The organism is Kibdelosporangium philippinense, assembly GCF_021390435.2.
Classification (GTDB): domain Bacteria; phylum Actinomycetota; class Actinomycetes; order Mycobacteriales; family Pseudonocardiaceae; genus Kibdelosporangium; species Kibdelosporangium philippinense.
The window spans coordinates 745,091-802,761 of the sequence record NZ_JAJVCN010000003.1; the positions used below are offsets into that span (position 1 = coordinate 745,091).

Here is a 57,671-nt window from a genome sequence, read left to right on the forward strand (position 1 = left end):
GTCCCGGATGATCCTCAAAGGACAGGGACATCCGCCGTATCCCCGGCTGTCCATCGAGGATATGGAGCGTCTGCGTGCCGAACCTGAGGAATGGGCGCGGTATTACCTGTGTGTCCAGGTCGAGACGTGGGACCGGGAGCTCGTGCTCAGCGTCTTCATCCACGCCGCGATGGACGACACGACGCTGTACGTCGAATGGACCCCCTATGTCCTGTTGCCGATCAAGCAGCAGTACCAGGAGATCGACCAATTGGTACCGGGCTCGCCGAAGCCGGTTTTCCAGGCGCTGCGCCAGATGCTGCGTCTGCCGATCACCATCCTGCCTGCGACCGTCAAGCTGCTGACGATGATCCGTCCGGTTCCGCAGCGGCCTGGTTTCATCAACCCGCACGTGTACGGCTCGCTGAACAGCCTGCGCGAGCTGGCCGCTGATGACAACGTGCACAACTACCTTCAGCTCGCTGACGTCGATCGGTACCTGAAGATCCTCAGCAGCCGTTTCGTGCCCGCGGTGACGAACCTGTTGGAGGACAGCGGGTTCTCCGCGGAAGGCTTCGAACGGCAGACGGTCTTCGTCGACAACCGGAATGTCCACATCGGAGGTTCGGTCGGTGGCAGCTTCAGCTGGGGCAACAACGTCGTACAGGCCAGCATTACCACTACTGGAGGAAAGAAATGAACGACGTCCACATTGGCGGGAGCGTCGGCGGCAACTTCAGCATCGGGGACAACGTCACGCAGAGCAACATGATCGTCAATGCGGCGGAGGCGCGCCAGGGCCTGCTGGCAAACCTGGCTTCTTTGCGCGAGCAGGTCACTGCTGACCATCCGGTGGCGCTGACCAGGATCAACGACCTGGAAGAAGAGGCGACCGCCGAGGAGATCGACCCAAAGAGCGGCCTCAAAGCGTTCGACCGGCTGAAGGCCGCGCTGCTCGGGGTTGCCGGGGTCACGGAGGTGCTCGCCACGATCGAGGACCAGGTACGGTCGCTGTTCTCCTCGTGAGTGGTTATGCGCGTTAGAACACGTCTAACCACTCACGAGGCTGTCATCGCTGCGCTGTGGCGAAGCGGGGGCGGCCAGCGAGGTCCTTGTGATCCTCCACTTCGGACAGCACACGGCGAGCCGCCAACAGCTCAGGCACCGAAGACCCTTGGCTGTCGTCGTGTTCGATGCCGACCCAGCCGCCCGGCTTCAGCAACCGGGCGGCGCACGAAATCACGTGCTTGATGACGTCGAGCCCGTCCGGGCCGCCGAAGACCGCGATGTCCGGGTCATGGTCGGCCACCTCGGGTGGGACTTCCGTGGCCTCCGGAACGTAAGGCGGGTTGCACAGCACCAAATCGACTGAGCTTTCCATCGCCGCCAGCAGCTTCGGGTTGGTGACGTCTCCGGCGTGCAAGCGGATCGGGGTGTCGCCTGCCTCCCGGCGGATGTCGGCATTGCGCCGGGCCCACGACAATGCAACGGTGTCCAGCTCGACGGCGTGCACGACCGCGTCCGGACGCAAGTTGGCGAATGCCAGGGCAAGTGCACCCGATCCGGTGCACAAGTCCACCACAACCGGAGCCGTCGAGCCCGTGACAGAAAGGCCCCACTCCAGCAACAGGTCTGTCTCCGGGCGAGGTACGAACACCCCCGGCCCTACGACGAGCGGGATGTTGCCGAGCCACGCCGAGCCAGTTATGTGCTGCAGGGGTTCACGTGATGCCCTTCGCTGCACCAGTTTGCCGTATGCGTCCACAACGGACGGATCGACCAATGGCACCAGCAGCAGGCGGCTCCGCTCCACACCGAGCACATAGGACGCGAGCAGTTCCGCATCCGTCCGCGCACTGTCCACTCCGGCCTGTGCCAGAATCCGTTCGGCCTCGAGAATGGCCAGTCGCAACGGGGTTCGCGTCATGGCTCAGATTAACCCCGAGCTGCCGCCAACCGCTCGGCACGGTCGGCTTCGGCCAGCGCGTCGAGCACGCCGTCCAGTTCGCCTTCAAGGACCTGGTCGAGGTTGTATGCCTTGTAGTTCACCCGGTGGTCGGAAATCCGGTTCTCGGGGAAGTTGTACGTCCGCACCCGCTCGGACCGGTCGACCGTCCTGACCTGGCTGCGGCGGGAGTCGGAGGCTTTCTTCGCCGCTTCCTCGTCGGCCAGTGCCTGCAGCCGCACCTGCAGCACGTGCATCGCCGACGCGCGGTTCTGCAGCTGCGAGCGTTCGTTCTGGCAGGACACCACGATCCCGGTCGGGATGTGCGTGATCCGGACTGCCGAGTCGGTCGTGTTGACGCTCTGACCGCCGTGACCGGACGACCGGAACACGTCGACCCGCAGGTCCTTCTCGTCGATCTCGACTTCGACGTCCTCGATCTCCGGGTAGACGAGCACGCCCGCGGCGGACGTGTGAATCCGGCCCTGCGACTCGGTCACGGGCACGCGCTGCACGCGGTGCACGCCGCCTTCGAACTTCATCCGCGCCCAGACGCCGTCGGGATCGGAGCCCTTGGATTTCACCGAAAGGGTGACGTCCTTGTAGCCGCCGAGGTCCGATTCGTTCGCGTCGAGCACGTCGATCTTCCAGCCGCGCTTCTCCGCGTACCGGGTGTACATCCGGAACAGGTCGCCCGCGAACAGGGCGGATTCCTCGCCGCCTTCGCCGGACTTGATCTCCACGAGTACGTCGGAGCCGTCGTGCGGGTCGCGCGGCAGCAGCTGCTCGGACAGGCGCTCTTCCAGCTCGGGGATGCGCTTGGTCAGCGCTTCCGCCTCTGCGGCGAACGCCTCGTCCTCGGCCGCCAGCTCTTTGGCGGCGGCGAGGTCGTCGCGTGCGCCGTCGAGCTCGCGGATGGTCTTCACGATCGGGGTGAGCTCGGCGTACCTGCGGCCGAGTTTCTTGGCGCGCGCCTGGTCGGCGTGCACAGCCGGGTCGGCCAGTTCACGCTCCAGCTCGGCGTATTCCTTGAGCAACTCGTCCACGGTTCACCCTCCTCACTTAGATCCGCCCGTACGCACGACAACGGCGCCCGGCCCACGTGGGGTCCGGGCGCCGTGTGCGGTGCTACTTCTTGCGCTTGCCGTAACGGGCTTCGAAGCGCGCGACCCGGCCACCGGTGTCCAGGATCTTCTGCTTGCCCGTGTAGAACGGGTGGCAGTTCGAGCAGACCTCGACGTGGATGGAACCGGAAGTCTTGGTGCTGCGGGTGGTGAACGTGTTGCCGCAGCCGCAAGCCACCTCAGTGGTGACGTACTCGGGGTGGATACCGCTCTTCACTGATCTCGCCTTTCATTGTGGCCGCCGGGTCCCCAGACGAACTCGGGGTGAACCGGAGCCGGACTCGACCTCTTAGTCTGCCAGATGGGCTGACCAGCCCGTACAACACCTCCACGGGAGGCTTTGTTCCAAGCCGCTCATCCGCTCGTCGTGGCATGGACGCCGCCTAACGCACAACCCCGGGGCTTGGTCGACCCCCGGGTTATGACCAGGCAGAACGCCCGACACACTCACTGTGTGCAATGCGCCGTACGCCGACCGCTTCCGCTGCTCTCATGGGTAGCGCTGCCGGTGCTGTTCACGGCCGTTGTGCTCGGACTCACATCGCTTGGCCAGCTGCTGCTCAGCTCACCCGGCGACACCGTGCTGACGAGCGCCCACATGGGCGTGGCCGCCGCGGTCACCGCGATGGTCGGCTACTCGATCGAGTGGCCTGCCGGGTGGCGTTGGCTGAACTGGCCGTACGCGTCGGTCGTGTTCATCTCCGGGCTCGTCCTGCACGGCATGGTCGTCCCGGCGATTCTGGCCATCGGCCTCGGCATCCCGAGCACCGCGTTGCTGCTCAGGATCACCTGGCTGCACCGCAGCCTCGGCAAACACGCACCAATCGCCTCGTGAGTGGTTAGGCGGGTTAGAACTCAGCTAACCACTCACGAGGGTTGTTGAGCCTTTAGTCGTTATCGGCGCCTGGGGTGGTTTTGGCCACCTGCATCAGGAACTCGATGTTGGTACGGGTCTTGCGCAGCCGGTCGAGCAGGAGCTCGATCGCCGCCTGCGGCTCCAGGGCGTGCAGGACGCGACGCAGCTTGTGCGTGACGGCCAGCTCGTCCGGCGAGAGCAGCAGGTCTTCCTTACGGGTGGAGGACTGGTCGACGTCCACCGCGGGGAAGGTGCGCTTGTCGGCGATCTTGCGGTCCAGCTTGAGCTCGGCGTTGCCGGTGCCCTTGAACTCCTCGAAGATCACGCTGTCACCGGCAGAACCGGTCTCGACCAGCGCGGTCGCGAAGATGGTCAGCGAGCCGCCGTTCTCGATGTTGCGCGCCGCACCCAGGAAACGCTTCGGCGGGTACAGCGCGGTCGAGTCGACACCACCGGACAGGATCCGGCCGGACGCCGGGGCCGCCAGGTTGTACGCACGACCCAATCGGGTGACCGAGTCGAGCAGCACGACCACGTCGGTGCCCATCTCGACCAGCCGCTTGGCCCGCTCGATCGCCAGCTCGGCCAGCATCGTGTGGTCCGACGGCGGGCGGTCGAACGTGGCCGCGATGACCTCGCCGTCGACGTTGCGCTGCATGTCGGTGACTTCCTCAGGACGCTCGTCCACCAGGACGACCATGAGGTAGCACTCGGGGTTGTTCTTGGCGATCGCGTTGGCGATCTGCTGCAGAACAGTCGTCTTACCCGCCTTCGGCGGCGAGACGATCAGCGCACGCTGGCCCTTGCCGACCGGCATCACCAGGTCGATGACGCGGGTGGAGAGGATGTGCGGCTCGGTCTCGAGGCGCAGTCGCTCGTTCGGGTACAGCGGCGTCAGCTTGGTGAACTCCGGACGGCTCTTGGCCTGCTCCGGGTCCATGCCGTTGACGGTCTCGACCCGCACGAGCGGGTTGAACTTCTGCCGCTGCTGCTCGCCCTCACGCGGCTGGCGGACCAGACCGGTGATCGCGTCACCACGGCGCAGGCCGTGACGGCGCACGAGCGACAGCGAGACGTACACGTCGTTCGGGCCCGCGAGGTAACCGGAGGTACGCACGAACGCGTAGTTCTCCAGCACGTCGAGCACACCCGCGACGGGCAGCAGGACGTCGTCCTCGCGCACCTCGGTGTCGGAGCCGCCGCCACCGGTGCCGCCCTCGGCGCGGCCGCCACGCCGACGACGGTCGCGGAAGCGACGGCCGCGACGACCGCCCCTCTCGTCGTCGTCATCGTCGTCCTGGGCGTTGCTCTGGTCTTGGTTCTGCCTGCCCTGGTTGCGGTCGCCACGATCGTTACGGTCGTTGCGCTCGCCACGGTCGTTGCGGTTACCGCGCTCGCCACGCTCACCGCGGTCGCGGTCGTTGTTGCGCTCGCGCCGGTCGCGGCCCTGCCGCTCCCCCTGCTGGCGCTCTTCCCGAGCCTGCGGCTCGGGCTTCGACTCGGCCGCTGGCTCCGCCTTCGGCTCGGCCTTGACCTCTGCCGTCTTCGCCTCGGCGTCGGGGCTGCCAGCCGGACGGCCCGCGCGGCGGCGACGGGTGCGGGTCGGTGCCTGCTCCTCGTCGGCGGGCGCGGCGGCCTTCGCTGGCTTCTCGGCGGCCTTCTCGATGGCCGGCTTCGGGCTCTTGGCCGACCTCGGCTGCTTGACCGCGGGCAGGTTGTCGAGAGGCAGCGTGTCCGCGGTGCCCCCACCGGACCCACCCTGCCGCTCCTTGATCGCAGCGATCAGGTCTCCCTTGCGCATCCCGGTGGTCCCGGTGATGCCAAGCGTTCCGGCCAACTCGCGCAGCTCCGCCAGCACCATGCCGGACAGCCCTGCACGGCGGCGCGGGGCACCGCCGTTGGAGCCGGCGACCTGGGACTTGTCGGAAGTGCCCGCAGCCGTGTCGCTGCTCAACAGATCGGTGTTGCTCACTAATGTCCTTCCTGACCGGTCCCCGCCTCCTACGTGGACCAGCGGACCGCCGCCCGACGGAACGCGGAACGGCTTGTCTCTCCTGGTTTGGCTAACCCTGTTCACGGACTCGGCCACGAATTTGGCCAAGCGCGAGATGGATTCGCCAAGACGGAGCATCGGTCACCACGGCTGTCGGGAAACCCTCGAACATCGACTCCAGTTGGATGGGGTCGACATCCTTACGGCAGATGCGACCCAGGAAGAATTCCCTGGGAACGACACCGGGCGCCCGTGCGCGCGGTGACTGAACGCCCCCGAGGGTAGATGGTGATGCAAAGACGTGCAACAACCACCCCCCGGCGCGTCGAGGGTGCTCAGACCGCTCTGACCTGCACACCAACCCTGTCGACGGCCAATTCACGCGCGTCGAACCCGGCCAGGTCCACTCCATCGGGCAACTTACCGTCGAGAGTGAGCACCATCACCGTCGGGCCCGCGCCGGAGATCGCCGCGGCCAGCCCGTGCTCGCGCAAGATCTTCACCATGCGCAAACTCGCAGGCCAGGCCGCTTCTCGATAGTCCTGGTGCAGGCGATCGGCGGTTGCTGGCAGTAGCAGGTCCGGCTGTGCCGTGATGGCCTGAACGGCCAGCGCGGCCCGGCCCGCGGCGAACGCCGCGTCCGCATGCGGGACACGATCTGGCAACAGTTGCCTGGTCACCGAGGTCTTCGAGGATTCACCCGGAATGAGCAATATCGGCCGGAGCCCTGAATGCGGTTCGAGTCGCAGCGCGCGGTAGCGATCACCCTCTGTCCACGCCAGGACGAGTCCGCCAAGGAGGCTGGCGGCCGCGTTGTCGGCGTGTCCTTCGAACTCCGCAGCTACCTGCAACGCGCGATCGTCGACAGGTATTCCCGCGAGGCCGTATGCGGCCGCGACCCCGGCGACAATGGCCGCCGCGGACGAGCCGAGCCCGCGTGAATGCGGAATCGCGTTGCGGCAGCGCAACTCCAGGCCGGTTGGCTGGAATCCGATCGCCTCGGCGGTCGCCCGCAGCGCGCGGACGACGAGGTGCGACTCGTCCATGGGGACTTCGTCCGCACCCTCGCCTTCGACGGTGATTTCCAAACCCCGCGGCAGAACACGGGCCTCGATCACGTCGTAGAGGCCAAGCGCGAGGCCGAGAGCGTCGAACCCGGACCCGAGATTGGCGCTGGACGCCGGAACCGTGACCTTGACGCTCACGCCAGCTCCAAAGCCGCGGCCACCGCACCAGCGTCGACCGGAACCGGCTCGACTTCATGCATGGCAAGCAAAGCGGTGTCCGGGTCCTTGAGGCCGTGCCCGGTGACCGTGCATACGACCAGTGATCCGGTTGGCAGCCGGCCATCCGAGGCCGCGGCCAGCAATCCGGCAACGCTCGCGGCCGACGCGGGCTCGACGAAAACGCCCTCACGACCGGCAAGCAGCCGATATGCCGCAAGGATCTGCTCGTCGGTGACGGCGTCGATCAGGCCGTTCGACTCGTCGCGCGCGGCGATAGCGCCGGTCCACGAGGCCGGGCTGCCGATCCGGATCGCGGTCGCGATGGTCTCCGGGTTGCTCACCGGCTCGCCGTGCACCAGCGGCGCGGCCCCCGCCGCCTGAAAGCCGAACATCCTTGGCGCGGCGGGAACTACCCCATCATTGGTGTATTCGCGGTAGCCGAGCCAGTAGGCGGTGATGTTGCCCGCGTTGCCAACCGGCAGGCAATGCACGTCGGGCGCGCGGCCCAGCACGTCGCAGATCTCGAACGCGGCTGACTTCTGCCCTTCGAGCCGGACCGGGTTCACCGAGTTGACCAGCGCGACCGGGTGGTCGGCCGCGGTCTTGCATGCCAGTTCGAGGCAGTCGTCGAAATTGCCGTCGACCTGGAGGATTTTCGCGCCGTGCACGACCGCCTGGGCCAGTTTGCCGAGCGCGATCTTGCCGCGCGGCACGAGAACAGCGCAGGTCAGCCCGGCGCGCGCGGCGTACGCGGCGGCCGACGCCGAGGTGTTGCCGGTGGACGCGCAGATGACCGCCTTGCTGCCTTCGGCGAGCGCGTACGTCATCGCCACGGTCATCCCGCGGTCCTTGAACGACCCGGTCGGGTTGGCGCCCTCGACCTTCAGGTACACCTTGCTGCCGGTCAGCTCCGACAGGTGTGGCGCCTCGACCAGCGGTGTCCCGCCTTCGCCGATCGTGACCACCTTGGCGCCGGTCGGCACCTTGATCCGATCGGGGTAGGCCTGCACGATGCCTGGCCACGCGGGACTGGCAATTGCGGTGGTCACGATTCCTCGCCCTCGACGCGCATCACGCTGACCACCGCACGCACCGCGGGCAGCCCGGCAACTTTGTCCACTGTGGACTTCAGGGCGGCGTCCGGCGCCGCGTGGGTGACGATCACCAGGCTGGCGTCGTCGATCCGGCCTTCCTGACGGACGGCCGCGATGCTCACGTCATGCTCGGCGAACACCGCCGCGACGCTGGCCAGCACACCGGCCTTGTCAGCGACATCGAGGCTCAGGTGGTACCGCGTCTCCACCTCGCCGACCGGCCGTACTTTCAGTGCGGCATAAGCGGATTCGCGCGGTCCACGGCCACCGTGCACCCGGTTTCGGGCGACCGCGACGAGGTCGCCGAGCACCGCGCTCGCGGTCGGCGCGCCACCGGCGCCCTGGCCGTAGAACATCAACTGGCCAGCCGCCTCGGCTTCCACGAAAACGGCGTTGAACGCGCCGTTCACGCTGGCCAGCGGGTGGCTCCTCGGGATCATCGCCGGGTGGACGCGGACCGCGACCGAGTCGTCGACGCGCTCGCAGATGGCCAGCAGCTTGATCGTCCGGCCGAGCGTCCGGGCGGCGGTGACGTCAGCGGACGTGACCGCCGAGATGCCTTCGCGGTACACATCGCCCGCGGTCACGCGGGAGTGGAACGCGATCGAAGCAAGGATGGCCGCCTTCGACGCCGCGTCATAGCCGTCCACGTCGGCGGTCGGGTCCGCCTCGGCGTACCCGAGCCTGCTGGCTTCCTCAAGGGTTTCGCCGTAGTTGGCGCCGGTCTCGTCCATCGCCGAGAGGATGTAGTTGGTGGTGCCGTTGACGATTCCCATCACACGCGTGATCCGGTCACCGGCCAGCGACTCACGCAACGGCCGCAGCAACGGGATCGCACCGGCGACGGCCGCCTCGAAGTACAGGTCCGCGCCCGACTCGTCGGCCGCCGCGAACAGCTCACCCCCGTTCTCGGCCAGCAGCGCCTTGTTCGCCGACACCACGGATTTGCCTGCCTGCAAGGCATCCAGCAGCAACGTGCGGACCGGCTCGATCCCGCCGATCACCTCGACGATGACGTCCACATCGGACGCGACCAGCCCCGCGGCGTCCGCCGTGAGCAGATGCTTTGGCACGTCACGGTGCCGGTCCGGCCTGCGCACCGCGATCCCGGAGAGCTCGACCGGCGCGCCGACGCGCGCGGCGAGGTCGTCGGCCTGCTCGTCGAGCAGCCGCACCACCTGTGTGCCAACGGTTCCGCAGCCAAGCAGCGCGACCTTGATCGGTTTCAAGACTGGACCTCCAGTGCGAACAGGTCGTCCTCGGTCTCCCTGCGCAGCAGCAGCCGCGCCTGCCCGTCCTTGACCGCGACCACGGCGGGCCTCGGCAGCCTGTTGTAGCCGCTCGACATGGCGTAGCAGTACGCACCGGTCGCCGCGACGCCGACGAGATCGCCAGGCGCGACCGTGTCCGGCAGCCAGCAGTCGCGGACGATCACATCGCCTGCCTCGCAATGCTTTCCGACGATCCGGCTGAGCGTGGCGTGCGTGTCCTCCGCGCCTTCATCACTACGGCGTGACACGAGCCGCGCGTCGTACACCGCGTCGTAGAGCGCGGTCCGGATGTTGTCGCTCATGCCGCCGTCGACGCTGACGTAGCGCCGCGCGGTGCCAGCACCGAGCGTGATGTCTTTGATAGTCCCGACTTCGTAGACCGTGACGGTTCCCGGGCCGACGATCGCGCGGCCCGGTTCGACCGCGATCTTCGGCAGCTCAAGGCCGTTGTACTCGCACTCCTTGGCCACAATGGTCTTCAGCTGCTCGGCCAGCCACGCGGGCGGCGGCGGGTCGTCCTGTGGCGTGTATGCGATCCCGAGCCCGCCACCGAGGTCCACAGTGGTCAGATCGCCGATCGCCTCGGCGCCGTGCTCGTCCCGAAGCTCGGCGAGCAACTTGATCACGCGGTGCGCGGCGACTTCGAAGCCGTCCACGTCGAAGATCTGCGAGCCGATGTGGCTGTGCAGGCCGACGAGCTTGAGGCCGCCGGACTTCAGCGTGCGCCGGACCGCTTCCTGCGCGTCACCGGATCCCAGCGAGAAACCGAACTTCTGGTCCTCGTGCGCGGTCGCGATGAACTCGTGCGTGTGCGCCTCGACGCCGACCGTCACGCGGATCAGCACCGGCTGGACCACGTCCCGCTCGCGCGCGATCTGATCCAGCCTGGCGATCTCATAGAACGAGTCGAGCACGACATGACCGACACCGGCATCGATCGCGGTAGTCAGCTCGGCGACCGATTTGTTGTTGCCGTGCAACGCGATCCGCTCGGCCGGGAAGCCGGCGCGCAGCGCGATGGCGAGCTCGCCGCCGCTGCACACGTCAAGGCTCAGGCCCTCCTGCGCCACCCATTTGGCGATCTCGACCGACAGGAACGCCTTGGACGCGTAGTGCACGAGCGCCGGGTCCCCGAAGGCCGCGGCGTGGTCACGGCAGCGGGAGCGGAAGTCGTCCTCGTCCATCACGAACAGCGGCGTGCCGTACGTCTCGGCGAGCTCGCGGACATCGACACCGGCCAGTCGGACCGCGCCATCCTGTCCGCGGGTGGCGTTACGCGGCCAAACCTGCTCAGGCAGCTCGTCCGTCTCGGCGGCCGTGGCGGGCTGCGGGCCCGCGGTGTTCGCGGGCAGCAGGACGTCGGCGTGCCGTGGTCCAGCGGGGTGGGCTCTCACTTCTCACATCCGTTCAGGGGCCGAGACACCGAGCGTCTCAAGGCCGTTCGCCAAGACTTGCCGCACCGCGCCCGACAGCCGCAGCCGCGCGAGGTGCTCAGCGGCGACTTCTTCGTCGCCCTTAGGCAGGATCCTGCACTCCGGGGAGTCGTACCACCCGTGCAGCGCGTCTGCCAGCCGTTCCAGGTACCGCGCGACCCGGTCGGCCGCGACTTCTTCGAACTCGCCGAGGACCCGGATCACGGTGCCCTCGCGCGCGTGCGTCAACAACCCTAGATCGGCGCCGGCCGGATCCATGCCGAATTTCACCGAGTTGTCCACCACTCGACAGATCCGGGCGTGCGCGTACCGCACGACGAAGACCGGATTGTCCCAGATCCGACGCTTTCGCAGGTCAGCGTCAACTTCTTGCCACGCCCCCGGCACGTGCGGCCTGGCGCCGTACGACCCGCCCGCCGCCTCGATGTCGGCGACGACGCCAGTGAGCGTTTCTTTCGTCAGGTGCAAGTTGACGAAACCGGGTCCGGCTGCCTCGGCGGAGTCGATTTCGTCACCTTCGGCCAACGCGTCGGCAAGCCAGCGGGCAAGATCGTGTGCCGGAACCCCGATCCGGCTGCCGAGCCGCAGCGGGAGCGTGGTCGCGAAGTCACCGTGCGCCGGGTCCTGCGGCCGCCGCAAATCGACCGATTCGGGCAGCACGGTACTGTCGAGACCTCGGTCAGCGAGGACCTCGACGGCAGCGGCCCGTATCTTCTCGGCCAGCGCGGCGGGGTTCACTCCGCGAAGTCTAGGTAGGGGGCCCCGACCTGGACGAACCGGCTCTTTGAAGTTCCTGGACGAAAGGTGTCGGCACTCGTGCGTATCCGACCGATTGTTGCCGCCGGACTAGTCCTGCTGGCCACCGCGTGCTCGAGCGGCTCAAGCCAAGGCACGCCACCAGCGCCCACACCGAGCGCCGAGCCGCAGGACGTCTCGCTGAAGATCCCGGGTATCGAGGTCAAGAAGTACCGCAGCCCTGGGCACATCGAGATGCCCGACCGGGTGGCGTACGACCAGAGTCCGCCCTTCGGCGGGTATCACGACATCAGCTGGGCAGCGTGTAATGGCGTGGTCTACACCAAAGCTGTCCGCAACGAGAACATGGTGCACTCGCTCGAACACGGCGCGGTCTGGATCGCCTACAACCCGGACACGCTGCCAGCCGCGGGCGTCGAGGCACTGGCGAAGAAGGTCACGGGGGTGCCGTACATGCTGATGTCGCCGTATCCCGGCCTCGACAAGCCGATCTCGCTGCAGTCGTGGGAGCACCGGCTCAAGCTCGACGATCCGGCCGATCCACGGATCGACGCGTTCGTCTCGGCGCTCAAGCAGAACGAGTTCACTCATCCGGAACCGGGCGCGACCTGCGACAACCCGTCGTTCGACCAGGACAACCCGCCGTCGTTCGACCCGAGCCCTGCCCCAGCGGGATCCGCACCGGTCGGCAGTTGACACCCAGCAGACACCCTATCCCTAGACTGTCCCACGGTGGTCGGTAAGTAACGAAACGAGGTCCGAGAGCGGCATGGCCAGCGGCACGAAGAACAGAGGCGGCTCCAAGTCGGCGAAGAGCGCCAAGAGCGCCAAGGCCCTGCGGTCAGCCGCAGCGGTCAAGAAGCCGAAGCCGTGGGGCACCGTGGCGATCATTCTCGGACTCGTCGTCCTCGCGGTCGTGGTGATCGGGTACTCGGTCATGCGCGTGAGCGAGGTCACCGCGTGGCGGCCATCGGACAGCAACCAGGACCCGTCCGACGACATCGCGGGCGTCGTGAAGGTCAAGTACGAGCAGGGTCAGCACGTCAACGCGACCCAGCGCGTGGCATACGACCACTCGCCGCCGTTCGGCGGACCGCACGACAACATCTGGGCCGACTGCAACGGCATGGTCTACGCGACCCCGGTGCGCAGCGAGAACATGGTCCACATGCTCGAGCACGGCGCGGTCTGGATCGCCTACAACCCGGACCTGGTCAAGGGCGCCGACCTCGACGTGCTGCGCAGCAAGGTCTCCGGCCAGGACTTCATCGCGATGTCGCCGTACCCCGGCCTGGACAAGCCGTTCTCGCTGCAGTCGTGGGGACACCAGCTCAAGCTGGACAACGTCAACGACGAGCGGGTCGACCAGTTCATCCAGGCCCTCAAGCGCAACAACTGGCAGTTCCCGGAGCCGGGTGCGCGCTGTGACACCCAGGCAGGCTTCGACCCGAGCAACCCGCCGCCGCTCGACACCAGCCCGCTGCCCGCGGACGCGGTGAAGATGGACGGCACCGGCTCGTCGCAGGCCCCCATGAGCAACGGCCAGGAAGTGCCCGCGCCCACGTCCGGCTCCGGCGCTCCGACCTCCGGCGCCCCGACCTCCGGCTCGCAGCCGCCGAGCCAGTGACCGTAGACGATCGCGTGGACGACGAGGTCGTCGACGAAGAGGATGAGGGTCCACGCCCCAACGGGCAGCGGATCCTCATCTTCTCGGCCGCGGCCGTGGCACTGCTGCTCGTCGGCGCCGCGATCGGCATGCTGATCACGCTGGCGAGCGTGGACCAGACCTCGCTCAACCCCGGCGAAGACTCGGTGGACGTCGGGTTCGCACAGGACATGACCACCCACCACCTGCAAGCCGTGAACATGGCCAGCTGGGTGCGGGACAACACATCGGACAAGACGATCAAGCTGCTGGCGTTCGACATTGAGGGCACGCAGCAGCGTCAGGTCGGCATGATGGCCGGGTATCTGGACATCTGGGGCCAGTCGGAGTCCCGTCCGCCAGGCCGTCAAGCGATGAGCTGGATGGCGAAGGACGCATCCGGTGCGCATCTGCACGGCACGATGCCCGATCACCCAGGAATGCAGCCCGGCCAGCTGATGCCAGGAATGGCGACAGCGGACGAGCTGGCGGCAATGCGCAAGAAAACCGGCACAGACCTGGACGTCTACTTCCTCCAGCTGATGATCCGGCACCACGAAGGCGGCCTGTCGATGGCCCAGTACGGCCAAGACCACGTAGCCCTGCCCCAGCTGCGAAACCTGGCGCGCACAATCGTCGTATCCCAAACAGGCGAAATGGCCTACATGAAAAGCCTGCTAGCCGAACGCAACGCCCAACCCTTGCCCGCGAACTAAACCCGCGCGAGCTCGCGTGTGCTCGCGTGTGCACGGGCTCGCGTTCGCGTGTCCACCGGCTCCGTCATGGTGTGTTGAACACGCGAGCGGCGCACAACGGCGATCCGGCCACAGCGGTAGCGAGTCGAGCAGTTTGACACACCGTGACGGAACGGTGGACACGCGCCAGGGCGGAGCAATGCCAGACACCGTCCGGTGGAAGCCCCGACTCTTTACGGCCCGGCGATACCGACAGACCCGGCCTATGGCTCGCCTGACGTTCACTGCCGGGTTGGGTTGGATGAACTACCGCGTGTCCGCCCCACCGGCACGGCGAGTCAAACTGCTCGACTCGCCACCAGCCTGCTTGCTCGCCACCGTGCGCCGCTCGCGCGTTCAACACGCCATGCCGGAGCGGCAGACACGCGCGGGCACCCGTCGCTGACTCCCCGCCTGTTCGCTACCGCTCACGGCGATACGTCATTGTGCTACCGGGTGCACGCCACACATTCCAGGCCCAACCCTTCATCCCCTCAACCAAGGTCGGCACACCACCCAACCCGCGACCACGGTGGGTATGCCGCCCGACCTCTCGACCAAGGTCCGTGTGCCGCCCAACCTCTCAACCACGGTGGGTATGCCGCCCAATCCCTCGACCAAGGTGGGTGGACTTGGGCTCGCGCATGGTGGTTTTACTTCCGAAGGTGGCGGGCGGGTGGACAATATGGTTAGTCGATGTGCAGGACGATCTTGCCTCCGACCCTGCGGTTTAGCAGGGCGTCTATCGCTTCACCTATTGCGTGCCATGAGTTTTCGAGTTCTATCTGGCAGTCGAGCTTGCCTTCGGCTACCAGGGTGCTGAGGCGTATCAGGTCGGTTGTTCCGCTGTCGTTGGCCGCGGTTTCGTCGAAGCTGTTGAAGGTGTAGATCTTCGCTGCGGGCGAGCGGGTGAAGCGGGACATTCGGAAGGTGATGGACTCATCCGGGTCCAGCGTCGCGATGTTGACGATTACTCCGCGTTTGGCCAGGTGCTCGATCGCGTTGCCGAGCGTGGGGCCTCCGACTCCTTCTATGATCAGGTCGAAGTCGTCGGTCAGGGTGTTCACAACCGCTCTCGCCCCGAGACGCCGTAGCAATGGCTCTGCCGCGAGGTCACGGACGAGCGCGGTGACGTGCGCACCGCTGAGGTTCGCCAGTTGGACCGCCATTCGGCCGACTCCGCCGGTTGCGCCCGTGATCAGGACTCGCTTTGCTAGCAGTAGGCCGCCGATTTCCAGCGCCCGCAACGCTGTCACGGCCGCTGTCGGCAATGTGGACGCTTGGGCGTATGACACTTCGTCGGGTATCGCGGTCAGTCTGTTGGTGGGGATCGCCGCGAGTTCTGCCCAGGCGCCGACCCTGACCAGTCCTACCACCCTGGTTCCCGCCGCTGGCCCGGTGCCGTCTACCGCGGCACGCTCCACCACTCCGGCCGCGTCCCAGCCTGTGATCGTGCCTTGCGGGCGCGTTGGCAGGTCGAGGATTTCGCCGCGGTTCAGCGAGAATGCCTTGACTCGGACCAGTGCTTGGTCGGGCATTGGCTTGGGGTCCGCGACTTCGGTCAATGCGACATGCGGGGGCACAACTGTTAGCGCGAGCATGATCTGGACATTAGCTAGGAAGTCTTCAACTCGAGTGCCCGATCGAACACGACTTCGCGCGCTGATCGCAGGCCCATCGCGATAGCGCCGGAAAGAACGGCCGTCTCACCCAATTCCCCCGTCACGATCCGGGGCCGCAACGGCGTTGTGCGCCGCAAAGCCCTTTCAAGCGGTTCGGCGAGCAAATCGGTGTTCGAGCCGATTCCGCCGCCGAGCACCACAATTTCCGGGTCGATCACGGCCGCGACGGCGCCGACGACGAATGCGAGTTGGTTGGCTTCTTCGGTGACCGCGTCGATGGCGACCTTGTCGCCTTTGCGGGCCAGCTCGAAGACTTCCTTGGCGCTCTTGGCATCCACGAGTCCGTGTTGATGTGCCTTACGTACCACCGAATCGCCGGAGACCTCGGATTCGAGCATTCCGCGCTCTGGCGGGGTGCTGCTCGCGGTGCCGTAGGGCAGGTAACCGATCTCGCCCGCGGCTCCGTGTGCGCCGCGGAACAGTTGTCCGTTCACGACAATGCCCATACCGATGCCCGTGCCGACCGTGATGCACACGAACGTGTCGACATCACGGGCCGCGCCTGTCGTCAATTCCCCCACAGCGGCAAGGTTTGCGTCGTTTTCCACGACAACGTCGTGGCCCAGCGCGATTGTGAGGTCTTCGAGCAAGCCTTTCCGGCCCCAGCCAGGAAGGTTCTGCGCGTGCTGCAACGCACCTGTTTCGGGATCCGGAACGCCAGGGCTGCCAACGACTGTGGAGACGACCTCGGCATGGCTGATGCCCGCGGCCGCGACCGTGTGCTCGGCGAGGTCCCTGAGGGTCTGGACAAGGCTGCGCGCGCTGCGGGATCGGTTGCGTTCGTCCACTCGGGACACAACCGCGCCCGACAGGTCAGCGACAGCAAGTCGCAAGCGTTCCTTGCCGATGTCGATGCCGAGAACAAAGCCAGCGGCCGGGTTTTCCTCGTAGACAACGGCGGATCGGCCGGGACCGGTCGACGTGCGGCCGATCTCGCGGACCAGGTGGCGGCGTTCGAGGTCGAGGAGTGCTTGGCCGACAGTGGGCTTGGAAAGTCCGGTGTCCTTGGCGACTTGTGGGCGCGTGGCAGGGCCTGCTGAGCGCAACCGGGCCAACACGGCGCGTTGGTTCAGCTCACGCATTCCGGCCGGGGTGCCCACTTGCGGCGTTCTGCCCACGTATCACTCCTTTGAAAGCTTCAGGCGAGTGTACGTGGTGAGTTAAGAAATCTTCCTAACTACCAGCTGAGTTCCCGGCATTTGACGGATGGCTGCTCGACCTGGAGCGTCGCGTGCTCTATCGAGTAATTGTCCGCGAGCAGGCCTTGGGCCGCAACAAGGATGTCCGCCTGGTCGGCTCCGTCCACCATGGCCAGGTGGGCCGAGACGACCTCCATGCCGGAGGTGAGCGTCCAGACGTGCAGGTCATGGACCTCACAGACACCCGGAAGAGTGAGCAGATCGGCGGTCATCTGCTTGACGTCGACGCCTTCCGGCGCGTGCTGGAACAGAATTCGCAACGCACTGCGACCAAGCCGGTACGCCCGCGGCAGAACAAAGAGACCGATGCCGATACCGATGATCGGGTCGGCGTACCGCCAGCCGAAAATGACGGTGACAAGACCGGACACGAGAACACCGACCGACCCGATCATGTCGGCCATCACTTCAAGATAAGCGCTGCGGACATTCAGTGACTCCTTGGCCCCATCCTTGAGAAGAACAAAGGCGGCGACGTTCATGACAAGACCGACCGCGGCCACGATGGTGACCGGCCAGCCGGGAACCTCGGGAGGCGCGCTGAACCGCCCTATGGCCTCGTAGAGCACCCATCCGGCGACAGCGAACAGGAGCACGGCGTTGACGAGCGCGGCAAGAACCTCACTGCGATAGAGCCCGAACGTGCGGTCCTTGTTGCTCGACGACCGCCGCGCGACCACGATCGCGACAGCGGCGAGCGTCACCCCGAAGACATCGGTGAAGACATGCGCGGAGTCAGCGAGCAAAGCAAGCGACGAAGTGGCGAGCCCCACACTGAGCTGGAGAACAAAGGTGACCAGGCCAAGCGCGACGGCGATCCACAGCCGCCGCAAATGCCGCCCCCCAGCGGATACCGCCTGCTCAGGCGACATCCCATGCCCATGTCCGTGCCCCATCAATCCTCCTTACCCATAGGCAACATATAGCGACATGCGCATAGATACAACCCGCCGATGTTCGCCCCAGCGGATACCCGGATGACACGTACGCTAAGCTTCTGTACGAAGGCCAAGCCCCTGTAGCTCAGGGGATAGAGCACCGCCCTCCGGAGGCGGGAGCGCAGGTTCGAATCCTGCCAGGGGCACCGTGAGGTGCGGGCTTGGTCCAGATGCAGCAAATCTGCAGGTGGACCGACCATTCCGCCGAGTCGACCTGGCCGTGTCAGGCCCCTAGCAGTGCCTCTGAGAGAGGCCACATGACATGGCACGTGACTTGATCGTCCGTAGGTACGACTCCATTCTTCACTCTCACCAGCGTGACCCGTCGGCCCAACCGTCTGACGGCACCACCGTCGATGAGTCGAGCATCATGGCAGAAGCGTCGTCTTACTCGCCCCAAAAGCTTGACAGTGCCCTCGAATGCGAACACGTGCACATCGACGCGATCTCGTTGGGGCATCAGGCTTTCAACGATTCGTGCAACGACAGTCACGTCAATGCAGTTCGGGTAGACCGGCCCACCACAATAGGCGTGGCAGCCGCGCTCATTCCGTACTCGGCTTCGCTCCCGCTGTGGATCCGACGCCACACGAGCAGGCGAGCTATGTCGCGACCAGCCTCAGACGCGGCCGTTCGTGACATGACCATTCATGTCACCACCTCCACCCCTCCCAGCTGGGAAAATGCCAGATCTACCGCGTGGTCCGAGCCCCACCAACCAGGTGTTGTTTTCGCCCAGGAGATGGCGTCACCCGTCGAACTCTGTCACCACAGCTTCGATCTGGCGGTGTCAGTACGATGACTCGACCGAAACACGCCGCCGTCAGTCATGCCAATCGCCGGGGCTGTATCGACATCCTGCCTAGTGGATCACTCCGCGTCCGCGTATATGCCGGCCTCGCCCCGGACACGAAGCGCCCACGCTACCTATCCGAGACCGTCCAATCAGGACCTGACGCCGAGCGCGAAGCAGAACAGACCCGCCTACGACTGATCAGTGTCGTGGAGCAACAACGCGGCCTGCGCCTCAACGCCACCCTCGACGAGTTGATCCAGCGACACATCGCCCTCATGTCCGGCGCCACGACAACCAAGAACAACTACAAGGGCTACCACCGCAAGCACATCAGTCCGCTGATCGGCCATCACGCAATAGGCGCGATCACCCCAGAAACCATCAACGAGTTCTACAGCGAACTCGCCCGATGCCGCGAGCATTGCACCGCGGACCCCACAACGGCTCGGGCACACGTCGGCCACGAGTGCCGGCCGTTGTCCGCCGCATCGATCCGCAAGATCCACTTTCTCCTCACCGCGGCCTACCGGTCCGCAATACGCTGGCACTGGACCACCCACAACCCAGCCACCATGGCTAACCCACCGCGCAAACCACGCCCCCGGCCCCAACCGCCAACACCCACCGAAGTAACCCGCGTCCTCACCCACGCCTGGAACCAACCAGACCCCATGCTGGGAATCGCGACCTGGACAGCCATCGCCACCGGCGCACGACGCGGCGAACTCTGCGCCCTGCGCTGGACCAACTTCGACGCCGACCGTCGCGTCCTACACATCCGGGCCAGCGTCGCCCACGACGGCTACGGCTTAATCATCAAAGACACGAAACTGCACCAGGACCGCGAAATCGCCCTCGACCGCGACACCACCGCACTGCTGGTCGCCTACCGCGATCACTGCCGACAGCAGGCCACCGCGCACGAAACCACACTCGCGCCGGACAGCTTCATCTTCTCGCTCGCACCGGACGGATCAGCGTGTCTAGCTCCCGCATCACTCGGCCAGCGATTCCACCGCCTGGTAGTTCGGCTAGGCATCCAGACCACCCTGCACAAACTCCGCCACTACAACGCCACCGAACTCATCCTCGCCAACATCAACCTCCGCACCGTCGCCGGACGCCTCGGCCACCTCGACTGCAGCACCACCCTCACCACCTACACCGCCTGGATCAACGAAGCCGACCAACGCACCACTACCCAGCTCATCGAACGCCTCCCCCTTCGTCTGGCAGTTGCCCCGCACCGTCGCCGTCCCGTCACGCCGCCACCACCCCGCAGCCTTCACAAACTCATTGCCGAAGAGCTGCGGACTGCGGTCATCAATCGGACCTACCAACCTGGACAGCGTCTGCCGGCCATCCACGATCTGGCCACTCATTACCGGGCCGCCCCCAGCACCATCCACCGCGCGATCACCCAACTCGCCCAATGGAATCTGGTCAGTACCGCACCAGGACACCCCACCACAGTGCACCCCAACCCGCCGACGAGCATTCCCCAGCCGGCCACCTCCATCCCCACACTCACACCCGTCCATACACCCAGACATTTTGTCGGTAGCCCAATTCGTCGGCGCTTCACACGACGAAGCCTGCGACAGCCGCACGTCGCCGGAGCTGTCCGAACTGGACACTCGACTCAGCTGCGCGCCGCCTGACCGAAATCGCACCAGATACATCCCAGCGCGACGACAGGATGCGCTTACACGGAACGACTTAACGCACTACCCTTCCGAGGAACGGTTTGACGCCTTAGCTCGGCTGGCTCGGTGATCGCCGGCATCGACCGCAACGTCGACGCGAATGAGAGCGCCTGATGACCGACTATGCGTTCCCGAAGACGCCGGGCATCGAGGATGCGTACAGGGCCGCATACCGAGCGCTGGAAGCCCTGGTGCCCACGCACCGTCACCGCCGAGGAAGAATCTGACTTCACCGAGTTTACCGACCATAAGTAGACCCGTACGTGCCGTCCGTCTTGCGCCACTTCGGGAACGTGCCGTGCTTGGTTACCGACCAGGTTCGGCATGTTCGGAGTGTTCGACGTCGGCATGGAGGGTTTGTGGTTCGCAAGTGTGTGATTGGCCAGCTACGGGTACAGGAGCTGACTCGGCGCGGTGGTCGTCGCGTGTGGACGATCGTCTGGCCCGAAGGGACGGTTCGTGACGATGCTGATCAATTCCTGCGTCAGCACGAGGGTTCGGGAACTCAACGCACCTACGCCTATTACCTCGTTGACCACCTGCGGTGGCTGGAACGGGAAAGCCTCGCGGTGGAACGCGTAGTCCTTCGAGACCTGGAGCGGTACATGGGGATTCTCGGCGCAGAGGTCCGGATGCCGTTGGGTGAGCCGTGGCGTGTAGGAAAGCGGCCGTATGGCAAGGAAGCCCTCGCGACAACCGCGGCCTGTCTCAAGGGGTTCTACCGACACCAGGCATCGTCGGGGATCAATCCTGAGCTGGGTTCCCGGTTGAACCAGTCACGGCTGCCGTCGCGGGCGGACCGTCGCCGGGCATTTCTGGGACACATCGCCCGCAGCGCGCCAGCGAATCCGCTGGCTCCCCGCAACAGGGGACGACGACGTCATCCGAAGATGCTGCCAGATGGCGCATCCGGGCGGCTGCAGGATGTGCTCGAATCGGCCAGGGATCAACTGGTCGTGAGCTGGCTGACCGATGGCGGGTTTCGCATCGGGGAGCTGTGTGGCCTGCACTTGGTAGATCTGCACCTGCGCGACAACGCGGCCTGCGGTCAGTGCCGGTCGCCGCACGTCCATGTGTGCCACCGGCCAGGCAACCCCAACCGGGCCGCCGCGAAGACCAAGCACGACTGGTCGTTCGACGGCGGGACCGCGCGTGGCGGGCTGATCAAGCGGGTGAGTCCCGCGATGATTCACAGCTACTTCCGATACATGACCGAGGAATACCCGCATCGGCGCGCCGACCACGGGATGCTGCTGGTGCAACTGCATGGACCGCGCTACGGCCAGCCGTGGGCACCAGTCGCGGCCAGGGGAATGCTGCGACGCGGGGCAATCCGGGCTGGATTGGGGAAGATCAAACCGCACGAGTTCCGGCATCGATTCGCGACCGCCGTGCTGGACGCCTCGGGCGGCAACCTCGTCGTGGCACGAGACGCTGGCGGCTGGGCATCTACCACAGTGGTCGATGAGATCTACGCCCATGTCGATGTTCATGATCCGGTCTTCGACGCTGCGCTGCGCCAGGTCTGGCAGGTGCAGGCATGAAGGTTCTCCCGCTACTCACGACGCACCAGAACCCGCCCAGCAGAGCGGAAAGCGACCGGCTGGAGTTGCTGACCGCGCTGATCAGCGCTCCTAGGGTCTGTTTCGAAAGTCATGGGAGCCACTCGTTGATCGCTGCGATGGTGACCGTGGTTTCGTAGCGAACGGCGAGCTTGTCGTATCTGGTGGCGACGGCTCGGTTTCGTTTGAGACGGTTGATCCCGCACTCGACAGCGTGCCGTTGCTTGTAGATCTCCTTGTCGAATGCGGGTGGTCGTCCTCCGTGTGAGCCCTTGTTCTTGCGGTTGCGGACCTGGTCGGCCTTGTCCGGGATGGTGCAGCGGATACCGCGCCTGCGCAGGTAGGCGCGGTTGGCGCGGGACCCGTAGGCTTTGTCGCCGAGCACCCGATTCGGGCGGCAGCGCGGCCGACCGCGATCCCGCCGGGGTACCCGGATACGGTCGAGCACCACCTGAAACTGGGGCGAGTCACCTCGCTGGCCAGCGGTGATCACGATTGATAAGGGCTTTTGTCCCTGCTCGACCGCCAGGTGAGTCTTGGTCGTCAACCCGCCTCGGGAGCGCCCCAGCCCGTGATCGGCCGGTTCGACCTCGACCCCGCCCGGAGACTCCTTCTGGAGATCCCCTTTTGACGCGCACCAGCCGCGTGCTGGTGCGCACGAGCCACCGTGGAGTCCACGCTGACATCCCAGGTGATCAGGCCCGCAGCGTCCGCGTCCGCCTGCAACGCGACCAGAATCCTCTTCCACGTGCCATCCCGTTGCCACCGCCGGAACAAGCCATACACCGTCTCCCACGGGCCGTAACGCTCCGGCAGATCCCGCCACGGCACACCGGTTCGAACCCGAAACCGGATCCCGTCAATAAGCTTCCGCTTCGCATGCTTCGGCGGCCTGCCAGGCTTCTTGCCCCTGGGCAGCAAGGGTTCCAGCTTCGCCCACTGCTCGTTGGTCAGATCACCACGCCCCACGAATCAAGATCATCTCAAACCTTGATCAACTTGTGAAACAGGCCCTAGTTTCGATCCGCTGTTCCGGACGGATCTAGTCGATGTCCCACGTGGACACTCGGTCTACGCCTGGGAATGCGTGGTGCCTGGCTGCGAGCACTTCCGCGGCCACACCGGGGACCTGTGTTCCAGTCACCTGCGTCAGTGGAAGCAAGCACGCGAAGCCGGTCTCGGCAAGGCAGCGTTTCTCCTCAACGCAGAGCAGCTGAGACCAGCGGACCCGACCGGCCAACAGATCTGCCGTATCTGCCCGCAACGCCCTGCGAGCGACATCGGTCGCAGCTTGTGCCGCCGCCACAAGTACAGCTGGCTCTACCGCATGAAAACGCACGGCGCAGACGCGGACTTCGACCGCTGGCTGTCCGACCAGCACCCGTATCCCGGATGCGGCCAGTGCCAGGTCACGGTCTGCGGTGACCTCGCGAAATCACCGCTGGGACTGTGCGCCGGACACGAGTCGCGTTACCGGTCGGCGGAGTGCCCCGGCAACGCCCAATTGACGGGACGGGCCGGAAACCAGTTCTCCGACCCGGATGAGCACAGCGTGGTCACCTATGCCGACCAGCGGCAGTTCCGACTGTGGTGTTCGCAGGTCGACCCCATCCCGCGGGCCAATCAGTTCAACCTACGAGGCCTGCGTCCTCTGTTGCGCGCCGAGTTCCAATGGGGCTTGTTCGCCCACACCCAGGGCCAACATTCCCACTGGGGTCCGGGATGGCTACAGAACTTGGTGAACTTCTGCCGGCGCCGCGATCTGAACTCGTTGACAGAGCTGGATCTCACCGAATGCACGCCGTTCAGCCGGCTCATCGCACGGGAGATCCTCAACGGACTACGGCTGGTCTACTTCGGCCCGGAGGACACCCGCGACGCGGGGTTCATCGAGACCGACCACTTCGGAGTGCGCTTTCCTAAATGCGGCAGCTACTTTGATCTGACGATGGTGTCGCAGCGTTGGCTGCGCAACATGCTGTGGGATCACCTGGCTGCATCAATGCGGTCCCCGAACTGCCCTCGCTCCGCCGGGGTGTTCGCCAACCTGCGCCGGGCCTGCGCCGAACTGAGCGCGTTCCTCCGACTTGAGGCCCCTGAAGGCGGCGAGGACCCCACACAACTCAGCGAAGAGCACATGCTGCGCTTCGTCACCGATCAGCGCCACCGGGCCAGCCATGGCTTGGCATCGCTGAGCATGAAGAAGGCGGACGGCACGCCCTTCGCGACCACTCCAGCGTCCCGCCGGTTGATCTTCAACCACGTTCGGCGGCTGCTGCGTGACGCGATGGACTCCGGTGAATCCGACCGGATCGGCCTCGACCGAGGCTTCATCATCGCCGCGCCCTCCGGCGGCGCGGCCGTGCACCGGACCCGAGCCCCGTTCTCCGACGAGGTTGCCCGTGCACTCGCCGACGAAACGAACCTGCAACAACTCGCCGACTCCTACGACCCGCAGGACCAAGGAATCCGCGACATCTGGGAGACGATCATCGTGACCGGCCGCCGGGCCAACGAAGCGATCGGGCTGCGTTGGGACTGCCTCGGCCGCCACGGCGATCTGCCCATGCTCTGGCATGACCAGACGAAGGTCGGCAACTACGACCAAGCCATCCGAATCCCGGAACACCTCTATCACCGACTACGGCAGCGTCAGCGCAAGACGCTCGACCACTTCGTCGCCCGACATGGCCGCCCACCCACAGACAAAGAACGCCAGGCTATGGCCCTGTTCCCGACCAGATCACGCAACCCCAACGGACAGAAATCCCTGTCCTACACCTGGTTCCGGCTCGGCTTCAAACAATGGATCGCCGAACTGAACCTCGGCACCTGCGTACCGCATCAAGCCCGACACACGCTCGCCACCACCCTGCTCCGCCACGGCGCCAGCCTGACCCACATCCGCCGATACCTCGGTCAGGTATCCGACCGCATGGCTGAGCACTACACCCACGTTGCTGTCTCTGAGATCGAAGACGTGCTCCATCACGTGTGGGTCGCCGGCCCCGCCGCACCCAACCCGGGCGAGTTGCTCTCTGGCAACACCAGTGCGATGGACCGCGAGCAGGCGCTGGCCCTGGCCATCGACCTCAGCCGCCGCAGCACCCCAGCCGAAGGAGGATTCTGCACCTTCCAACCGGTCGTCAATGGCGATGCTTGTCCCTGGAACCTGGACTGCCACAATTGCGACAAGTTCGTCCTCTCCGGCGCCGACCTCCTCTACTGGCGGCGCAAACGCGAGCAGTGGCGCTCTATCGCCGAACGCGCGCCCGACGATGCCACCGCCGACTACCTCCACCAGGTCTTCGAGCCGACCAACCGCGCCATCGACGGTCTGGAGAAAGCATTGGCAGGCCTAAAGGTTGTCCCGTAATGATCAAGAACTGTGTTGGGACGAGAGGTTTTCAGCGGCGGTCGTTCAGAACGTCATCGCGAGGTTGCGCATGAGTGCAACTGCGCTGGCGGCGTAGTAGACCGCGCGTCCTTTACGGCGGCAGTTGCGCAGCACGTTCCAGGACTTCATGTGCGCCAGGGTGTGCTCGATGCGGGCGCGGACACGTTTGTGGACGGTGTTGAGGTCGTGTTTCCACTGCGGCAGTTCGGTGCCGTCACGGGGTCTGCGGTAGGGCATGATCACACTCGGGTTGCCCTGGTAGCCGCCATCGGCCATCACCTGCGCGCCTTCACAAGACCGGTCGACCCCGGATTCGGTGAAGGCCCGACAGTCGTTGCGGTTACCCGGCAACGGGTCGCCGACCGCGACCGCGAGCCGGGTGTTGGCGTCGATCACGACCTGCATGTTCGCCGAGTACCGGTAGTTCTTGCTGGAGGCCGACACGCTGCGGTCGTGCACCGGGACCAGGGTGCCGTCCACGATCAGCACGGTGTCCGGGCTGTGCTTGCGCCGCACCGGGGCCAGGATCAGGTGCGGCGCCAGGTGATCCACCACCCGCCCGGCGGCCGACTTCGAGATCCCGAACAACGGCGCGACCTGCCGCAACGTCAGATTCGTCCGGTAGTAGACCGCGATCAGCAACACCCGATCCTCCAGCGACAAGCCCCACCGGCGACCAACGCCAACCTGCTCACCACCACGCCGGCGCACCACATCCACCAGCTTGCCGAACTGCCGCACCGACAACCCCGTGAACACCGGCACCAACTCCGGCCGACCCACCCCAAGCACCTGCACCAGACCATGATCCACTACCGGACCAACCGACCATTACGGGACAGCCTTTAGGCTTGCTCGACGAAGCCCTCGCGCTGGATCTGCGCCGACCGCAGGACTACTTCCATCGCATCTGGAGCCTGTCCTTCCGAGCCACGGAGCTCGCCGAGACCGCCGTCCCGAGTAAAACCGACGACGTCACGGAGCCTCAACTGTGACCAGCCCTCGCCTATCCCGCACAGCAGCGGCGACCGCTGCCCGCCGGGACAAGACAACGCATGCGCAGGGAGAAGACAACCATCACGTTCGCCGGTGTCGCACGACGAGCCGATGTCTCCCGGACCTTCCTCTACGAAAACCCTGCTGCGCGGGCGGTAGTCAGCACGAATATGACGGCCGCGGCAGCTGACCGCCTGGCTGCTGACGCTCAGCAACAGGCCGACATCGAGGCATCCTGGCGAGAACGGGCACTCAACGCCGAGGCCATGTTGAAGACGGCTCACGAGGAAATCATGAAGCAGCGCAACCACATCGGTGAACTCATGGGACAGATCCGCGACCTGGAGACAGAGTGGACAGACGACACGATGCAACGCATCACCACCGACAACACCTCGCTTAAACAAAAAGTGCGAGAACTGAGCCAGGGAAACCAGTCGCTTGACGACCGCCTCAAAGCAGCACGCAGCAACGTGCGCTTCCAAGACCGACGAATCGCCGAACTCGAACTACAACTGCTCGACCCAACCACCCGGAATTGACACATGAAACACAACCCGCAGGCGCTCAGCTGTCCGGATTGTCCTTCCCGTGTGACGGAAGCAAGAGTCAAACGGGCATTCAGGCGAGGAGTTCGAGGGCATCTTGCTTGTTTGTCGACCGTCGTGGTTGTTTACTGGTCGGTGTAGCCGATTGAGGTGGTTTTATGTCGTCCTAGCTTGAACGGTAGCTTCAGCGGGCCTTCGACGAATTTCGGTGGAGTCGTTGAGAGGTGATCGATGTGCACGCGGGATGGCTGAGGTCGAGGTGACCGTCACTGCGCCGCGCGAGGTGGTGTCGGTGACTGTTGGTCAGCACGGTCTGGTGCGGGATGGGCAGTTCCCGTCGATGGCGTATCGCCGGTTGACCCTGTCGGAACTCGCGGCTGTCGTGCTGGACACCATGACCAAGGAGCAGGCGGAGTCGCGGGACAGGATGGCCGAGTTGATGAAGCCGGTGACGCCGCCGGGTTTCGATCTGAAGAGCATGATGGACGGTACGGCTGATGTGGAACGGTCCGGGCGGTGTTGAGGGCGGGACCTGTATCTACGGCGACGACGGCAAGAAGTTCGCCGCTGATTTCGCCAAGTCCGGAGGTGAGATGGAAGACATGCACGGTGGTTGGGCCAAGGACTATCGGGTCACCGCGGGCAAGGTCAAGGCGATGGCCGACACTCTCGAGAACAACGAGAACAACAACGTCCGCTTGGCGGCCACACTCACGTCACCGTTCGGCGATACTTCCGGCGGTGGCGGAGGTGACAATCCGCCCATGACGCGCAGGAGTGGTTCGTACGAGCCGATTCCGGCCGAGTCTGCGACGCATCGCGTGCTGATGCCGTCCGCCGGCACCGAGCCGGTTCCGGTCGAGTCTGCGACGCGCCGGGCGCTGTTGTCGGACGCGGGTACTAACCCTGAGTATTCATGGCGATCTTGATTCGGGCGCCGTGTCGGAACAGGGAAAAGTGCTCCTGAGCTGGGAAGATGAGGTTGCTAATGCCTGTTCTTACCCATGAAGCTCTGGAGCACTTTCGACGTGGATGTTACTGGGTGGTCGCGGGATCTGGCGGTAGAAGTCGGTGGGCGTGGCGTGGTCAGTCATGCCGGGACCGCGGCGGTGCGGTTGCTGGCCGACCGCACCGGGTTGACGGAAGGCTTGTCGCGGGCGATGGCGCGGCGTGGGTTCATGCCGGTGCATGACCGTGGCCGGGTGTTCGCCGACACCGCGGTGTTGATCGCTGACGGCGGGCGGGTCCTGTCGGATCTGGCTGTCCTGCGCGATCAGGCCGAACTGTTCGGGCCGGTCGCCTCAGATCCGACGTTGTGGCGCACGTTGGACGCGGTCGGTCAGGTGCAGCGCAACAAGATCGCCCGTGTGCGTGCCCGGATCCGCGAGCATGTGTGGTCGTTGATCGAGCGACGGCACGGCCGGATTCCGCCGTCGCGGGTGGCCGACCGTGATCTGGGCACGACCGTGGTGGTCCGGTTGGATGGTTCGCTGGTGATCGCGCACTCGGACAAACAACTCGCCGCGGGAACCTACAAGGGCAGCTTCGGTCATCATCCGCTGCTGGCCATGTGTGACAACACCGGCGAATCGCTGGCCCTGTTGCTGCGCACAGGAAGCGCCGGATCCAACACGACAGCTGATCACCTCGAGGTCCTCGACGCCGCGATCGCCCAGATCCCGGCGAAACATCGAAGGAACCTTCTAGTCACCGTGGACGGCGCGGGCGCCTCCCACGGTCTCATCAAGTACATCACCGCGCTGAACGCCAAGCCAGGCAGGCAGGCGCACTACAGCGTCGGCTGGGAACTCGGTGCGCGGGAACGAGCCGCGATCGGCCGTGTCCCCGCGAAGGCATGGCAGGCAGTGCTCGATCACCACGGCGATCCTCGGCCGCTGGACAAAGCCGGCGTGGTGGAACTGACCGCGCTACTACGTCACCACCCCGACGGGGACCAACTGGAGAACTGGCCGGCCGATCTGCGGATCATCTGTCGTCGTGAGAAACCCCACCCCGGCGCACAGTTGTCCCTGTTCGAAGAAGCCGACGGCTGGCGCTACCAACTGGTGGCCACCAACACCCCGGGCAGCGGTTCGGGCGCCACCGTCCAGTTCCTGGAAGCCCGTCACCGCCCGCACGCCCGAGTCGAGGACCACGTCCGCTGCGGCAAGCAAACCGGCCTCGGTCACCTGCCCTCCACCAAGATCGAGATCAACCGGGCCTGGTGTCTGGCCGCCACCATCGCCATCGACCTGCTCGCCTGGCTGCGCCTGCTCTGCCTTGAGGGCACCCTCGCCAAAGCCGAACCCAAAACCCTGCGCTACCGGCTACTGCACACCGCCGCCCGCATCGTCCGCGGCCAACGCAAACGCAAGATCAAAATCCCGGAAACCTGGCCCTGGGCCGACCCTCTCGCCGCCTGCCTCCGGGCAGCGCTGGCCCTGCCACCACCAACTCGATGACCCCTGTCCCTGCCCCTCGACCTGAAAGGCCCGCCCCCCAACCCGGCGCCCAGCCAACACCGGCGGCCGGGCTCGAACCCTGACCATCACCACACAGCAACCAACTCAAGATCAACATCCGAACCGGCACAGGCGGACACGTCACCCACGTGAATGATCAAGGCTAAGGCGGTTCTGGTGACAAAAGCCGCGGCATTGGAGCCGTATTTGAGCACTACGGAATTGAAGCGAGCGAGTCCGCAGGTAGAGCCTCGCGAGAAATACTCCGTCGAGTAAGACGCGGAGGCAGTGTGCGGCGTGGGTTTCCTGCATTCCGCGGCCGGAGTGCCATCTGTGCGGTGATTGAGACCAGCTGCTATGTCTGAGCCGTCAGGCGACCAGAGCCATCTGATTCCGGATGGCTGGCAGGGCCTACCGATCCTCATCGCCGGTGGGCCGCTGCCGCCTGGGCAGATCGAGTTGATGCGTGAGCAGGCTGTGGCGTATCGGGCTTACGCGCAGCGGGTTCTGACCGCGGGTGACGGCTTGCGACGTCTGGTGGACGGGGTTGGGGACAGTGTCAGTCCCGAGGTGGCGGAGAAGTTCCGTGTGCATATGGCGGAGCTCAATGATGGCCGGGGGCAGGCGCTCGCGGATATCGCGAATTTGCAGGCGTGGAAGCTCGACGAGCAGGCCACCAATATCGACTCTGGCCGGTACGGGATTTATGTCCAGGTGGTCTGGACGGTGTCGGAGCTGGCGTATATCGCGGCGTCCATCTTTCTGTGGGCGACGTGGCCGTTTGTGTTCGCGCTCGGGCAGTTGATGGTGCGGCTGGTGCGGATGGGCATCAGCTACAAGACGGCGGCGATTATTGCGGCGAGGATCGCGTGGGAGGGCGTTAAGAGGGGCGCTGACAACGTCGCGGTTACCGCGATGACTCAGGGTTTCGATGACTTTGTGAAGGTGGCGTCCAAGGGGCTGGGTGATATTCCGACGTCTGGGTTCGCCGTGCCGAAACTGATCAAGCAGATTCCGCCGGACAATTGGTGGTATACCGGTCGCCGGTTCGTCGACGAGGCGGCGGAGGAAGCGGGCGAGGAATTCGCTCAGGGCGGTATCGCCGACAACTTGGCCAAACCGGGCAAAGTGGACCTGAGGAACTGGGCGACCGGGGCGGGTATCGGCGCTGTCGGTGGTGGGGCTGGCTCGGCCGCGGGTAGTGCTGGCCGTAAAACGGGTCTGAAAGGGACTCACAACAAGAACCTGGCGAACGGGATGCAGTCCGGGTGGGCGGGTGAGATCGCGGCCGGTGGTGCGGGGATGGCCGTCGGTGGTTCGCCGTTGGATATCGGTTTCGGTGTCGTGAACAGCACGTTCACCGACCCGGTGATGCATGAGGTGGAGACGAAGGCCCGCGAGGCCATCCACGAACGGCAGAAACAGGCTGGTGTGCACGGCGGCGAGGTGCCGCCACCGCCCACACTGGCCAATCCGGACAGTCTGGTCGGCACGGCCGGCCCAGGCCCCACGGGACTGGTGGGTCCGGCTAGTGGTCCGCCGAATACCACTGGTGGCAGCAACAACCAGCCGCCGAGCGGTGGTGCGTCCGGTAGGGGCGGCAACGGTCCGGTAGGCCTGGATGGCCAACCGGTCACGCCGCCACCGGCACCAGGCACGGGCACGGGCACGGTGGCGCCGTCGCCCGGCACCGCGCCGACGCATCAGCCACCGCTGTCCGGCGGTGGAAATGGCCCGGTAGGCCCGGATGGCAAGCCGATCACACCGCCGCCCCCGCCCGGCACGGGTCCGCTGGCGCCACCCGCCCCCGGCGGTAGACCGGTCGCGCCATCGGTGAACGGGCCATCTGTGTCCTCAGCCGGTTCCGGCGGTGTCGTGGGCGGACCGACCAGCGGGCCGACAAATCTGTTGAGTGGTGGCTCGCCAGGAACAGCAGGTAGTGCCGGTGGCCCGGGCGGGACGGGTGCGGTGAATGGCGGACCGGGTGCGCCAGTTAATGGCTCTGTGGTGAGCGGTGGCCCTGGTGGTTTGTCGTCGGGTGGTCCCAGTGGTGTGGTCGGTGGGCCGGTCAGCGGGCCGGTCACCCTGTCGAGTGGTGGACCCGGCGGCCCTGGTCGATCTAGTGGTGGCTCGGGTCCGGTTGGTCCTGCGGTGTCATCGGGTGGCCTGGGTGGGACGGTTGGCGCCGGTGAGCTGAGTGGTTCGTCGAGTGATCCCGGTGGGTCGCTGGGTGGGCCGAGCGCGGTCAACGGCGGGCCTGGTGTGTCGGGCGATGGTCCGGCGGCGAACGCGGGATCCAGTGCCGTGACGGGTGCGTCGGGCAGTGGACCTGCCGGTGTGCAATCCCCTGCGACAGCTGAACAAATCGGCCCCGTGGCGCAGGGTCCGGTGCCGACCGTGTCACATGGTCCGGTGGTACACAGTCCGGCGAGCCTGGGCACCACCGGGTCCGAGCCGGAAGGCCTGCCGGGGCTGGAAGGCCCGTCCGGGCAGCACGCTGTGCGGGTTCCGGCGGCCACGGACCACCTTGTGTCCGATGTGGACGATGGTGATGTCAGGACGCTCGTCGGCGACGTTGACGACCGCATCGCGACCCGGGTGGACGATGATGGCGACACCGCCACACTGGTCGACGTCGACATCTCCAGCGACAAGGACCAGCTGTCGGTCGAGGACAAGCAGTACGACCAGTCCGGTGTGACGGCCCAGCGGCCGCGGTCCAGTGCGCCCGCCACCCCACAGGCTGCGACAGCGAAAGTGGAATCGGCCTCGACGCCGAGGCCGGAGACAACCACCGGCCCAAGGTCGGTGACGGTCCCGGAAACCAGCACGTTGGTGAACGCCGCGAGCCAGAACCCTGGCACGAAACTGGAAAGCGGCATCGCGCCGAAGACGGAGACGCCCGGCATGGTCGACGCCAGGCCGACATCCGACGGCACACCCCACCCGCAGACCACGGCACCGAACATCGAGAACTCGCCAAAGACCCAGACCGGGACTGAGCCTGAGACCGCGGTACAGGTTCCGTCAGTCACCAAGCTCGACGCCACTGCGAAGTCTGACACCGCGGCGACGCCGGTTACCGCCGCGAAGGTGGATACCGCTTCGAAAGCCGATCCTGGCACCCACGTCGAGACCGCGCCGACGCCCGACACCACTCCCGCGACGACCAGTCTCAGCACAGCCGGACCCACAGTCGACATCACGTCGGAGCCTGCCAGCGGCACCATCAACGTCGTTGCCGCAGCGGCGCGGGTGGATCCGGTCAGGGAGGAGCTCATCCGCACGGCTGAGCGGGTGTTCGGCAAGCGGCGCGAAGAGGACGTGGACGAGCTGCTGCGTCAGGCTGACGAGCTCATGCTTCGCGCCGGGTTCAGGCCCCCGCCGCATTTCCTGACCGGCCTCGATCCAGAGCAGGCGGCGCGGCTTGACGAGCGGAATCAGATTCGGCTGCAGGTCGCCTACCGGTTGTATCAGCTGCAACAGGACCGCGACTCCATCCTCAGTCCCGCGCAGGAGCTGGCCAACCAGTTCCGCCGGGAGTCCGAACTGCCGCGCCCGATCTTCGCGGCAGGCGCGGGCAGGAAACAGCCACCGGACCCGGCAACGTCAGAAGGGGAGCCTGGGCCAAGTTCACGCGGCGGCGAGACGCGGGAGAATACGTTGTCCACGAACATCCGCGACAACAACGTGGATCTTGAGCGGCCGGGACTCCTTCCGCCGGCGCGCCCGAACCGGGCGGCTCATGTGGGCGTGAGCGCTGACGGAACGTCGCGATGGTTCTCGGCGGATCAGGTGTGGCGTAAGGAGATCATGACGCCACAGAACGGTCTTGCTGGCGTGACCTTCGTGAAGGACGAGTCACCTGCCCTGACGAATTTCCTGACGGCGGTAGACACGGTTGACGCACCGGTGATCGACGTGCACGGTCAGGGGGCGTCCGTGCAGCTGACTGTCGGCGAGCGGGATGTGCTTTCGGTCGATCCGGAGGTCTTCGCGCGCCTGCTGACGGATCTCGACCTTGTACATGACGGTCGGGCGATCTTGTTCTCCTGCGACGCGGGTGTTACGGGTGGTGTCGCCGACAGGGGCGTGTCCGAGGCCGGTACCCGGTTTCCGAACTTCGCGTTGACTGCTCCACAAGGACACCTGCAGTTCGGTTTCGTGCGCAATAAGGTGACAGGCGTTGTTCGTACGACGGCCTTGGTCAATGCGGATGGGAATGGAACATGGGTGACTGTCGGGGTGACCGGTCGTCGCGAAGTGTCGCCGCCTATTGAGGCGCTGCGCGGTCCTGAGTGGACGATCGTGCCAGGAAACTGGCACGAAAGAGTGCAGCCCGCTGTACCTCAGCTGGCTGGAAAAACCCATGTCGGCACGACAGGTACGGGCAGAACAAGTACAAACCATCGCTTCACCGTCGGTGACATATGGATGCGCGCACTGACGCACCAGGGACGTACCGTGGGCGTATCCTTCATCAGAAACTACGACCAGGACGAGTCCATCGAAGGGGTTTTGCGCAGCGGCGGGAATCCCGCTGAAACGCTGTTGAGCCGGTATGAATGGGAAGATCAGTACTTGAAGATCGCGCCTCGCTGGCGGACGACAACTTTGCAGGTCCCCTCGCCATGGCAGGCCGACGGTGGATTGAACACCACGTTTTTCGTTGAGGTCCACGGCGAGGACCGGGATGTTTTGATCCACACTACGACCGGTCAGGAACTGGATGTGACCGGCAAGGTGCTGGCACGTCTGGTGCTGGGGTCGCAGATCTACGCCGAAGCCGGCGGACCAGGCAAGGTGTCGACCACTCTCCTGGTCTGTACGTCAGCGAGGAGAAGCACCCGTGGTGGTGTTGGCTACGACTATTGGAGCGAGCTGCGCGCATACATTCCTAACCAGCTAGTGCATTCGCCGACTGCGATCATCTCTGTGATGGCGACTGGAGCTTCCCAGTATTTCCCCGGCTCCACACCCTACGCGCTGTTCATCTCGCAAGGCGGCCATTGGAATACTTATGGCAGCGACGCTGTCCGTTACGGGATTGCGGACATCCTGCAGCAGTTGCCGGATTGGCCTTCGAAGTACGACAGGGTGCGCCAGCATTATTCTTCGTCGACAGGTCTGTTCTCTGCGGTCGATCGCGTACATCGTGCGTTGACTGCCATGTGGCCGGGGCTGCAACAAGAGACTCTGGATTTCACGGCGGCGTGGCCGGTGGTCTCGTCCTCCACCGAGGATCGTCAGATGGTCTGGCTAGCGCTGATCCAGAAGCTTGCCGCCGAACGACCCGAAGTCCGGCGGGTTGTGGACACTGCGGTGAATCCTGCAGGTGTGCGGGTCCGGGTGCCCTTGCCAGAGGAGGTCTGGACCTTCCTCGAGGTCGCCCAACCTGACCCACAGGCGCCGGATGACACCCTTGTCCGATGGGCGAATTGAGATTCGTCGATCATTGAGCCGCCGCGTGACTACGTAGCAGATGACCAGATCAGGTTCCGGCAGGTGCTCGCCCCCGACGGATCCGTCACAGGTCGTAGTTTTGTCCAGGATGGACATTTCACTCTGGACGAGTGGATCGCAGGGGGACTGGGAACAAGTCGGCGGTGATTGCCACCGACGACAGCGTTCGTGGATTCGCACGGTTGCCCTGGTCAGGGCCGGTTTTCTATGTAGACGCCTATGGTAGTGCTGGCCGGGTGCAGGTGGAAACCTCGGGTGGTACGGCTTCGCTCGCTGGTCCGGTACCGGCTGAGTTGTTACTGCGGTCCAACGAATTCGGGACAGCCCTTGCTGACCGTCGTGACATCGTGCTGATCGCGTGTGAAGCAGGCCGAGAGTTCACAGCCGGTTTTTCGGCAACGGTCAGCATGTGGCATTCAGCCAGCGTAGTCCACGCCGTCACGGGAAATTTCCGATTCGCTGACGTGGATGGCCCGATGCGGTCGGCGATCCGTGATGATCGTTGAACGTGGCGGCCCTGCGGTCCTGAGGGGTTCTTGACCGTTTCGGTTCAGCCGGCCCATCTGATGGTTTTGCCGTTGCGCGATCGGCAGGGACGTGTCGTCGGCGTGTCCTCGGGTGGCGTCAATGCTTGGCCTGGCAACTCGAGCAGCGGCCCAGCGGTGCCCTAAGGCGAACCGTCACACCATCGTGGCGAACATGTAAGCTTCGAATCAGCGCAGGTCACGGGCGTCGCATGGGCCACCATGGTTGGTAAAACCAAGGTCATGTCACAGTTCCGAATGCTGGTCGACAGTGCCGAGTTCGCAGTCGCCACGCAGCTCGGTCCGACCATCTGGGACTGTAATTTCAACGGTGTAACTCCTGAGGTGTAGGAGACACCAGTGACTGATGTGACATCGAATGGAGCGGCCGATCGGCTCGCCGACGAGGTTGTGGACGAGCAGTTGGTTCGGGAGTTGACAGAGCGGGCCAGGGCGCAGGGCCTGCAGCTGACCGGTGAGGGTGGGTTGCTGGGCCGGTTGACCAAGATGGTGGTCGAGTCCGCGCTGGAGGGCGAGATGGACGACCACCTCGGCTACAGCAAGCACGACCCGGCCGGCCGCGACGGCGGGAACTCCCGCAACGGCAAGCGCGGCAAGACGGTGCTGACCGAGGCCGGGCCGGTGGAGATCGCCGTGCCGCGGGATCGGGACGGCAGCTTCGAGCCGAAGATCGTGGCCAAGCGGCAGCGGCGGCTGACCGGGGGTGGACGATCTGGTGATCTCATTGTCCGCCAAGGGCTTGACGCATGGGGAGATCTCTGCGCACCTGGCCGAGATCTACGGCGCGGAGGTGTCCAAGCAGACCATCTCCACGATCACCGACCGGGTCACCGACGGCATGACCGAGTGGCAGAACCGGCCGCTGGACGCGGTGTATCCGGTGGTGTTCATCGACTGCATCAACGTCAAGATCCGCGAGGGCAACGTGGCCAACCGGCCCATCTACCTCGCGCTGGCGGTGACCGCCGAGGGGACCCGGGACATCCTCGGGCTGTGGGCCGGCGAGCACGGCGACGGCGAGGGCGCCAAGTACTGGCTGCGGGTGCTCTCGGAACTCAAGAACCGCGGCGTGGCCGACGTATTGATGCTCGTGTGCGACGGCCTGAAGGGCCTGCCCGACGCGGTCGCCCAGGTGTGGCCGCAGACCATTGTCGTGCAGACCTGCATCGTGCACCTGCTGCGCAACAGCTTCCGCTATGCCTCCAAAAAGGACGGGGCCCAGATCGCGAAGGACCTCAAGCCGGTCTACACCGCGCCGTCCGAGCAGGCCGCGCTGGATCGGTTCACCGAGTTCAGCGAGAAATGGGAGAAGAAATACCCGGCGATCACCCGGCTGTGGACCAACGCCTGGGGCCGAATTCGTGCCGTTCCTGCAGTTTGACACCGAGATCCGCACAATCATCTGCACCACCAACGCGATCGAGAGCATCAACGCCCGCATCCGCCGCGCGGTCAACGCCCGCGGGCACTTCCCCACCGAGCAGGCCGCGCTCAAGTGCGTCTACCTCGCGATCATGAGCCTCGATCCGACCGGCACGGGCCGCAAACGCTGGTCCAATCGCTGGAAGAAAGCTTTGAACGCCTTCGAGATCACCTTCGACGGACGCCTGTCCGCCGGACGCAAGTAACCCCAACAAGATCAAGTTACACCGTTATCTTGACGGACCCGACCATATATATCATCTCGTGGCGGGCGCCGCGCCGGGACCGGGATTGGGAGCTGGTCCTGTCAGGCGCCGATCTTGACAATGACGCGCACGACTTCGGCAATGTCCAGCTCGACATAGATGCATTCGAAGGTCCGACGGGGAACTGGCACGGTAGCGCTCTAGACCGCGCTGGCATGGTGTACAAGCGTGCGTGCAGGTGGGATTTCCCGCCAGGTGAATCGGGCGTGTGGCTGCTGATGCTGGCACCGGTGTCAGCGAGCGGCGGAGAGGATGGCCCGTGGTTCTACAGCGGTCGTCTCGCCGGGTTCGTGGTTGTGTACGACCGCGACAAGGACGGCGCCTATGAGTCGGTAGGCCACATCTGGACGGCGACGGCGTGGCAGCGGCGCGGGATCGCACGGCGCTTGCTGGCTGAGGCCAGGTCACGGTTTCCCGTCACCAGTGTCGAAGGACCGTACACCGAAGCAGGCGCCGCCTTTCTGAGCGCCTGTCCAGCCCCGGAGACCCCTCCCCAAAGCTGATCACCGGAATCCGTTACGGGGGACCACTGCAGGCGCCGTCGCAGAGTCTGCGTGGCGAGCCTGAGGGGCATCAACGCCATGGTGTGAGGCCTTCAATCTTAGCCAGCTTGGTCGACGGCCGCTGGTCTCGTTTCGCTGGTATAGGCAGGACCGTGAAGGGAGCAAGTAACGTCGGCTTCTCGGTCTGGTTCCTGGTCGTGATCACCGCGCCACATCTCAAGCCTTCCGCGGTGACGAGAGTTGGCCAGGGGCACAGTCGGCCGGATCCGGTTGATCGACGCGCGGGGAGGCATTGTGGGAATCCGGGAGCAGGCAAAGTATTCGTCGACCCCGCTGGCACAATTCCTAGATGATCGCCTGCCCCATCGAGACGCGATCGTCGAATCATGGACCCAAACCCTGCTGACGGCCCCAGACGACAGCCCACGACTGGACCGAGAGCACGACAGCGTGGGTTGGGCACTGGAACTTCGCTTGGGCCTCGACCTGGCCAACGCTCCAGCCCGACGACAAGAGCTGTCTTACCTGCCTATCGACCGTTGCACTCAACTGCTGACCGCAGCCGGATTCCAGCACACCCCAGTGGGTACGTTGCCCGCCAGCGGAACGAGTGACCCGATACTGCTGCACTGGTCACGTACCCACCACCCTGTCTGTCTCGACGACGCTCAACGTGCCGCGTTGACCACCTGCCTGGACCTTGCCTCCTTCCGCCAACCCATGCACCGATGGGGTGAAACCAAGACCGTGGACGCGCGACGAGCGTTCTTCGCCGCAATAGTCGGTGAGGACGACTACGGCCACGACACCCATCTGCTGGACGCCTTCGCCCACTACTGGACGGTTTACTTCACATGCGGCCGTCCCCGCCTGGCAGCGCTCGGCGACCGAGTGATCATCGCCCCGGAACTTGGCAATGGATTCGGTATCGCCGACCTCGTCATCGGCAACACCTTGGTCGACGTCAAACTGGTCGCCCAGCCCACCACGACCGCCGTGCACACCTGGCTACGACAACTCCTCGGCTACGTCCTGCTGGACCACCACAACGCCCTCCACATCAACGCAATCGCAATATACAGCGGCCACAACGCCCAACTAAAGATCTTTCGGTAATAGGGTGAGTCGTTGCGGGTGATTCGCCTTGCCTGGTAGGACAATCGTGGTGTGCCAGAACCGTCACGATCGGCCGGCCAGCGTCGGAAAGGCCGTAGCGGCAAGAAAGTAGCTGCCCGCCGTGATTTTGAGGCGTTGCGAGAACGTCGGATGCGGGCAGCGGAGATGTTCGACCGCGGCAAGCGGCAGGTCGATGTGGTGGTGGAGTTGGGAGTCTCGGCGCAGACCGCCTCACGGTGGCACCGGGCGTGGTCGGCCGGCGGACGGCAGGCATTGGCCGGGGCTGGTCGTGCCGGGCGGCTGCCCAAGCTGACCGACGAGCAGGTGGCCGAGGTGGCCGGCGCGCTGGCGCAGGGGCCGAAGGCGAACGGATTCCCGACCGACATGTGGACACTGGCACGGGTGGCCAAGGTCATCGAGAAGGTCACCGGGGTGCGGTACTCGCAAACCCAGACCTGGACGATCCTGCGCGAGCGGCTGGGCTGGAGCAGGCAGCGTCCCGCCCGCCGCGCCACCGAACGCGACCAGGAGGCCATCGACAGGTGGGTGAAAAAGGAGTGGCCACGCATAAAAAAAGCGCCCGGCGCCGAAGGGCCTGGATCTGCTTCCAGGACGAGTCCGGATTCTCCCTGCTGCCCGTAGTACGGGCCACCTGGGCGCCACGCGGTCAGACCCCGGTGCTGACCCACCGGTTCTCCTGGAAACGCCTGTCGATGTCCGGCGCGCTGGCCTACCGGCCCGACCGCAGCGAGGCCGTGTTCGTGTTCGGCATCAAAGAAGGCGCCTACAACACCGCCTCGCTGATCGAGTTCCTCACCGCTCTGCTCGATCACCTTGACCGCCAGAAAGTCACCCTGATCTGGGACGGCCTGCCCGCCCACCGTTCCGCGGCCATGAAGGAATGGCTGGCCACCCAACGACACTGGCTGCGCGTGGAACCGTTGCCCGGCTACGCCCCCGACCTCAACCCGATGGAAATGGTGTGGGGCAACGTCAAAGCCACCGAGCTGGCCAACTTGTGCCCGGACACCATCGACGAGGCCCACACCGCCACCCAGGCCGGCCTGGAACGCGTCGGCAGCAGCTACCAACTGTGCTTCAACTTCCTCGACCACACCGGCCTTTCCCTATGACACAATTCACTCAAATACCGAAAGATCTTTAATACGACAGCAGCACAGTGTTATGTCTGTTGATATTTGCGGTGTTGTCGCTGGTAGTGGCTGTGGCGGGCGCGGGTCTGGTGGCGTCGGCGCCAGGTAGACCAGTGCTGGATGTGTGCTCGGGGGTGTACTGGACGGGTGAGGGTGGCCCAGAGTCGTCGGATTTCGTTGCAGGATAACGGGATCAGCCGATCAGGATCGGTTCTGGCGCCCCCTTTTCCGGTGTCCTATAGCGTGGTGGTGGGGTGCGGATGCGTTCAGTATGGGCGGTCACGGCCAGGAACGCCGCGGCGAGCATGGCCAGGGTGATGTGCCGGTACCACGCGATGTACTTGCGGACTTGATAATGGTCCAGCCCGGTCTCGTTCTTGGCGAACTGGAAGGTTTCCTCCACCGCCCAACGGGATCCGGCCACGCGCACCAGTTCCGCGAGTGGCACCGGACCGGCGGTGTGGCAGACGTAGTAGGCCAGATCGGTCGGATCGCTGATCGAGCGACGCACCAGCAGCTGATGCCGCTCGCCGGGACCGGGATCGATCAGCAGCCAGTCATACAAGCGGTGGCCCTTGCTGCCCCGCCCGGCCGAGAGCCGCTGCCAGCCCCGCGCCGGTGCCCGGCCGGCCAGCACGTCCGCGCGCGCCGGCCCGGTCGGCGTGGTCACCTGGTAATCGCAGGACACCGCCAGCACGTAGTTCACCGCCTGCTCGGCCAGCCAGTCGCGCAGGGCCGGGTTGTCGCCGTAGAGCTCGTCCGCGGTGAACCAGCCCACCGTGACCCCGGCCTCCAGCAGCCGGGCGAGCATCCGGCGGGCCAGCTCGGGTTTGGTCGCGAACTCGACCTCGTCGCCGATCCCGGCCTCGCGACAGCGATCCCGGTCGGCACACCAGGACTTCTGCGGCAGGTAGAGCTCCCGGTCGATCAACGCCCGGCCATGCCGGGAGACATAGGTCAGAAACACGCCGACCTGACAGTTGTCGATCTTGCCCGAGGTGCCGGTGTACTGGCGTTGCACACCCGCGGATTTGGTGCCCTTCTTGATGAATCCGGTCTCGTCGCCGACGAACACCCCACTCGGGTCATCCAGATGCGCCAGCACGTAGCCACGCACATCGTCGCGCACCGCCTCGGCGTCCCAGCGGTAGAAGTTCAGCAGCCGCTGCATGCCGTCCGGGCTGCTGTCCCCGGCGAGCTCCGCCAACGACCAGGAGTTCTTGCGCTCCACACCAGACAGCAGCCCGAGTAGGTACTTCTGAGCACGGGCACGCGAATCGGCCTGCGCGAACCGGCCAGCTACCAGCGCGAACATGTCGTCAAACCCGGCCTGCCAGCGGGCGAAACCCTCGTCTACTACAGTCTCTGACGCGGCCACCGCGTCTTCCTCGAGTCCAATCACACCTCGAAGTTGATCACGCGGTGGCCGCACCCATGATCACGACCCCGCACCAAGATCACACTGTGCTGCTGTCGTATTAAGCACGGTTCTGTGAGGGGCCAGGGGTGAGATTCCCCTGGCCTACTCGGCGATCTCGAAGAAGACGCGGTGGCCGCGTCAGAGACTGTAGTTGATGATCGCCTGGCCCGGTGGCAGGCCGGGTTTGATGACATGTTCGCGCTGGTCGCGGGCCGTTTCGCGCAGGCCGACTCGCGGCGACGGGCCCGGATGTACCTGCTTGGGCTGCTCTCGGGTGCCGAGCGGAAAAACTCCTGGACGCTGGCCGAGCAGGCTGGCGACCTGACTCCCGATGGCATGCAGCGGCTGCTGAACTTCTACCGCTGGGACGCCGAGGCGGTCCGTGATGATCTGCGTGGGTACGTGCTGGAGCACCTGGGTGACCCGAGCGGTATCGCGGTGGCGGACGAGACTGGTTTCCTGAAGAAGGGAACCAAATCCGCCGGGGTTCAACGCCAGTATTCCGGCACTGCCGGGCGGATCGAGAACTGCCAGCTCGGCGTGTTTCTGACCTATACCTCGAGCAAGGGTCGGGCATTGATCGACCGCGAGCTCTACCTGCCGGCGTCGTGGACGGGTGACCGGGAACGCTGTCAGGAAGCCGGAATCGGCGCCGAGGTCGAGTTCGCGACCAAACCCATGCTGGCCCAGAACATGCTCGAGCGCCTGCTGAACACAGGTGTCGAGGTGGGCTGGTTCACCGCCGACGAGGCCTACGGCGACAACCCTGGACTGCGGGCATGGCTGGAAGAGGTCAACCTCAACTACGTCATGGCCGTCTCCTGTGACCAGCACTTCATCACCCCGAAAGAGTCTGTGCGGGCCGACGAACTGGTCCGCAGCGCGCCCCGCAAGGGCTGGCAGCGCCTGTCGGCCGGGCTGGGCAGCAAGGGCCACCGCCTGTATGACTGGCTACTGGTGGACCCCGGAGCAGATGAGCACCTGTTGCTGGTTCGCCGTTCGATCAGCAAGCCCACCGAGCTGGCCTACTACATCTGCCACACCCATCACCCGGTGCCGCTGGCCGAACTCGTCCGCGTCGCCGGATCCCGTTGGGGTGTCGAGGAAACCTTCCAGTTCGCCAAGAACGAGACCGGGCTCGATCATTACCAAGTTCGTAAGTACCACGCCTGGTATCGGCATATCACCCTGTCCATGCTCGCGGCCGCGTTCCTCGCTGTCACCGCCTACGCTGAACGGTTACGCGACGAAAAAGGGGCACCAGAGCCGACACGGCGTGCCTGATTCCACTGTCCTGCAACGAAATCAGGCGTCTGTGGGCCGCGTTGACCCACCCTGCGCACGCTGAGGCGCACATCGCACACTGGTCAGACTGGCGACGACGACGCCAAACCCAAGCCCGTCACAGCCACTACCAGCGACAACGCATCAAACATCCCAGACTGCCGTTGCCGTACTAAAGATCTTTCGGTATTTGAGTGAATTGTGTCATAGGGAAAGGCCGGTGTGGTCGAGGAAGTTGAAGCACAGTTGGTAGCTGCTGCCGACGCGTTCCAGGCCGGCCTGGGTGGCGGTGTGGGCCTCGTCGATGGTGTCCGGGCACAAGTTGGCCAGCTCGGTGGCTTTGACGTTGCCCCACACCATTTCCATCGGGTTGAGGTCGGGGGCGTAGCCGGGCAACGGTTCCACGCGCAGCCAGTGTCGTTGGGTGGCCAGCCATTCCTTCATGGCCGCGGAACGGTGGGCGGGCAGGCCGTCCCAGATCAGGGTGACTTTCTGGCGGTCAAGGTGATCGAGCAGAGCGGTGAGGAACTCGATCAGCGAGGCGGTGTTGTAGGCGCCTTCTTTGATGCCGAACACGAACACGGCCTCGCTGCGGTCGGGCCGGTAGGCCAGCGCGCCGGACATCGACAGGCGTTTCCAGGAGAACCGGTGGGTCAGCACCGGGGTCTGACCGCGTGGCGCCCAGGTGGCCCGTACTACGGGCAGCAGGGAGAATCCGGACTCGTCCTGGAAGCAGATCCAGGCCCTTCGGCGCCGGGCGCTTTTTTTATGCGTGGCCACTCCTTTTTCACCCACCTGTCGATGGCCTCCTGGTCGCGTTCGGTGGCGCGGCGGGCGGGACGCTGCCTGCTCCAGCCCAGCCGCTCGCGCAGGATCGTCCAGGTCTGGGTTTGCGAGTACCGCACCCCGGTGACCTTCTCGATGACCTTGGCCACCCGTGCCAGTGTCCACATGTCGGTCGGGAATCCGTTCGCCTTCGGCCCCTGCGCCAGCGCGCCGGCCACCTCGGCCACCTGCTCGTCGGTCAGCTTGGGCAGCCGCCCGGCACGACCAGCCCCGGCCAATGCCTGCCGTCCGCCGGCCGACCACGCCCGGTGCCACCGTGAGGCGGTCTGCGCCGAGACTCCCAACTCCACCACCACATCGACCTGCCGCTTGCCGCGGTCGAACATCTCCGCTGCCCGCATCCGACGTTCTCGCAACGCCTCAAAATCACGGCGGGCAGCTACTTTCTTGCCGCTACGGCCTTTCCGACGCTGGCCGGCCGATCGTGACGGTTCTGGCACACCACGATTGTCCTACCAGGCAAGGCGAATCACCCGCAACGACTCACCCTATTACCGAAAGATCTTTAACCACGATTTCCCGCCGGGTCGGCGCCGCTGGCCATTTCGTCCATCTTGAGCGCACGCGCCGCGGCGAAGCGGACGCGATCGGGCAGCACCGCGGATGTTGACGTCGACCTGGCGGTCGGTCACGGCAGCTGGCTCGTCGGCGAAGAAACCGGTCGGCATGAACGCCACCGAGCTTGGGCGCGTTGCGCCGCCCAGGTCGCCAGCGAGTCGCCGATTCCATGGCAGAAGATCACGGTCATTCGGGCGTCTGACGGTCCGTCCGCTTCGGCGTAAAGCCTGGTCCCGTCGTTGGTGACCAAGTACATGCGTCCAGGTTCATCCGCGCGGGCTGGCGCCGCCATGACCGATACGCGCGGGATGGTCACGGACCACGAGCGGCGCGGTCATGGCTCGGCGGCGCGCTCGGGAGCAGGCTGGACGGAACGAAGTTGAGGGGAGCGCGAATGCCCGGCTGGATGCGTGACGACCACAAGGCCTTGGCGGAGTTGGCGTACGAGTTCTTCGCCAAGGAATGCGCGCCGAATGAGCAGCGGTGGGGCCATCAGCAGCACGTAGACCGCGAGGTCTGGAACAAGGCGGGCGAGCTGGGCCTGTTGTGCGCCTCCATCCCCGAGGAATACGGCGGGGGCGGCGGCGATTTCGGGCATGAGGCCGCGATCGTGGAGGCGCAGATCCGGGCGCTCGCACCGAGTTTCGGCGGGCCGGTGCACTCGGGGATCATCGCTCACTACATCAACGCATACGGCACGCACGAGCAGAAGCTGAAGTGGCTGCCGAAGATGGCCACCGGCGAGGTGGTCGCGGCGATCGCGATGACCGAACCGGGCACCGGGTCAGACCTCCAGGGCATCAGGACCACCGCGATCAAGGACGGCGACGAGTACGTCCTCAACGGGTCGAAGACCTTCATCACCAACGGTTTCCTCTGCGATCTCGTTGTCGTCGCTGCTAGGGTCTGTTTCGAAAGTCATGGGAGCCACTCGTTGATCGCTGCGATGGTGACCGTGGTTTCGTAGCGAACGGCGAGCTTGTCGTATCTGGTGGCGACGGCTCGGTTTCGTTTGAGACGGTTGATCCCGCACTCGACAGCGTGCCGTTGCTTGTAGATCTCCTTGTCGAATGCGGGTGGTCGTCCTCCGTGTGAGCCCTTGTTCTTGCGGTTGCGGACCTGGTCGGCCTTGTCCGGGATGGTGCAGCGGATACCGCGCCTGCGCAGGTAGGCGCGGTTGGCGCGGGACCCGTAGGCTTTGTCGCCGAGCACCCGATTCGGGCGGCAGCGCGGCCGACCGCGATCCCGCCGGGGTACCCGGATACGGTCGAGCACCACCTGAAACTGGGGCGAGTCACCTCGCTGGCCAGCGGTGATCACGATTGATAAGGGCTTTTGTCCCTGCTCGACCGCCAGGTGAGTCTTGGTCGTCAACCCGCCTCGGGAGCGCCCCAGCCCGTGATCGGCCGGTTCGACCTCGACCCCGCCCGGAGACTCCTTCTGGAGATCCCCTTTTGACGCGCACCAGCCGCGTGCTGGTGCGCACGAGCCACCGTGGAGTCCACGCTGACATCCCAGGTGATCAGGCCCGCAGCGTCCGCGTCCGCCTGCAACGCGACCAGAATCCTCTTCCACGTGCCATCCCGTTGCCACCGCCGGAACAAGCCATACACCGTCTCCCACGGGCCGTAACGCTCCGGCAGATCCCGCCACGGCACACCGGTTCGAACCCGAAACCGGATCCCGTCAATAAGCTTCCGCTTCGCATGCTTCGGCGGCCTGCCAGGCTTCTTGCCCCTGGGCAGCAAGGGTTCCAGCTTCGCCCACTGCTCGTTGGTCAGATCACCACGCCCCACGAATCAAGATCATCTCAAACCTTGATCAACTTGTGAAACAGGCCCTAAGACCGACCCGGCTGAAGGTGCTGCCGGTGTGTCGCTGATCGTGGTCGAGCACGGCATTACCAAGGGCCGCAACCTGGAGAAGGTCGGGCAGCACGGCCTGGACACGTGCGAGCTGTTCTTCGACAACGTGCGTGTACCGGCCGCGAACCTGCTCGGCGAAGAGGGCCAAGGCTTCCGTTACCTGACGGAACAGCTGCCGCAGGAACGGCTCATCATCGCGGTTCCCGCGGCTGCGTCCATGGCGAAGGCCGTCGAGTTGACCATCGAGTACGCCAAGGGACGGCACGCGTTCGGCAAACCCATCCTCGCGTTCCAGAACACGCGGTTCGAACTGGCGGAATGCTCGACCTTGGTGACGGTCGCGCGTACGTACCTCGACGACTGCATCGCCAAGCACCTTGCGGGCGAGCTGGATGTGGTCGGGGCGGCCAAGGCCAAGTGGTGGTTGACCGAGCAGCAGAACATCGTGGCTGACCGGTGCCTGCAGCTGTTCGGTGGTTACGGCTACATGGTCGAGTATCCGATCGCCCGGATCTGGACCGATTCCCGGATCCAGAAGATCTACGGCGGTACCAACGAGATCATGAAGGAGATCATCGGCCGCATGCTGTGAGCCGAGCACGCCATGGGACCTCTCGCTGGAACTCGCGTTGTCGAGCTCGCAAGCCTCGCGCCTGGCGCGTTCGGCGCCATGATCCTCGCTGATCTGGGCGCCGATGTGTTGCGAGTGGACCGCAAGAGCCGCAACCGCGGCCTCGATCTGCCGACCGGGGTGCTCGACCGCGGCCGTAGCACGATTTCTCTGGACCTCAAGGATTCCACGGACCTCGCGACACTGCACCGGATCATCGAATCGGCTGACGTGTTCGTGGAGGGGTTTCGGCCTGGGGTCGCCGAACGGCTCGGCCTCGGGCCTGACGATCTTCTGGAACGCAATCCCAGGTTGGTTTATACCCGGATGACTGGTTGGGGCCAGCAGGGATCGTTGGCGCCGCGGGCTGGGCATGACATCAATTACCTTGCGGTGGCAGGGGTTCTTGAGCCGATCGGGCCCAAGGGGCATCGGCCGGTTCCGCCGCTCAACTTGGTCGCGGACCTCGGTGGCGGCGGGATGTTGATGGCGCTTGGGGTGCTTGCGGCCTTGTTGGAACGGCAGTCCTCTGGTCAGGGCCAGGTTGTCGACGCGGCCATGGTGGACGGTTCGTCGCTGTTGATGACGTTCATTCACGGCATGCGGGATGTCGGGCTGTGGTCGAACGGGCGCGGCGAGAACATGTTCGACTCTGGCGCGCCTTTCTATGACACGTATGAATGTGCTGACGGCCGGTTTGTCGCGGTCGGGGCGGTGGAAACCGAGTTCTACGACCAGCTTGTGGCCACATTGGGCTGGGATTCCCCGCCACCGCAGTACGATTTCTCTCGGTGGCCGGAACTCCGGGATCGGCTCGCGGGTACGTTCAAACAACGCACCCGGGATGAATGGGCCTCGATCTTCGCGGATGTCGATGCGTGTGTTGCTCCTGTTCTCACGCCTGTCGAAGCCCCGGAACACCCGCACAACGCTGCCCGTGCGGCGTTCGTCCAGGTTGGCGACAGCAGGCAGCCCGCTCCTGCGCCACGGTTCAGCCGAACACCGGCCGATCCGCCGCAGCCGCTGAACACGTTGGACGCCAAGGAAATGCTCGACAGTTGGACGGTGGAATTGCCGTGACCATGTGCGAGGTCTTCCAGAAAACTGTTGCCTTGTATCCGGACGTCGTTGCCCTACGTACTCTGGACGACAGTGTTCGGATCACCTGGCGAGAATACGGGTCGCGGGTTCGCCAGATCGCCGGCAAGCTGCATGCCTCAGGTGTCAGGAAAGGCGACACGGTTGCCCTGATGATGACCAACCGGCCGGAGTTCCATCTGGTCGACACGGCCGTGTTCCACCTTGGGGCGATTCCGTTCTCGATTTACAACACCAGTTCCGCCGGGCAGATCGCGTATCTCTTCGCCAACGCGGAGAACCGGATCGTGGTGTGCGAGAAGCAGTTCGAGCCGCTGGTCAGTTCGGCGCGGACCGTGCTGGGCATCGAGGATCTCGCCGGGGGCAGCGAGGAATTCGACTTCGAGTCGGTGTGGCGCGCGGTGTCACCAGATGACGTGCTGACGCTCATCTACACGTCAGGCACGACTGGCCCGCCCAAAGGCGTTGAGATCACGCACCGGAACATCAAGTTCAGCATGGATGCCGCGTTGAGTTTGGCGCACTTCTCGGCCGCTGCTGTCGATGGGCGCGTGTTGTCTTATCTGCCCGATGCGCATATGGCCAACCGGTACTTCGCGCACTACTTGCCGATGTGCACGGGCGCCACTATCACGTGCGTAAGCGATCCGAAGACCTTGGCTGCGGCGCTTTCCGCGATCCGGCCGACGGTTTTCCTTGGGGTGCCGATGGTCTGGTACCGCATCAAGGCTGGGATCGAGAAGGCCGTCGCGGCTCAGTCTGGGCTCAACCGCCTGATCGGGGAATGGGCGTTGCGCACGGCTCATCAGCCTCACGGCTGGCAATACGCGCTGACCCGTCGCCTGGTGTTGGACAAACTTCCGGCGAAGGTCGGGTTGGACGCTTGTGCCGCGCCGATCAGCGGGGCTGCGCCGATTTCCGTTGATGTGCTGAAGTTCTTTGCCGCGATAGGTATTCCGGTCTGCGAAGGCTGGGCTATGTCAGAGTCTTCCGTGCACGGCACCGTGAATCAGCCTGACGCGCTGCGCCCCGGAACCGTCGGGCAGCCCATGCCGGGCGTCGAGGTGAAGCTCGCCGAGGACGGGGAATTGTTGTTGCGTAGCCCGGCGGTGATGAAGGGTTATCGCAAGGATCCGGTCAAGACCGCCGAGGCCGTCGACGCTGATGGATGGCTGCACACGGGCGATATCGGCACTATCTCCGACGATGGCTATGTGTCCATCGTGGACCGCAAGAAGGAACTGATCATCAACGCGGCGGGTAAGAACATGTCGCCTGCCAACATCGAGAACGCGGTCAAGGTGGCCAGTCCGCTGATCGGGTCTGTGGTCGCGATCGGTGACCGGCGGCCGTACATCGTCGCCCTGATCACGTTGGATCCCGAGGCTGGCGTGGCGCCTGACGATCCGGAAACCGTGAAAATCGTGGCAAAAGCGGTGCAGGAGGCCAACAAGACGCTGTCGCGGGTTGAGCAGATCAAGAAGTTCCGCATCCTGCCGGTGTACTGGCTGCCCGGCGGCCCCGAGCTGACACCAACCATGAAGCTCAGGCGCAAGCCGATCGCCGAGCGCTACGCCAACGAAATCGCAGGTCTCTACTCGTGAGTGGTTATAGGCGTTAGAACACGGATAACCACTCACGAGAGGTGACCAGGGCGGTAGGCGCCTGGCGGGCTGCCGGTCCAGCGGCGGAAGGCTCGGCGGAAGGCGCTTGCTTCGGAGAAGCCGAGCCGTACGGCCAGATCGTCGACGGACTCTTCACCTCGGACGAGGCTGGCGATGGCCGCATCCCGGAGGATCTCCTCCTTGATCTCACTGACCGACGTCTTCTGCTCCCGCAGCAACCTCCGCAAGTGCTGCACGCTGACCGACAGCCGGTCCGCGATCTCCTCCGCGGTCGGCCACGTCCCGCTCAGCCCACGCTCCAAAATCCTGCGTACCTGGTCGGCCGTGGTGCTGCCGAAGTCACGCCGGGCGTACCAGACTCCGGGTTGATCACCCAGGTACTCAGCCAGGTCCTTCTCGCCCCGCACCACCGGCGCGACGAGCAGCGCGCTGTCGAACTCCAGCGCGACCCGGCCTGCTGGCGCGTCGAATGTGGGTATCCGGCCGTACATCGGCTGGTAGTCAGCCGCATATGGCGGCTCTGGATACGGCAGTTCCACCGCCCGCAGCACGATCCGTCGACCGATCAGCCAGCTGGACAGCCGGTGCACGAGCGCGATCAACAGCTCAGTCCCCAGATGTTCGGGGTCTTCGAGGCTGCTGACGTCCATCTCGACGCGCGTGATCGTCTCGCCGAATGTGGCACGGACCCGCGGCACGCCGGTCAGCACCTTGCTCGCGCCGCAGAACCGGATGATCACCGTTCGCAGGTCAGCGGCGTGAATGATGGACAGCGAGACGAACTTCATCGTGCCGAGCGGGATCGGCGGGCCGATGCCGAACAGTTCATCGTTCGTCAGATGCCACAGGCCGCGGGTCACATTCGCCATTTGCTCGATCGTGACGCGGGTTTTTGGCCGGTAGGCGATGTCGCCGGGGATGCCTGCGGCCCGCAGCAGCGGCATGACGTCCGTGCCACGCCGTTGTGCCTGCTTGAGCAGGCGATGCACCACGTGGATCGGCACCGTCTGCGTGGACATGCGAACACTATGCCCAAGGTGCGAGCTGTTCGCCCAGTTCAGCCGGGTCCCATGGGCCTTCGGTCTCGACGGTGGCGACCATGGTCCAGCCTTCGAGCAGCGAGATCGCGCCGCCCTGGACCGTGAAGACCTTGCCGGTGAACGGGCATTTCTCGCTGGCCAGGTAGGCCACGGCTGGTGCGATGTTGCTGGGGTCGAAGGCGTCGAACTCGCCTTCCGGGACCTCTTCGGCGAACATCGCGCCCATACCCGGGGTCGCCAGGGTCAGCCGGGTCCTGGCGATCGGCGCGATGGCGTTCACGCGCACGCCGTAGCGTTCCATCTCCATGGCCGCGACCAGGGTCATCGCCGCGATGCCCGCCTTGGCCGCGCCGTACACGGTCTGACCTGGGTTGGGCATGGTCGTGCCGGAAATCGACGTGGTGTTGATGATCGAGCCTTGCGGCTGGCGACCGGCCCTCGACTCGGCCTTCCAGTACGCGGCGGCGTGGTGCATGACCGCGAAATGCCCCTTGAGGTGCACGCCGATCACGGCGTCGAACTGGGCTTCCTCGGTCGATGCCAGGAAGGAGTCACGCAGGATGCCCGCGTTGTTGACCACCACGTCCAGCTGTCCGAACTCATCGACCGCCTGCTGGACAACGCTTTTCGCGTGGGCCCAATCGGCGACGCTGCCAGCGTTGGCCACGGCGACACCGCCCGCGGCTGTGATCGTGTCGACGACTTCCTGAGCAGGCTCGTGGTCGACGTCATTGACAACGACATGCACGCCTTCCTTCGCGAGCAGGAGAGCGTGCTCACGTCCGATGCCGCGGCCCGCGCCTGTCACAATCGCGACGCGTGCCATCAGGCGACCAGCTTTTCAAGGTTGGCCAAGGAGGTGTCGATCTCCTTTTTGGACGCTCGTTCGATGGCTCCGGCGATCGCGCCGACGATCATCTGACCGTCGAATGAGGACGTCACGACCAACGTCGATCCATTACCTTGCGGGACAACGGCCAGCGAGATCGTGACCACCGCGCCCGCGAGGCCCTTGCCGCTGATGGCAAGCTTGTTCGGCGCGTCCCATTCGTCCACGATCCACTCGATCGTATTGGGCATGTTCAGCACGCTGGCCACGCCGGTCACCTTGGTTCCCGTGCCGACCTCGGCGGGGACCTCGGTCTTCCACTTCTGGTGGATGGTCAGCCAGTCCTGCCAACGTCCGAGGTCGGACACGACGGCCCAGATCTTGCCAGCGTCGGCGGGCAGGTCGGCAGTTTTCTCAATGGTGATCATGCGGTGCCTCCTCGATACGCGGTCACGACGGCCGCGCCGCCGAGCCCGATGTTGTGCGACAGCGCGACTTTGGCTCCTGCGACCTGCCGTGCGTCAGCGGTTCCCCTGAGCTGCCAGGTAAGTTCGGCGCACTGGGCCAGCCCGGTCGCGCCAAGCGGATGTCCTTTGGAGATCAGGCCGCCTGAGGGATTCACGACCCAACGGCCGCCGTACGTGGTGTCGGCGTTGTCGACCAGCTTGCCGCCTTCACCTGTGGCACACAGGCCAAGCGCCTCGTAGGTCAGCAGCTCGTTGGTCGAGAAGCAGTCGTGCAACTCGATCACGTCGAGGTCCTCGGGGCCGATCCCGGCCTGGTCGTAGACCTCTCGGGCAGCGACCGTACTCATGTGTACGCCGACAATGCCAGCCGCGGTGCCGTCGAACGTGCTCTCCAAGTCGGTGACCATCGCCTGGCCGATGATCTCCACGGCTTGGCCCTGCAAGCCGTGTTTCGCCACGAAGTCCTCGCTGGCCAGGATCGCGGCAGCCGAGCCGTCGGATGTGGGTGAGCACTGCAGCCGAGTCAACGGGTCGACGATCGGTTTGGCGTCCAGGATGTCCTGGAGCGTGTATTCCTGCTGGAACTGGGCGTACGGGTTGTTCACCGAGTGCTTGTGGTTCTTGAGGCCGATCTTGGCGAACTGCTCGACCGTGGTGCCGTACTTCGCCATGTGCTCACGTCCAGCGGCCGCGAACATCCACGGCGCGACCGGCATCGCGAACTCGTGCAGCCTCGCCAGTCGCTCGATATGCCTGAGCAGTGGTTGTTCCCGATCGGTGTACCCGGCCTCAAGTGAACCGGACTTCATCTTCTCGAAGCCCAAAGCGAGCGTGCAGTTCGCGAGGCCGCCACGAATCGCCCGTGCCGCAAGATAAAGCGCGGTGGACGCGGTCGAGCAGTTGTTGTTGACGTTGACAACAGGTATCCCGGTCATCCCGAGCTCGTAGACCGCGCGCTGGCCCGAGGTCGAATCGCCGTAGCAGTAGCCGACGTAGGCCTCCTGCACCCGGTCGTAGTCGATTCCGGCGTCCTGCAAGGCTTTCGTCCCGGCTTCGTTGGTCATCGCCGGGTAGTCCCAGTCCTTGCCTGGCTTCTCGAACTTGGTCATGCCGACGCCGATCACGTAGACCTTCATGCCTCGGCTCCATACTCGGCAAGGCCGTCCTTGATCACGGTTGTCCCCTCGTCAGTCACAGTTTCGAAGGCGTAGCCGGTTCCGACGCGCCAGGCTGAGGTGGTGATCGTGTGCTTTGGGTTGTGCGGGTTTGCTGAACCGCACCGCGAGCCTGCTTAGCCTCTGTGGGTTTTTGAGCGCGTGCGAGGTGAAGGCCATCGTGCACAGGCCGTGGACGATGATTCCGGGCAGGCCGACGGACTGGGCGAACTCGTCACTGAGGTGCTGCGGCATCGGATCGCCCGATGCCTCGGAGTACCGGAACGTCTGGTCCTCGTCGTACTTCTGCACGGCGACAAGGTCCGGCTCACGCTCCCGCAGCGACTCGTCGAAAGCGTGGCCAGGCCCCGTCTCCCCCTCGCTTGTGGCCTCGGCACCGCGGAAGAACCCGGCGAAGTACTGGTCGTTCACCCGGACGCCGTCCTGATCGACCGTTTCCAGCATGGTCGACACCACCACCCCGGTGGACCTCGCGTGGATCCCGATCACCTTGGCCCGGCACCGCAGCAGGTCGCCAGGCACGATCGGCCGGTGGATGTGGAAGTCGTGCTCGCCGTGCAGGATGCGCATCATCCACTCGTCCGGCACCGCGGCCATCGTGGTGTTGGCCATCGTGCGGAACGCGGGCACCACCGCGTAGACCGGCGGTGCCACGCTGCCTTCGAGATGCTCCGGCGTGGGATCGTTGGTCGCCTCGGCGTAGGCGATGATGTGCTCCCGTGTCACCGGGAACTCGACCGGTTCGTCCCACACGCCGATCACTTCGCGGTGAAAGCTCATTCCCCGACGCTAGAAGCTTGTGGAGCGGCTGAGAATGACCGTGCCACGCGTACTTCGTGACCCAACCGCGCAGCTAGTTGGTCGTGAGTGGTTAGTGGCGTTAGAACACGCCTAACCACTCACGAGGTAGTTGACGAAGGTGTCTGTGAGGATTTCGCGCATTCGGTCGACGGTCATCTCGGTGGTTTGGGCGAGGACTTGGATGGCGAGGCCGTCGACCATGCTGGTGAATCGGTCGGCGAGCAGGTCACTGCCGAGGCAGTCGACGACCACCTGGCGCCAGCGGGTGTAGATCTCGCGCTGACCTGGTCGTTGGGCTGGATCGAGGATGGCTTCGTTCCAGGTTTGGATCCAGATCGACCATTCGTCCGCATCTTCGTCCGTCGCCGGGAGTTGGATTTCGATGAGGCGGCGGATTTTGTCGGCTGGGGAGGTTGCGTCGCGGAATTCTGTCTCGATCCGGCGGTGGAAACGGTCGGCGTAGTAGGTGAGGGCTGCGTTCAGCGCGTCGTTCTTTGTTGGGAAGTGATAGTGGATAGTGCCGGTACTTGTTCCGCAGGCTTTGGCGATGTCGGCCACTCTGACGTGGTGGAAGCCTTTGCGCGCAATGAGTTTCGCGGTCGCGTCGAGGATCTGGGCACGGCGGATGTCTGGTTCGACGGGGTCCGCGCGCGGTCTGGTGAGCGCGGGGCCGGGTCCGCGGCCGACGCCTGTGCGCAGGTAGCGCTGGGAGACGCCGCCTGCTTTGGCGATCGCGGCGACTTCGTCCTCCCTGAGCTGGCGGGTGCCGTGCAGGGCTTTGGACAGCGCTGTGTGGTCCATGCCGATCCGGGCCGCGAACTCCCGTTGGCTGGATGCACTGGCGCGCACGACGGCACGTACGCGGGCCGCGAGATCAGAGGACTTCATCCGCGGCACGGTATCCCGACGAGATGGCGCCATCGATGTAGCCGTTCCAAGTCGAGGCCGTTTCGGTACCGGCCCAATGGATCAAGCCTGTCGGCGCGCGCCAGCCGTGTTCGCCATATCCGGTCCATCCGCCTGGTGCGACGAACGCTTCGTAGCCGCCGTGCACGAAACGGTCGAGCGACCAGATCTTCTCGGTGTAGTCCAACGGGTCACCAGGGCCGACGACCTGAGTCATCGCGGCGAGCACGGCTGCGCGTCGCGCGTCCTTGTCGAGGGCGGACCATGTGCTGAGCCGGTCTCCGTAAATGAACGCGACAAGCACACCGATCGAGGTGTCTGGTGGCGAGTTGTCGAACACGACACCGACTGGACTATCGGAGTAAAGCGTTGCCACGCCGGAAAGTCCGGCCCCACGCCAGAATGGCGAAGCGTAGATCACGTGCACCTTCGCAACACGGCCCATCGGGCTGTGCGACAGCCAGCCGTCACGACTCACGGGCAACCTCGGCCGGAAGTCCACGGCACGCACAGCGCCAGGTGGAAGCGCCACGATGGCACGCCTCGCCTCCAGGGAATTCACGCGCACAAATCCCTGGCATTGCTCGACCGAGGACACCGGCTCCCCCAAGCGAAGCCGTGGCCCCAGCATCTCGGCAATCGCGCGCGCCGGACCATCCGCGCCGAGGAGGAACCGGCTGTCCTGTGCGCCGCCGCCCGTCTCCATCAACGAGTGAAAGCTGCCCGCGGAAGCGATGTAGAACAGCACGTGGAAGAACGAGATCTCGTACGGTTCGGCGCACCACACGCCTTGGATCGCCAGTGCCAACCGGCACAAAGTGTCCTCATCCGAAGTCTGGGAACGGAAGAACGTCAGCGCTGTCTGCCCGTCCCATTCCGCGAAACCTGGTGTACGCCAAGGTTGCGCGGTGTCGACCGTGCGCGCGAGGTCGTCGAGGAGGTCGGTTATCCGTTTGTACTCACGGATTCCAGGGCCATCGTCCGGAATCGCCCCGGTGTACGGAACACGCGTGCCGTCACGCCAGATCTCGATGTGCTCGCCGTTTTCCCAGGTCGGGAAGGTTTCACAGGCGAACCGGTCGGCCAGCGCGAGCAGCTGGCGCTGGGTCGGGCCGACCCACTGACCGCCGTGATCCAGGGTCAAACCGGGCGCCCGGGTCTCGCTGAGGATGCGCCCGCCGACCCGTTCGGCCGCTTCGAGCAGCACGAAGTCGGCGCCCGCGTCGTGGAGCCGCAGGGCCGCCGCGAGCCCGGCGTACCCGGCTCCGATCACCACCACGTCCAGCATCACCTCAGCGTGCGCAATACTGACTTGAAAGTCAATCGTTGCGATGCGGGAATCTGGGAAGCTGAAGTCATGACGAGCTACGACTACGTGGTGGTTGGCGCTGGTTCGGCTGGCTGCGCAGTGGCCGCGCGGCTCTCCCGGGATGCCCGTGGCCTGCTGATCGAGGCGGGCAGCGCGAAACCTCCGACAGCGTTGCCGCGGCTCGCCTGGTCGCTCTACGAGACCTCCGCGAACTGGGCCGACAAGACCGCCGACGGGACATTGGACCTGCCGCGCGGCCGTGGCGTTGGTGGATCCTCCGCGATCAACGCGATGGTCTGGGCCCGTGGACATCGGTCCAGCTACGACTGGGGCCCTGGCTGGACGTTCGACGATCTCCTGCCGTATTTCCGGCGCAGTGAGACTGCCGCGGGCCGCGACCCGGTGTTGCGTGGCACGGCTGGTCCACTGACCGTTTCGCCTGCGCTACACCAGCATCCGCTGGCGGCGGCCGGGCTTGAAGCGGCGTTGGAAATCGGGCATCCGGAGGCCAAGGACGTCAGCGGCGGGCTCGAAGAGGGCTTTGGCTGGCCGGATCTGTGCATTGTGGACGGCCAACGGCAAAGCGTTGCCGACGCATACCTTCCACAGGACAATGTGGACGTTGTCGCGGACGCGTTCGTGCATCGGATCCGGATGCGCAACGGCCGAGTTGCCGGAGTGGACTACAACGACACCACAGTGGACTGTCCACAGGTGATCCTGACGGCAGGCACGATTGGTTCGGCGCAGTTGCTGCAGTTGTCGGGCATAGGCCCAGCCGATGACCTGCGGGCATTGGGGATTCCGGTCGTCGAGGACTTGCCCGTCGGGGAAAACCTGCATGACCACGCGCTTTTCTCGGTGAAGTACGACAGCACGAGGCCCGTACCGGAGAGCCTGTACAACGGGATCGAGGTGATCGGCCTGGCCGGTGATCTCCAGTTCCTTTATTTCGCACGGATTCCCATCGGCGAGGTGTACGGCATCTACTTCTCCTTGATGGCACCGCACAGTCGCGGGCGACTGCGTCTCGCCAGTCCGCGTCCCGAAGACCGTCCCCTGATCGACCCGGCCTACCTCAGCGACAGTCGCGATATGGAAACCGCTCTCACCGGCCTGGACATGGCACGTGCGCTCGGCGCCACGCGCGCTTTGGCCCCGTGGCGCGGGGTGGAGCCTGGCATTGGGGACGCCAAGGCGTACCTGCGGGAGGACCTGAGCTCGTATTACCACTACGTCGGGACGTGTGCCATGGGCTCGGTTGTGGCGCCTGACCTGCAGGTATACGGCATCGAGGGCCTCCGGGTGGCTGATGCTTCGGTGATTCCGGACATTCCGTCGGCGAACACGAACGCCACGGTCGTCGCGATCGCCGAACGCGCGGCGGCTCTGCTGAATGACGAGCGCGTCAGCGGGTAACCCTGATCGAGGGAAGGACCATCGACCCAGGGAGAAGCCATGACGGAATTCGGGGTTGAGCAGCCCATCGAGGACGCCATCGACCAGCAGACTCCCGTCACCGAGGACGATCGTCCCGTTGAGCTGGACACGGACGCTGATTGGGAAGCGTCCGAAGCGGACATCGTGGACCAGCGCATCGAAGTTCCCGAGGACGAGCCCTAACCGCTGACCTCACCACAAGAGCGACGCACGATCAGCGTGGGCTCGAAAACCAGGCTCACTGGCTCCGCCGGGCTCTCGATCACGAGCTCGGCAGCCTTCTTGCCCATGTCGTAGGTCGGCTGCGCGATCACGGTGACGCCAAGTGTCTCAGCCCACGGGAATTCGTCCACCGCAAGGAATGCGACATCATCAGGAACGCTAACCCCGCGTGCGGTCAGCGCGGAGTAGACGGCTGCCGTCAAACGCCCGCTGGTGCACACGACCGCATCCAGTGGGCCAGTGGCAAGCAGGGCGTCAACGGCGGCCGGAGCGTCTTCTGGCGCTTCAGCAACGGTTACCGCGCTCTCCGGCACCCCAAGCCCTTGAACACGCTCGGTTTGCGAAGGGCGACGGCTTGCCGAAAC

At 65.2% G+C, this 57,671-nt stretch carries 51 protein-coding genes, 1 tRNA gene and 4 pseudogenes (2 of these 56 running past the window's edge); 29 read left to right on the plus strand and 27 right to left on the minus strand.

All coding sequences use genetic code 11. The features are described from left to right. Together LWC34_RS35420 and LWC34_RS35425 are read left to right on the plus strand one after the other, a co-directional pair. Positions 1-679: the 3' portion of an AbeC-like domain-containing protein gene (locus LWC34_RS35420; protein WP_233729616.1), read on the plus strand. It extends 986 nt beyond the left edge of the window; the window shows 679 of its 1,665 coding nt (coding positions 987-1,665); its start codon lies beyond the left edge, outside the window; its stop codon occupies positions 677-679. Beyond that, positions 676-1,005, plus strand: coding sequence for a hypothetical protein (locus LWC34_RS35425; protein ID WP_233729617.1), 330 nt, complete (start codon positions 676-678; stop codon positions 1,003-1,005). Before LWC34_RS35420 ends, LWC34_RS35425 begins: the two co-directional genes overlap by 4 nt. Before the next feature lie 43 nt (positions 1,006-1,048). Here LWC34_RS35425 and prmC read toward each other — a convergent pair whose 3' ends face one another. The 3 genes from prmC to rpmE form a co-directional block, all read right to left on the minus strand. Next, positions 1,049-1,906, minus strand: a complete 858-nt coding sequence (prmC, locus tag LWC34_RS35430; protein ID WP_233729618.1) for a peptide chain release factor N(5)-glutamine methyltransferase — start codon at positions 1,904-1,906, stop codon at positions 1,049-1,051. Positions 1,907-1,914: 8 nt separating this feature from the next. Beyond that, positions 1,915-2,970 carry a peptide chain release factor 1 gene (gene prfA / locus LWC34_RS35435; RefSeq protein ID WP_233729619.1) on the minus strand — a complete coding sequence of 352 codons (1,056 nt, stop codon included), beginning with the start codon at positions 2,968-2,970 and terminating at the stop codon, positions 1,915-1,917. An 82-nt stretch (positions 2,971-3,052) separates the two neighbouring features. Beyond that, the gene (gene rpmE, locus LWC34_RS35440) at positions 3,053-3,265 is read right to left on the minus strand and encodes a 50S ribosomal protein L31 (protein ID WP_037268298.1); all 213 of its coding nucleotides are present in this window, start codon (positions 3,263-3,265) and stop codon (positions 3,053-3,055) included. Positions 3,266-3,502: 237 nt separating this feature from the next. Between rpmE and LWC34_RS35445 the strand changes: the two genes are divergently transcribed. Continuing rightward, positions 3,503-3,883, plus strand: a complete 381-nt coding sequence (locus tag LWC34_RS35445; RefSeq protein WP_233729620.1) for a hypothetical protein — start codon at positions 3,503-3,505, stop codon at positions 3,881-3,883. A 52-nt stretch (positions 3,884-3,935) separates the two neighbouring features. Here the strand turns inward: LWC34_RS35445 and rho are convergent, their stop codons facing one another. The 6 genes from rho to LWC34_RS35475 form a co-directional block, all read right to left on the minus strand. After that, positions 3,936-5,876, minus strand: coding sequence for a transcription termination factor Rho (gene rho, locus LWC34_RS35450; protein ID WP_233729621.1), 1,941 nt, complete (start codon positions 5,874-5,876; stop codon positions 3,936-3,938). A 356-nt stretch (positions 5,877-6,232) separates the two neighbouring features. Then, positions 6,233-7,102: a homoserine kinase gene (gene thrB / locus LWC34_RS35455; protein ID WP_233729622.1), complete on the minus strand. Its 870-nt coding sequence runs from the start codon at positions 7,100-7,102 to the stop codon at positions 6,233-6,235. Next, the gene (gene thrC / locus LWC34_RS35460) at positions 7,099-8,160 is read right to left on the minus strand and encodes a threonine synthase (RefSeq protein WP_233730943.1); all 1,062 of its coding nucleotides are present in this window, start codon (positions 8,158-8,160) and stop codon (positions 7,099-7,101) included. Before thrC ends, thrB begins: the two co-directional genes overlap by 4 nt. An 8-nt stretch (positions 8,161-8,168) precedes the next feature. After that, entirely contained in the window at positions 8,169-9,446 is a 1,278-nt protein-coding gene (locus tag LWC34_RS35465) for a homoserine dehydrogenase (protein WP_233729623.1), read from the minus strand. Next, positions 9,443-10,882 carry a diaminopimelate decarboxylase gene (gene lysA / locus LWC34_RS35470; RefSeq protein WP_233729624.1) on the minus strand — a complete coding sequence of 480 codons (1,440 nt, stop codon included), beginning with the start codon at positions 10,880-10,882 and terminating at the stop codon, positions 9,443-9,445. The genes LWC34_RS35465 and lysA overlap by 4 nt, the downstream gene beginning before the upstream one ends. Positions 10,883-10,885: 3 nt before the next feature. Beyond that, positions 10,886-11,659, minus strand: coding sequence for a DALR anticodon-binding domain-containing protein (locus LWC34_RS35475; RefSeq protein ID WP_233729625.1), 774 nt, complete (start codon positions 11,657-11,659; stop codon positions 10,886-10,888). Positions 11,660-11,737: 78 nt separating this feature from the next. On the opposite strand from LWC34_RS35475, the gene LWC34_RS35480 reads away from it, so the two are divergent. From LWC34_RS35480 to LWC34_RS35495, 4 genes are all read left to right on the plus strand, one after another. Further along, positions 11,738-12,373: a thioredoxin-like domain-containing protein gene (locus LWC34_RS35480; RefSeq protein ID WP_233729626.1), complete on the plus strand. Its 636-nt coding sequence runs from the start codon at positions 11,738-11,740 to the stop codon at positions 12,371-12,373. A 73-nt stretch (positions 12,374-12,446) separates the two neighbouring features. Continuing rightward, the gene (locus tag LWC34_RS35485; RefSeq protein WP_233729627.1) at positions 12,447-13,304 is read left to right on the plus strand and encodes a thioredoxin-like domain-containing protein; all 858 of its coding nucleotides are present in this window, start codon (positions 12,447-12,449) and stop codon (positions 13,302-13,304) included. Further along, positions 13,301-14,038 carry a DUF305 domain-containing protein gene (locus LWC34_RS35490; RefSeq protein ID WP_233729628.1) on the plus strand — a complete coding sequence of 246 codons (738 nt, stop codon included), beginning with the start codon at positions 13,301-13,303 and terminating at the stop codon, positions 14,036-14,038. The genes LWC34_RS35485 and LWC34_RS35490 overlap by 4 nt, the downstream gene beginning before the upstream one ends. Positions 14,039-14,282: 244 nt before the next feature. Beyond that, positions 14,283-14,462 (plus strand): hypothetical protein, encoded by a 180-nt coding sequence (locus LWC34_RS35495; RefSeq protein ID WP_233729629.1) that lies wholly within the window; start codon positions 14,283-14,285, stop codon positions 14,460-14,462. A gap of 283 nt (positions 14,463-14,745) precedes the next feature. On the opposite strand, the gene LWC34_RS35500 is transcribed toward LWC34_RS35495, so the two are convergent. The 3 genes from LWC34_RS35500 to LWC34_RS35510 all read right to left on the minus strand — a co-directional run bounded on the left by LWC34_RS35500 (position 14,746) and on the right by LWC34_RS35510 (position 17,833). After that, positions 14,746-15,657 (minus strand): zinc-binding dehydrogenase, encoded by a 912-nt coding sequence (locus tag LWC34_RS35500; RefSeq protein WP_233729630.1) that lies wholly within the window; start codon positions 15,655-15,657, stop codon positions 14,746-14,748. 14 nt (positions 15,658-15,671) lie between these two features. Beyond that, positions 15,672-16,820 (minus strand): ROK family transcriptional regulator, encoded by a 1,149-nt coding sequence (locus LWC34_RS35505; protein ID WP_233730944.1) that lies wholly within the window; start codon positions 16,818-16,820, stop codon positions 15,672-15,674. Between the two features lie 95 nt (positions 16,821-16,915). Continuing rightward, positions 16,916-17,833, minus strand: a complete 918-nt coding sequence (locus LWC34_RS35510; protein WP_233729631.1) for a cation diffusion facilitator family transporter — start codon at positions 17,831-17,833, stop codon at positions 16,916-16,918. 116 nt (positions 17,834-17,949) lie between these two features. Between LWC34_RS35510 and LWC34_RS35515 the strand changes: the two genes are divergently transcribed. The 3 genes from LWC34_RS35515 (at position 17,950) to LWC34_RS35525 (ending at position 21,921) form a co-directional block, all read left to right on the plus strand. Next, positions 17,950-18,021 (plus strand) — tRNA-Arg (locus LWC34_RS35515). 652 nt (positions 18,022-18,673) lie between these two features. Then, positions 18,674-20,332 carry a tyrosine-type recombinase/integrase gene (locus LWC34_RS35520; RefSeq protein ID WP_233729632.1) on the plus strand — a complete coding sequence of 553 codons (1,659 nt, stop codon included), beginning with the start codon at positions 18,674-18,676 and terminating at the stop codon, positions 20,330-20,332. A gap of 470 nt (positions 20,333-20,802) precedes the next feature. After that, positions 20,803-21,921, plus strand: coding sequence for a tyrosine-type recombinase/integrase (locus tag LWC34_RS35525; protein ID WP_233729633.1), 1,119 nt, complete (start codon positions 20,803-20,805; stop codon positions 21,919-21,921). Positions 21,922-22,030: 109 nt separating this feature from the next. On the opposite strand, the gene LWC34_RS35530 is transcribed toward LWC34_RS35525, so the two are convergent. Beyond that, a protein-coding gene (locus LWC34_RS35530; RefSeq protein WP_233723324.1) for an IS5 family transposase occupies positions 22,031-22,908 on the minus strand; the annotation gives its coding sequence in 2 pieces (ribosomal slippage) (positions 22,031-22,567 and positions 22,570-22,908; 876 coding nt in all). Positions 22,909-23,029: 121 nt separating this feature from the next. On the opposite strand from LWC34_RS35530, the gene LWC34_RS35535 reads away from it, so the two are divergent. Next, a complete protein-coding gene (locus tag LWC34_RS35535) occupies positions 23,030-25,315 on the plus strand; it encodes a tyrosine-type recombinase/integrase (protein ID WP_233729634.1) in 2,286 nt (761 codons plus the stop codon). 45 nt (positions 25,316-25,360) lie between these two features. Here the strand turns inward: LWC34_RS35535 and LWC34_RS35540 are convergent, their stop codons facing one another. Beyond that, positions 25,361-26,134, minus strand: coding sequence for a transposase (locus LWC34_RS35540; protein ID WP_233729635.1), 774 nt, complete (start codon positions 26,132-26,134; stop codon positions 25,361-25,363). A 53-nt stretch (positions 26,135-26,187) separates the two neighbouring features. Between LWC34_RS35540 and LWC34_RS35545 the strand changes: the two genes are divergently transcribed. From LWC34_RS35545 to LWC34_RS35595, 11 genes and pseudogenes are all read left to right on the plus strand, one after another. Continuing rightward, entirely contained in the window at positions 26,188-26,331 is a 144-nt protein-coding gene (locus LWC34_RS35545) for a hypothetical protein (protein WP_233729636.1), read from the plus strand. Positions 26,332-26,502: 171 nt separating this feature from the next. Beyond that, positions 26,503-26,874 carry a hypothetical protein gene (locus LWC34_RS35550; RefSeq protein WP_233729637.1) on the plus strand — a complete coding sequence of 124 codons (372 nt, stop codon included), beginning with the start codon at positions 26,503-26,505 and terminating at the stop codon, positions 26,872-26,874. Positions 26,875-27,124: 250 nt separating this feature from the next. Further along, complete coding sequence (locus LWC34_RS35555) at positions 27,125-27,403, plus strand: YbaB/EbfC family nucleoid-associated protein (RefSeq protein WP_233729638.1); 279 nt, start codon at positions 27,125-27,127, stop codon at positions 27,401-27,403. Beyond that, positions 27,378-27,809, plus strand: a complete 432-nt coding sequence (locus LWC34_RS35560; RefSeq protein ID WP_233729639.1) for a hypothetical protein — start codon at positions 27,378-27,380, stop codon at positions 27,807-27,809. The genes LWC34_RS35555 and LWC34_RS35560 overlap by 26 nt, the downstream gene beginning before the upstream one ends. A gap of 75 nt (positions 27,810-27,884) precedes the next feature. After that, complete coding sequence (locus LWC34_RS35565) at positions 27,885-29,342, plus strand: IS1380 family transposase (RefSeq protein WP_233722402.1); 1,458 nt, start codon at positions 27,885-27,887, stop codon at positions 29,340-29,342. A 357-nt stretch (positions 29,343-29,699) separates the two neighbouring features. Then, positions 29,700-34,784, plus strand: coding sequence for a mucin-associated surface protein (locus LWC34_RS35570; protein ID WP_233729640.1), 5,085 nt, complete (start codon positions 29,700-29,702; stop codon positions 34,782-34,784). Between the two features lie 956 nt (positions 34,785-35,740). Beyond that, a pseudogene (locus tag LWC34_RS35575) lies at positions 35,741-36,978 on the plus strand (IS256 family transposase). Between the two features lie 29 nt (positions 36,979-37,007). Next, a complete protein-coding gene (locus LWC34_RS35580; protein ID WP_233729641.1) occupies positions 37,008-37,541 on the plus strand; it encodes a GNAT family N-acetyltransferase in 534 nt (177 codons plus the stop codon). Positions 37,542-37,781: 240 nt separating this feature from the next. Continuing rightward, positions 37,782-38,657, plus strand: a complete 876-nt coding sequence (locus tag LWC34_RS35585; RefSeq protein WP_233729642.1) for a hypothetical protein — start codon at positions 37,782-37,784, stop codon at positions 38,655-38,657. A gap of 150 nt (positions 38,658-38,807) precedes the next feature. Beyond that, positions 38,808-39,200 (plus strand): annotated as a pseudogene (locus LWC34_RS35590) (winged helix-turn-helix domain-containing protein); the annotation flags it as partial. Next, positions 39,140-39,790: an IS630 family transposase gene (locus LWC34_RS35595; protein ID WP_235729343.1), complete on the plus strand. Its 651-nt coding sequence runs from the start codon at positions 39,140-39,142 to the stop codon at positions 39,788-39,790. The pseudogene LWC34_RS35590 and the gene LWC34_RS35595, both read left to right, overlap by 61 nt. 214 nt (positions 39,791-40,004) lie before the next feature. Here LWC34_RS35595 and LWC34_RS35600 read toward each other — a convergent pair whose 3' ends face one another. Further along, a complete protein-coding gene (locus tag LWC34_RS35600) occupies positions 40,005-41,126 on the minus strand; it encodes an IS701 family transposase (RefSeq protein WP_233726403.1) in 1,122 nt (373 codons plus the stop codon). Between the two features lie 297 nt (positions 41,127-41,423). Here LWC34_RS35600 and LWC34_RS35605 point away from each other — a divergent pair, with 297 nt between their 5' ends. Beyond that, positions 41,424-42,515: an IS701 family transposase gene (locus LWC34_RS35605; protein ID WP_372496528.1), complete on the plus strand. Its 1,092-nt coding sequence runs from the start codon at positions 41,424-41,426 to the stop codon at positions 42,513-42,515. Between the two features lie 204 nt (positions 42,516-42,719). Here LWC34_RS35605 and LWC34_RS35610 read toward each other — a convergent pair whose 3' ends face one another. The 3 genes and pseudogenes from LWC34_RS35610 to LWC34_RS35620 all read right to left on the minus strand — a co-directional run bounded on the left by LWC34_RS35610 (position 42,720) and on the right by LWC34_RS35620 (position 44,175). Then, positions 42,720-43,397, minus strand: coding sequence for an IS630 family transposase (locus LWC34_RS35610; RefSeq protein ID WP_308200086.1), 678 nt, complete (start codon positions 43,395-43,397; stop codon positions 42,720-42,722). After that, positions 43,310-43,702: pseudogene (locus tag LWC34_RS35615) on the minus strand (winged helix-turn-helix domain-containing protein); the annotation flags it as partial. The gene LWC34_RS35610 and the pseudogene LWC34_RS35615, both read right to left, overlap by 88 nt. A 287-nt stretch (positions 43,703-43,989) precedes the next feature. Further along, positions 43,990-44,175: a hypothetical protein gene (locus LWC34_RS35620; protein WP_233729643.1), complete on the minus strand. Its 186-nt coding sequence runs from the start codon at positions 44,173-44,175 to the stop codon at positions 43,990-43,992. A gap of 138 nt (positions 44,176-44,313) precedes the next feature. Between LWC34_RS35620 and LWC34_RS35625 the strand changes: the two genes are divergently transcribed. Next, positions 44,314-44,886, plus strand: a complete 573-nt coding sequence (locus LWC34_RS35625) for an acyl-CoA dehydrogenase family protein (protein WP_372496691.1) — start codon at positions 44,314-44,316, stop codon at positions 44,884-44,886. Here LWC34_RS35625 and LWC34_RS35630 read toward each other — a convergent pair. Next, positions 44,838-45,715 (minus strand): IS5 family transposase gene (locus tag LWC34_RS35630; RefSeq protein ID WP_417448663.1). Its coding sequence is split into 2 segments (ribosomal slippage): positions 44,838-45,322 and positions 45,322-45,715, totalling 879 coding nucleotides; the frame shifts between segments, so codons are not numbered across the junction. The genes LWC34_RS35625 and LWC34_RS35630 overlap by 49 nt on opposite strands. A 46-nt stretch (positions 45,716-45,761) precedes the next feature. On the opposite strand from LWC34_RS35630, the pseudogene LWC34_RS35635 reads away from it, so the two are divergent. From LWC34_RS35635 to LWC34_RS35645, 3 genes and pseudogenes are all read left to right on the plus strand, one after another. Next, positions 45,762-46,376: pseudogene (locus LWC34_RS35635) on the plus strand (acyl-CoA dehydrogenase family protein); the annotation flags it as partial. A gap of 12 nt (positions 46,377-46,388) precedes the next feature. Beyond that, positions 46,389-47,474, plus strand: coding sequence for a CaiB/BaiF CoA transferase family protein (locus tag LWC34_RS35640; protein WP_233729644.1), 1,086 nt, complete (start codon positions 46,389-46,391; stop codon positions 47,472-47,474). Then, on the plus strand, positions 47,453-49,096 hold the full coding sequence (locus tag LWC34_RS35645) for an AMP-dependent synthetase/ligase (protein WP_233729645.1): 1,644 nt from the start codon (positions 47,453-47,455) through the stop codon (positions 49,094-49,096). Before LWC34_RS35640 ends, LWC34_RS35645 begins: the two co-directional genes overlap by 22 nt. Before the next feature lie 32 nt (positions 49,097-49,128). Here LWC34_RS35645 and LWC34_RS35650 read toward each other — a convergent pair whose 3' ends face one another. The 7 genes from LWC34_RS35650 to LWC34_RS35680 all read right to left on the minus strand — a co-directional run bounded on the left by LWC34_RS35650 (position 49,129) and on the right by LWC34_RS35680 (position 55,623). After that, positions 49,129-50,136: an AraC family transcriptional regulator gene (locus tag LWC34_RS35650; RefSeq protein ID WP_233729646.1), complete on the minus strand. Its 1,008-nt coding sequence runs from the start codon at positions 50,134-50,136 to the stop codon at positions 49,129-49,131. A 7-nt stretch (positions 50,137-50,143) separates the two neighbouring features. Then, a complete protein-coding gene (locus tag LWC34_RS35655) occupies positions 50,144-50,983 on the minus strand; it encodes an SDR family oxidoreductase (RefSeq protein ID WP_233729647.1) in 840 nt (279 codons plus the stop codon). Further along, a complete protein-coding gene (locus tag LWC34_RS35660) occupies positions 50,983-51,414 on the minus strand; it encodes a type II toxin-antitoxin system Rv0910 family toxin (RefSeq protein WP_233729648.1) in 432 nt (143 codons plus the stop codon). Before LWC34_RS35660 ends, LWC34_RS35655 begins: the two co-directional genes overlap by 1 nt. Beyond that, positions 51,411-52,589 carry a lipid-transfer protein gene (locus LWC34_RS35665; protein WP_233729649.1) on the minus strand — a complete coding sequence of 393 codons (1,179 nt, stop codon included), beginning with the start codon at positions 52,587-52,589 and terminating at the stop codon, positions 51,411-51,413. The genes LWC34_RS35660 and LWC34_RS35665 overlap by 4 nt, the downstream gene beginning before the upstream one ends. A gap of 51 nt (positions 52,590-52,640) precedes the next feature. After that, complete coding sequence (locus tag LWC34_RS35670) at positions 52,641-53,408, minus strand: FAS1-like dehydratase domain-containing protein (RefSeq protein ID WP_233729650.1); 768 nt, start codon at positions 53,406-53,408, stop codon at positions 52,641-52,643. Positions 53,409-53,519: 111 nt separating this feature from the next. After that, positions 53,520-54,317, minus strand: a complete 798-nt coding sequence (locus LWC34_RS35675; protein WP_233729651.1) for a TetR/AcrR family transcriptional regulator — start codon at positions 54,315-54,317, stop codon at positions 53,520-53,522. Further along, positions 54,304-55,623 carry a flavin monoamine oxidase family protein gene (locus LWC34_RS35680; RefSeq protein WP_233729652.1) on the minus strand — a complete coding sequence of 440 codons (1,320 nt, stop codon included), beginning with the start codon at positions 55,621-55,623 and terminating at the stop codon, positions 54,304-54,306. Before LWC34_RS35680 ends, LWC34_RS35675 begins: the two co-directional genes overlap by 14 nt. Positions 55,624-55,692: 69 nt before the next feature. Here LWC34_RS35680 and LWC34_RS35685 point away from each other — a divergent pair, with 69 nt between their 5' ends. Together LWC34_RS35685 and LWC34_RS35690 are read left to right on the plus strand one after the other, a co-directional pair. Further along, entirely contained in the window at positions 55,693-57,063 is a 1,371-nt protein-coding gene (locus LWC34_RS35685; RefSeq protein ID WP_233729653.1) for a GMC family oxidoreductase, read from the plus strand. 39 nt (positions 57,064-57,102) lie between these two features. Continuing rightward, positions 57,103-57,267 carry an Rv3202a family protein gene (locus LWC34_RS35690; protein ID WP_233729654.1) on the plus strand — a complete coding sequence of 55 codons (165 nt, stop codon included), beginning with the start codon at positions 57,103-57,105 and terminating at the stop codon, positions 57,265-57,267. Here LWC34_RS35690 and LWC34_RS35695 read toward each other — a convergent pair. After that, positions 57,264-57,671, minus strand: the 3' portion of a protein-coding gene (locus LWC34_RS35695) for a LacI family DNA-binding transcriptional regulator (protein ID WP_233729655.1). The gene runs 540 nt beyond the window's last position; only the last 408 of its 948 coding nucleotides appear in the window; its start codon lies beyond the right edge, outside the window; it ends in the stop codon at positions 57,264-57,266. The two genes, LWC34_RS35690 and LWC34_RS35695, sit on opposite strands and share 4 nt — an antisense overlap.

Coding starts and splice junctions, on each gene's coding strand:
- LWC34_RS35425 (WP_233729617.1), top strand. CDS start 676: ATGAACGACGTCCACATTGGCGGGAGCGTCGGCGGCAACTTCAGCATC.
- prmC (WP_233729618.1), bottom strand. CDS start 1,906: ATGACGCGAACCCCGTTGCGACTGGCCATTCTCGAGGCCGAACGGATT.
- LWC34_RS35485 (WP_233729627.1), top strand. CDS start 12,447: ATGGCCAGCGGCACGAAGAACAGAGGCGGCTCCAAGTCGGCGAAGAGC.
- LWC34_RS35495 (WP_233729629.1), top strand. CDS start 14,283: ATGGCTCGCCTGACGTTCACTGCCGGGTTGGGTTGGATGAACTACCGC.
- LWC34_RS35500 (WP_233729630.1), bottom strand. CDS start 15,657: ATGCTCGCGCTAACAGTTGTGCCCCCGCATGTCGCATTGACCGAAGTC.
- LWC34_RS35505 (WP_233730944.1), bottom strand. CDS start 16,820: ATGCGTGAGCTGAACCAACGCGCCGTGTTGGCCCGGTTGCGCTCAGCA.
- LWC34_RS35510 (WP_233729631.1), bottom strand. CDS start 17,833: ATGGGGCACGGACATGGGCATGGGATGTCGCCTGAGCAGGCGGTATCC.
- LWC34_RS35520 (WP_233729632.1), top strand. CDS start 18,674: ATGACTCGACCGAAACACGCCGCCGTCAGTCATGCCAATCGCCGGGGC.
- LWC34_RS35550 (WP_233729637.1), top strand. CDS start 26,503: ATGACGGCCGCGGCAGCTGACCGCCTGGCTGCTGACGCTCAGCAACAG.
- LWC34_RS35555 (WP_233729638.1), top strand. CDS start 27,125: ATGGCTGAGGTCGAGGTGACCGTCACTGCGCCGCGCGAGGTGGTGTCG.
- LWC34_RS35560 (WP_233729639.1), top strand. CDS start 27,378: ATGTGGAACGGTCCGGGCGGTGTTGAGGGCGGGACCTGTATCTACGGC.
- LWC34_RS35565 (WP_233722402.1), top strand. CDS start 27,885: ATGAAGCTCTGGAGCACTTTCGACGTGGATGTTACTGGGTGGTCGCGG.
- LWC34_RS35570 (WP_233729640.1), top strand. CDS start 29,700: ATGTCTGAGCCGTCAGGCGACCAGAGCCATCTGATTCCGGATGGCTGG.
- LWC34_RS35600 (WP_233726403.1), bottom strand. CDS start 41,126: ATGTTCGCGCTGGTAGCTGGCCGGTTCGCGCAGGCCGATTCGCGTGCC.
- LWC34_RS35605 (WP_372496528.1), top strand. CDS start 41,424: ATGTTCGCGCTGGTCGCGGGCCGTTTCGCGCAGGCCGACTCGCGGCGA.
- LWC34_RS35620 (WP_233729643.1), bottom strand. CDS start 44,175: ATGTACTTGGTCACCAACGACGGGACCAGGCTTTACGCCGAAGCGGAC.
- LWC34_RS35625 (WP_372496691.1), top strand. CDS start 44,314: ATGCCCGGCTGGATGCGTGACGACCACAAGGCCTTGGCGGAGTTGGCG.
- LWC34_RS35640 (WP_233729644.1), top strand. CDS start 46,389: ATGGGACCTCTCGCTGGAACTCGCGTTGTCGAGCTCGCAAGCCTCGCG.
- LWC34_RS35650 (WP_233729646.1), bottom strand. CDS start 50,136: ATGTCCACGCAGACGGTGCCGATCCACGTGGTGCATCGCCTGCTCAAG.
- LWC34_RS35655 (WP_233729647.1), bottom strand. CDS start 50,983: ATGGCACGCGTCGCGATTGTGACAGGCGCGGGCCGCGGCATCGGACGT.
- LWC34_RS35660 (WP_233729648.1), bottom strand. CDS start 51,414: ATGATCACCATTGAGAAAACTGCCGACCTGCCCGCCGACGCTGGCAAG.
- LWC34_RS35665 (WP_233729649.1), bottom strand. CDS start 52,589: ATGAAGGTCTACGTGATCGGCGTCGGCATGACCAAGTTCGAGAAGCCA.
- LWC34_RS35670 (WP_233729650.1), bottom strand. CDS start 53,408: ATGAGCTTTCACCGCGAAGTGATCGGCGTGTGGGACGAACCGGTCGAG.
- LWC34_RS35675 (WP_233729651.1), bottom strand. CDS start 54,317: ATGAAGTCCTCTGATCTCGCGGCCCGCGTACGTGCCGTCGTGCGCGCC.
- LWC34_RS35680 (WP_233729652.1), bottom strand. CDS start 55,623: ATGCTGGACGTGGTGGTGATCGGAGCCGGGTACGCCGGGCTCGCGGCG.
- LWC34_RS35685 (WP_233729653.1), top strand. CDS start 55,693: ATGACGAGCTACGACTACGTGGTGGTTGGCGCTGGTTCGGCTGGCTGC.
- LWC34_RS35690 (WP_233729654.1), top strand. CDS start 57,103: ATGACGGAATTCGGGGTTGAGCAGCCCATCGAGGACGCCATCGACCAG.